Consider the following 48,549-nt stretch of genomic DNA (forward strand, 5'->3'; position numbering starts at 1 on the left):
TCAAAACCGTTTATTTTGACCTAATTTAGTACCCGTTAAGATCGCAAGAAAGCGATTGTCACTGGCTGTCACTTCTAACTTATTTGGCTACTGGCATCTTTGCGGATATACATATTAAATTTTTATTACTATTATTTAAATCACTTTAATTAATGACTTGTATCATTTCAAGTGACTTTATTTTTAACTCTTTTTATTACTTATTAAAAAAAAATGAAAGGTTCTATATATTTAGGTAAATACGCTAAGGTTAAGGTTTTTGTGCATTGGACCTTTTTTATTCTAATAATCTATATTTTATTTTTAGGCATCTCATTGGGGCAGCAAGCTTCAGCTATTGGATGGCATATTCTTTTTATTCTTTCGGTATTCTTGTGCATTATTTTGCATGAATTTGGTCATGTGATCACAGGTCAAAAGCTGGGATATAAAACAAAGGATATAATAATTTTACCAATTGGGGGAATATCTCGTTTCGAGAAATTACCAGACAGTCCCAAAGAAGAGTTTTTGATAAGCATATCTGGTCCATTGGTAAACTTGGTGATCGCAATTCTTTTATATATGATTTCACCCTTTAGCTTGTCGAATTTCCCGTCTTTAGACCTTACTGAATTGAATAGGGCCAATTTTCTTTTCCTACTGTTTGAGGTAAATCTGCTCCTAGGCATTTTCAATTTAGTCCCAGCCTTTCCTATGGATGGAGGCAGAGTTTTCCGGGCCCTTCTTTCTTTATTTATATCTAAGATTAAGGCTACTGAAATTGCCTCTGCCGTCGGGACAGTTTTTGCAATTGGATTTATACTTCTAGGTATATTTTTTAATCCTTTCCTAGTCTTGATTGGCTTGTTTATTATTTTTTCTGCTTCGAATGAATCTTCAGTCGTCAATATCTCGGCTTTATTAGAAGGGCATACGGCTGGAGAATTGGTTATGCGCAAGGTGGTCTTGTTGGACGAAAACGTAACGATTTCGGATGCCTCAAAAGAAATCTTAGATGGTCAATCCACTAGCTTTGGAATAGTTTCTTCACAAAGGAAGGTGATTGGTACAGTGTCGAGAGAGATTTTAATTGATTCACTTAAAACAAATGATCTTAAAACACCACTATATAAAATCATGAATCCAATTTCCAATTCGGTTCCATCTCATACTCTTCTAAAAGATCTTATTGCTGATAAAGCATTGGATAAAAATAACTTGGTGCCCGTTTCAGAGAATGGAGAAATAATAGGAATGATAAACCTGGAAAATATTTTGGAATTCATTGCTTTTAAAAAAGCCACTCCTGATTGGGAAAAAATACTAAACCGCGGCAATCCTATCTAAATGGAGGTAAATTTTCAAATTGAGCTGCTTGCGCCGGACTGAGCTTATAATCTTTTAGTGCAAAAATGATTGCTTTATTGGAAGAATATAGCTCTCTGTTGACATTTAAGACCGTGGCTATTTCTTCTTCCTCTAAATGCTGTCGGTTTGAATGATCATAAACCATTTCCAATAATTTATCATGGTTTTTTTGAATGTCTATCATGAGTTTGCTTAGTTCTTCAAAAAATGTTTCGTTAGATTCAGAGTCAAGCATTTGTTTAAATCGGGTAGTCATTACACGATTAGAATCATTAAAGAATTCGTAAAGAGAGTTTATGGTTTTTTTACCGGATTTACGAAAGTTGGAAAGATCTAATTCAATGTCCTTAATATCCTTTGCTGCATATAAAGCATTTCCTGTGGCAGTGATTATTTTCGAAAGTCTTGAAGATTCATCCTCAGTCAATGACTGTTTTTGGAGGTCTCCATAGAAATTAATCATTTCACCATGAAGCTTTTTTATTTCGTAATAATCGTCAAAGAAGTTTTCTCTCGGCCCGAAAAACCGCCCATTTCTACGGGGAATTAGTTCATCGTTATTTTGGAGAAAAGCAGTTCTCCATAATTTTAAAACTTTTGAAAGAAGGTGGTTGGTTTCATTGTTAAGTGCTTCAAGTGCTGTTTCCGGGACTTCCACAGTTGTTTCATGTATAAATAATCCCACTCTGTCGTTTGAACTTGTGAATCTGTTATTTAGAAAATCCGCAAATCGGCCAAGGAAGGGGTAGAATAAAATAATCCCTAAAAGGTTGAATGCACTGTGAAATATTGCTAAGCCTATGAGTTGATCCTTAATATTTAATATGTCTGTAATAAATAAGATTATAGGATGTATCAATAAAAATGAAACTACGCTTGTGACAAGATTAAATAAGAAATGGCCAAGTGCAACCCTTTTTTTGGAAACTGTACCTTGGAGCGCTCCCAATAATACAGTGATTGTGGTTCCTAAATTAGCACCAATGACCAAAGCAGCAGCTGCATTAAAATCGATAATACCAACATTCAATGCACTCAAGGTGATCACCATTGTTGCTGAGCTGGATTGAACGAGAGCCGTAAAGAAAAATCCTACTAAAAGGAATACAAAAGATCCATAATCCTCAAAAAGACTTAGATCAAAGTTCTCAGATAAGTAAGTAATGCTGTCTTTCATAAATGAAAGCCCTAGAAACAGGAAAGCCAGACCTAAGGTCAATAGGCCAATATTGAATAGTTGCTGGCGTTTTGGAAAAAGTACTACCAACAAGCCACCAATGGCGATAAATGGCATGACGAAACCCTCAATATTTAACTTAAAACCAAGTGTAGCCACGAGCCAACCGGTGAAGGTAGTTCCAAGGTTGGAACCTAGAATGATGCCCAAAGCGCTTTTCATACTAATCACCCCAGCGCCCACAAATGCCAGAAGCATTAATGAAACCACAGAGCTACTTTGTAAGAGCGCAGTGATCAAAGTTCCTCCCAGAATGGCTTTTAGCTTGTTCTTCGTGTGTTTTTTAAGAAATACTTTGAACCCTCGCCCGGCTAATTCTTTGACGCCATTCTCCAACTGAGACATTCCAAATAGGAATAGCCCAAGGCCAGCTAAAAATTTCCAAAGGTCAAAGTGTTCCCACATGTCTATTGACTCTAATTAAAGTAGAACGATTTAAGAGGATTCTTAATTTTCAAGAAGAAAATTAAAAGTTAAAATTAAAGATTTTGTAATCCAATAATAAAAACTCATTAGTTGTATGGGTGAGAATAACTTAGAATTAGATTTGGAAGAATAGCTGGTTGAATTCGTGGTTTGATTTTTTAAATCAAGATTCAATTACAAAAGAGCTCCGGTAAGCAATAAACTTTCAGTACAAATGGAAGTGATTCCGATGAAACTTTTGCTTTATTAAACTCAATTTCTCTATCTAATAATTAAATGAAGGTGATGATTGTCATTTAGGAAGATGAGGGGCCTCATTTCTGACGAATTAGATTCTACTTAAATTGGTCGAAACCTAATCTAAATGCAGAACTCATTGATTGTTTATGGTCTGGAAAATATTTTCAAACGAGAAGACATGTTTGATAATATTGAAAATGAAGCGGCCCTTAATTATTACGCCTCAGATATCTTTTTGGAGTTTGGGTTTACTAGTTTTTTGGATTTTCAAGAAGCCCTTCAAAAGGCTTTCACAATTTTGAATAGTGCGAAAATTCCAGTAAAAAATCACATGAGGATCATTTTTAGAGATCAAAATCATCAGATCTATCAAGATTGGAAATTATCGTCTCTAGCATGTCATCTACTTAAAATCAACGGAGCATTGGATAATCACAATGTGGTAGAATATCAAATTAAAATGCATTCATACTTTCATCACAAATAATTATATGCCGGTTTAATTATTAACATATGACAACTAAAACAATCCTAGTACCAATAGATTTTGAAAAACCTTCCTTAAAGGGGTTAGAGCTTGCGGCTATGCTGGCCCAAAAGATTAATGCTAGAATTTTTATTATGCATGCACTTCAGACTCAAGGGACATTGCCTAATTCTAGTACTTCTACGGATTCAGAGGATCTGATTAAAAAAGCAGAAAAAAATGCGTATGATGAATTTGAACTTTTGAAAAAATCAATGAATTTACTTCATGAAGTGGAGCATACTTTTGTAGTTCTTCATGCTATTGCTCAAGAGGGAATTATTTCCATGACCAACAGGCAGACTATTGATCTAATTGTAATGGGAACGAAAGCTTCAAATAGATTAAAAGGGATTTTAATAGGAATTAATACCTTTTCGATTACCAAAAATGTCAAGTGTCCTGTTTTAGCTGTTCCTGAAGGAGCAGATACAAAGAGACATTTCAAAAATATTGGGTTGGCTGGTGACTATAAAGAAACCGCCTCTAAGAATGCTTTTGAAATACTGCTAAATATTGCAACTGCATTTAATTCACATATCCATGTTGTGCACATGAGTGAAATCCCATCATTTAATCCGAGTGAAACAGCAGAGGCGAAAAAATTAGACAGATATTTTCATGGACTGAATCATCGGTTCTTATTGAAGCTTAACAAGGATTTGGATGAAGGTCTAAACGAATTTATAGGAGAAAATGAGATAGATTTACTGACTCTTGTTAATAAAAGAAAGAATAGCTTGGATCATATTTTCCAGTCAAATAGTATTGAAAAAAGAACAAACCTGGCTAAAGTCCCATTTTTGATTCTAAATACTAAATGAAAATTTAAAATGTGAATAGCTACGTGAAAATAAGTTCGTCGCTGGGTTTATACTTTTGAAAATCAAATGTTTTCTAATGGAGAAAATTCTTAAAAAAGATGAATTTTATTTCTGTTTAGCTCATCTTTACTATGCAGTAACAGTAGTTGATAAGCGGATAGAAGTTGAAGAAAAGAAGAGAATAAAGGATCTTGTAGAACAGTATTGGAGCATTGATTTTGATCATCTAAATGGCAAGGATATTATTTTTTCAACTTTAAAAAGATTGTTTAATGAAAAGCCAAAATCAGAGGAAGCTTACACTGTTTTTTGTGACTTCTTTAATGAAAACGAAGCTCTTTTTACTGATAAACTTAAACGTGATATCTTGGATACATCAGACAAAATAGCACAATTCTTCTCTGGAAGGAATAAGTCAGAAAGTGTATTGATAAGCAGACTTTATTTTTTATTTAAAGAAAAGTGATGAGCGTTTTTTCAAAAACTTAAGTTTAAATAAGCCCTGACCATTTCTCTGATGAAGATTTTAATGAGCTTTTCTACTCAAAAGAATCACATTTTCCACATGGTAAGTCTGCGGAAACATATCGACCGGTTGGATTTTTACTACATCGTACTTCTCAGCCAATAAAGCCACGTCCCTTGCTTGAGTTGCAGGATTACAGGAAACATAAACAATCCTTGGGGCTTCGAGACGAAGTAGCATCTCGACAACTTTCTCATCCATTCCTGCACGCGGTGGATCTGTAATAATGAGATCTGGCTTAGCATGGTTTGCGATAAACTCTTCATTGAGTATATCCTTCATATCCCCTGCATAAAACAAGGTGTTCTCTATTCCATTCAATTTCGAATTTAGTTTGGCGTCTTCAATTGCCGCTTCCACATATTCGATTCCGATGACTTGTTTTGCTTTTTTAGCCACAAAATTTGCAATCGTCCCAGTTCCGGTATACAAGTCATAGACCACTTCGTCTCCTTTTAAATCGGCGAATTCACGAGCTACTTTGTATAATTCGTAAGCTTGTTCTGAATTGGTTTGGTAGAAAGATTTTGGGCTGATTCTGAATTTCAAACCCTCCATTTCTTCTTCGATGAAGTCTTTTCCAGCAAAGGTCACCAACTCCAAATCATGAAACGTCTCATTCCCCTTTAGATTGATAACATAAATTAATGAAGTGATTTCAGGGAATTTCTGATTCAAAAACTCCATTATAACCTTGATTGACTCTGGGTCATTTTCTCCAAACTGAACAATCACCATACTTTCACCCGTGCTGGTAGTCCGGATGATGAGGTTTCGCAACAAGCCAACTTGACTTCGGATATCGTAAAAAGTAATCTGGTTTTCAAGGGCAAATGCTCTCAGTTTATTTCTAACTTCATTAGAAATATTCCCTTGCAGATAGCAATGCTCGATATCAATGATTTTATCAAACATTTTAGGTATATGAAAGCCAAGTGCATTTCGATCGAATTCCTCTCCAGACCTGATTTGGTCAATGGTTAGCCATTTCTTATTAGAAAAAGTGAAGTCGAGTTTATTACGATAGTACTTGGTTTTTTCTGAACCGAGTGTTGGCATTACTTCTGGAATAGGCACTTTGGCAATTCGCTGAAACTGATCCAATACCTGCTGTCGCTTGTAGTTTTTCTGAAGGTCATAATTGATATGTTGCCATTTACATCCACCGCAAGTTCCAAAATGTGCGCAAAAAGGTTCGATACGTTCGGCAGAGTATTCGTGAAATTTCACAGGCTCGCCCTCCATAAAGGAGCTTTTGCCTTTTGTGATTCGTACATCTACTACATCTCCCGGAGCTACTCCGGTGACAAAAACCACCTTTTCATCATGGTAACCCAAGCATTTCCCCTCTGATGCAATCTTTTCAATTCGAAGATTGGTGATGAGCTTATTTTTCATTTTTCGCGACATGGCCGCAAAAATAGGGAAAAATGCCATAATCGTTTTTTGAGATTTGTTCAAACATATTTTAATCTTCAGTTTTTTATCATTTCCTTATCTTTGAACTCTCAATGAAAAAGCAGGATTTAAAAGATAAAGTTGTCATCATCACAGGAGCTACTTCAGGTATTGGCGAAGCTTGCGCTCAAGTTTTTGGGAGGGCAGGAGCTAAAATCGTAATCACTGGCAGAAATTCTGATAAACTGGAGATCAGTCGTAAAAAGCTGGCTGCTGATAATATTGAAGTACTTGCCATTTTGGCAAATGCAGATTCTGAATCGGATAACCAAAAGATCCCTGAACTCACCTTAGCCAGATTTGGACGAATAGATATCCTGATCAATAATGCAGGGATTTCGATGCGTGCGCTTTTTCAAGAGTTGGACTTGAAGGTGTTTAAGCAGGTAATGGATACCAATTTTTATGGGACGGTCTACGCAACTAAATATTGCCTGCCGGAAATCTTGAAAAGCAAAGGTTCGATTATTGGGATTTCTTCCATCAATGGCTATCGAGGGACGCCAGCCCGTACTGCCTATACAGCCAGCAAATATGCCATGAATGGTTTCTTTGAGTCCTTGCGTACAGAAGTAATGAACCAAGGTGTACATATTTTGGTGGCCAGTCCCGGCTTCACTGCTTCGAATATTAGAAATGGAGCACTAACTGCAGAAGGAAAATCCCAAGGAGAATCTCCTCGTGATGAATCTAAAATGATGAGCTCAGAGGAAGTAGCCGAGGCGATTTTATTAGCAACCTTGAAAAGAAAGCGGGATTTGGTCCTAACTACACAAGGAAAACTTGCTGTTTTTCTAAACAAATGGATTCCATCTATCATGGATGGTCTCGTTTATAAAGAGATGGCTAAAGAACCTGATTCGCCTTTGAAATAAATGGCCGGATCTATTTTTCAGCATTATCTCAATAAACTTACAGACCTTTCTTCTAGGAACAAATCGCTTTACCTTCCAAAAACAACGGGAAATGGGGTTGTCGATTTGCAGGAATTAGATTTTTTGAATGGAGAATCTGCTTTTGAGATTTTAAGAAAAGCGATTCTTGGCAAGAAAAAAATACCACTGATTCCTGAAGTTGATCCTCGATTGGGAGACGTCAATCAACTTTCAAAATCCCTTTCAAAAATTGCTTTTAGAGATCAATTGACCCAAGAGGAGACTGGTGATCAAAGTCTTTTTTTGGCTTGGCCATTTGTTGAAGGTAAGCTCATGAATGGTCAAATGCTTCGTGCCCCTCTCATTCTGATGCCTTGCCGATTGGAAAAAGTGGATGGAAATTGGCTGCTTCATCCTCAGGATTCTTGGAAGTGGAATACTGCATTTTTGCTGGCCTATGCTCATGGACAAGGTGCTAAAATTGATTCGGATGGACTTGACGCAGCTCTCGATGAATTGCCCAGCGATCCTGTAGAATTCCGGACGGCATTAGTGAAGTTATTGGAATCTTATTTTGCAATTCAATTGAGTTCAAAGCTTTTTGAAGATCGGATTCCGGCTTTTCCAAATTCGCAGATTTCGGTAGATCGAGGGACTTTTCAGGAGGGTAAGTTGACACTAAAGACCTATGGCCTCCTAGGTCAATTTACCCAAAAGGGTAATTTTATTTTCAGCGATTATGAAGAATTATTAAGTGGAAATGCTCCGGAATCCTTAGAGAACTTGTTTGAGGCCCATTTTCAATCAAAAGAAAAAGTTTCCATCCCAAGAGAGGATCAGCTCTTTCCAGTTTTTCCGCTGGATGCTTCCCAAGAAAATGTATTGGTAAAAGTCCGTCAAGGCAAAAGCTTGGTTGTCGAAGGGCCTCCGGGGACTGGTAAATCACAGTTGATCGCAAATTTGGTTTCGGATTACATCGCTCGGGGCAAAAAAGTCCTGGTTGTTTCCCAAAAGCGTGCTGCTTTGGACGTCGTTTTTGAGCGAATGGCAAAAGCAGGATTTGGGGAGTTTTTGGGGCTAGTTCATGATTTTCGAGCTGATCAAAAACTCCTTTTCAAGAAGCTGAAAGATCAGATAGGCGCGATAGAAAATTACCTGGAGGAAAACCGTGGCCTGGATTCTATGCACTTGGAACGAGAGATTTCCGTCCATTCTAAGACAATTACGCGGCTTTCTGAAAAATTCGAAAATTTTCGGGAGGCACTTTTTGAATCCAAGTCAGTGGGAATCCCGATCAAAGCGATGTATCTTAATGCTGGTGAAAATAAAGGTCTTGACTTGGATTCCAAGTCCACGCTTTTGGGTTTAAACCAGGAGCAAGCCAAGGGATTTGAAAAGGAGTTGATCAGATTTTTAAGTTATCAGAATCGATTTAAAGGGACTTTTTGGGAAAATCGAAATTCCTTTGCCCATATCGAAACAGATCAATTTTCAAAAATTCAAGAAGTTTTAGAGGAGTTGGAAGGCTTTCAATCGAAACAAGGCAAAAGATCGAATGATGAATTGATTCAAAAAATATCTAAAGAAATCGTTCAAGGGGAATTGACTACTCAAGGTATTGAACATTTGAAATCAGATTTTGAAAAGATTTTGAATCCTCGTTTAGCCCTTGGATTAGTACGTTTCTCAAAAAAAAGGAAGCATATTGAGTTGGTTCTGGATTGGATTCAAAATGCGGTTTCAAAACTCCAAAGTTTGGACTTGCCAATTCCGGAAAATATTGATCAACTGGAATCTGAACTGAATGAGATTTCCATGCTTCAGGAATCTTGGTGGGGTAAACTGACGCTTAACTTCCAAAAGAAGCGATTTCCACGGTTACTTTCCTGGTTGGTTTTGGGAGATTGTAAATGGAATTCTCAGGATATTGAATCGGCTCAAACTACATTTAATCAAATCCAAGAATTGGAATCTGAGATGCGCCAGCTTCCAATTATTACAGGATTGGATTTGTCTTTATCCCGATTAGCTAGTATTGATCAAGAAATCAAGGAAGCAAAATTTTGGGCTGGGAATTGGGTAGATATCCCGTACCTGAATTCGCTTTTTGAGGGAGAAACTCAAATCGAAAACCCTGGACATTTAATTTTTGAATTGGGGAGTTTAGTTCGGTATTGTGAAGGATTTGAAAGAAAGCTTACTCGCTGGAAGATTTATTTGAGCTCTAATCAGATTTCTCAGCTTCTTTTTGAACAAACAAAAGTTTTCGATTCCAATCTTTTACAGACTTTTTCAGAGTTGGTAGCTTTTGATCGATTTTTGGAAAAATGGACTTTGGATAAATTGAAACTTGCCGAGAAAATCAGATCTTTTTCAGGTCTTCCTGATTCTCCTGATCCAAGCATGCTATTTTGGAATGCATGGAATTTGACTTGGATAGGGGAGTTAGAGCGAAGGGTTCCGGTCTTGGCGGAAGCTGGCAGCTTGAAGATGCAGCAAGAAATGGGGGAGTTGAAAGATGCGATTCTAGAAAAGCGGAAAATTTCAAAATTCATGACGCTGCTTCGCCTCCGCGAGCAGATGACTGAATCACTGGAATTCAATCGACTTGGAAATCGACTGACTTATCGAGATCTGCTCCATCAGGTAAGTAAAAAACGTCAAAAATGGCCTGTTCGGAAATTGGTTGAGGAATTTGAATCTGAGATTTTTCGGTTGATTCCTTGCTGGCTCGCCAGTCCGGAGACGGTTTCTGCCTTGTTTCCTATGAGGCAGAATTTTGATCTGGTTATTTTTGATGAGGCTTCTCAGTGTCCTGTGGAGCGGGGATTGCCAGCGATGCTTCGGGGAAAGCAAGTGGTAGTGGCTGGGGATTCGCAACAATTAAAGCCATCGGATTTTTATCAAGTCAAGTGGGAATCGGAAGAAGAAGGGCTGGAATTTGAATCCGAATCGCTTTTGGAGTTGACAGGAAATTTCTTTGAAAAAACGTTGCTTTCAGGGCATTACCGCTCCGCGCACCCTGGTTTGATTGATTTTTCGAACCGAAACTTTTACGGAGGGAAGTTGGCTGCTTTGCCTGATTTGAAAACGATGATGGCGGGGAAATCTTCTTTTACTTGGGAAAAAATAGAGGGGATTTGGGAAAATCAAATGAATAAGTCGGAAGCAAATGCGGTGGTGGAAAAGGTGATGGAGATTCAATCTCTTTTTCCTGATGATTCAATTGGGATCGTGACGGGAAATTACTTTCAGATGGAATTGATTCGGGAGCGGCTTTGGAAAACAGGAATTCAGCAGGCGGAGATTAAAGTTCGGAACATCGAAAATGTCCAAGGCGATGAATTCGACCGAGTGATTTTGTCATTGGGCTATGCGCCCAATCGAGAAGGGAAACTTGTGACAAATTTTGGGTTGTTGGGAAAGTCAGGTGCTGAAAATCGATTGAATGTGGCAATCACCCGAGCCCGAAAAGTCATGCATGTGATTAGCAGCATCGAGCCGGAAGATTTCCGTCCCGGTCAACTCAAAAATCCTGGATTGATATTACTTCGTGAGTTTTTAGAATATGTGAGAAAACAAGCTAAGAATCCATATTTTGAAGTAATTGAAATAGATTCTAAAGGTTATGAGATGGATTGGAGTCTCAAAAATCAACTGGTAAAATCTGATTCATGCTACAGTAAGCAGGTGCCTTCTGCGGTGATGGATTTGTTGAAAACTGGTTCTGAATATCCTATTGCTGTTTTAACGGACGATCAACGTTTTTTTAATTCTCCTTCGGCAAAAGCAGCTATGGCTTATCATCCGATTTTGCTGGAAGCCAAGGGTTGGAATTGGGAATGGAAGTGGAGCCGCGAGGAGTTTTTGAAGTCAGAAGGCTAAAGTGAGAAAGCTAAAATTCTGAAGTTGCCGTTGGGGTCTTTTTTGGACCCTGAGGGGATTGAGGTAGTGATTGGAATAATTTATTTGCAATTAATGAACGATAAGTCATTCATTAAACACATTTTTATACGATAATGAATGAATTATCACTCAAAATAAATATTGATTTTTAGTATGATATTTCATTCATTAAGTACTATATTTGGACTTAATGAATGATTTTTAAGTCATGGATTACAATCAATTATCGGATATCGCGATTTTGCAACAAATTGGCGCTTTTGTAAAGCATCATCGCATGAATCAGCAAAAGTCACAAGAGCAATTATCCACCGCTGCGGGTATTAGTCGATCTACACTGAGTTTGCTGGAGCGTGGTGAAAAGGTCAATTTGATTACTTTGATTCAGGTGCTTCGGGTATTGGATCAGTTAGCTTGGCTAGCTGAGTTTGAGGTTCAAAAGACCATCAGTCCCATCGAGTACATTAAGCTCCAAAAAAAGCATGAGCGTCAGCGTATCCGTAATTCAGACATTGCTGCCGATAATCCTCCTTCCGAATGGTAGTTGCCGCTGAGATCTGGATTTGGGATCAGTTGTGTGGTGCGATTCTTTGGGATGAAAGTAAGCAACTGGGGAGTTTTGAGTTCGACCAAAAATTTCTGCGCTCTGGATTGGATATTTCTCCCATCAAGATGCCTTTGGGTGGAGGGAATCAGATTTATTCATTTCCTGAATTACGATCAACTAGAGGAGCGGCATTTGACACATTCAAAGGTTTACCGGGACTGCTGGCAGATATGCTTCCGGATAAATACGGAAATCAATTAATCAATGCATGGCTGGTTCAGAATGGACGACCTGCTGACAGTTTGAATCCGGTGGAGCAACTTTGTTTTATCGGGAAGCGGGGTGTGGGAGCTTTGGAAATCAGGCCTACTTTGCGGGAGGAAACAGCCAAAGCAAGTACATTGGAGATCGATAGTTTGGTGGGCATTGCCAACAAGATTCTTAATTCGAGGGAAGGCTTTCAGGCTAATTTGACAGGAGAGGAGCAATCAGCCTTATCGGATATTTTGAAGATCGGGACTTCCGCTGGTGGAGCTCGAGCCAAAGCGGTGATTGCTTTCAATCCCAAAACAGGTGAGGTGAAAAGTGGTCAGGTAAAGGCTCCCAAGGGGTTTTCCTATTGGATTATCAAATTTGACGGGATTCATGATTCGCAGTTTGGTGCTACAATGGGGTATGGCCGAGTAGAAATGGCCTATTATCTGATGGCAAAAGCTGCTGGAATTCGGATGAGTGAATGTCGGCTATTGGAAGAAAATGGAAGGGCTCACTTTATGACCAAGCGCTTTGACCGAATGGATAATGGACAAAAAATCCATATGCAGAGTCTATGTGGGATCCGACATTTCGATTTTAATCAGGTAGGGTTTTACAGTTATGAGCAGGTGTTTGAGACGATGCGAATGCTGCGACTTCCCTATCCGGAAGCAGAGGAGCTTTTTGTCCGAATGGTGTTTAATGTCTTGGCGAGAAACTGCGATGATCATACGAAGAACTTTGCTTTTCTCATGGATCAAGATGGCAAATGGTCACTTTCTCCTGCCTATGATATCTGCTATGCCTATAGACCGGGAAGTATCTGGGTGAGTTCCCAGTCGCTGATGGTCAATGGAAAGCGGGAGAATATCGGAGAGGCTGATTTCCTCGAAGTGGCCCGGCAGATGAATATCAAAAAGCCAGAAGAAAAGATTGCTCAAGTGAGGTCAGCTGTTGGTAGATGGGTCGAATTTGCGGAGGAAGTGGGAGTGGAGCCAGTGCTTCAGAATGGAATTAAGATGAACATTTTGGTTTGATTTTTAAAATCACTTGAAAACTACAAACCAGATTTAAATATATCCAACAAGCTTATAGACAGTAATTCCAATCCATTCCTTTACCAGTTTATGCCACATAAAAATCGAGTAGGGATCAGGATAAAGGAGCGTGGGAAGATCGTATTTGGTATCGTTGCTATAGTAGTCGGTAGGGAAAGTTTCAGTTTTAAAGCCGACTTTGTCGAAGCAGCCTTTAGCTCGATACATGTGAAAGGCGGATGTGATTAGGATAAATTCCTGATTAGTTGAAATCCCCTTTTCCTCTAAAAAAGCTTTTGTGAAACGGGCATTTTCTGCAGTATTCTTGGCTTGATCTTCGATCAAAATATCAGCCTCAGGCATACCGGTCATCAGGAGGAATCGCTGCAATACTTCGGCTTCGGACTGAGGATTCACGGGATTCAGACCTTGACCTCCGGTGATCAGGATTTTTTTGATTTTACCTTGGCGATATAGTTGGAGTGCATGGGTGATGCGGTCTGCACCTTTATTGAAGAAGGTACGATCAGTGGCTGTCTTGCTGAGATTGGTGACTCCGGTGAGGACGATGCCGATTTCATGATTTTCGATTTCATCAAAATCTTTGAACTCCGGTTCCCAGGCCAACATCGCTTGATTGGCAATAAAGGGGTTGGAAAAAAACCAGAGTAGGATTATTCCAGTCCAGAGACTTCGTTTCCCCCATTTTTTCTTGAAATAAATCGCCCCAATCACAATCAAAATACAGATGATTGTCAGCGGCATGGCTAAAAAACTTAGAAATTGTGATAGGTAGAAGAACATGGTTTGGGTGAATATGCATCGCAAAGAAAGGAGGGAAATGATCAATTTTCAAATCCTTGCTGTTCAGGCCCCTATGGGAATCGGTAGCAATCCAGAACCTTGGTTCTTTAATATGTAGTACCTGATTTCTAAGCTTTCCCTTCGTTCCCTAAAGAATACAAATCTTCTGATCAAGCTTCGATATTTCAAACCTTGAGGATTAATATTCTCAAATTCTTTTCTTCTTATTTTCTTTAATTCCAATAGCATGGTTTATTTTTGACTATGCCTTCAAAACAGCCTGACCTATTGCCTTTACTTCAAGAACTTACTACTCAGTTGGAAGGCGAATTGCAATTTGATTCGATAACAAAAACGCTCTATGCCACTGATGCTTCCGTCTATCGAGAGATGCCTTTGGCGGTAGCTTTTCCCAAAACTGCCTCAGATATCCAGAAATTGATTCACTTTGCGACTGAAAATGGCACTTCACTGATTCCCCGAACAGCTGGAACCTCCCTTGCCGGACAATGTGTGGGCAATGGGATTGTGGTTGATGTGTCCAAGCATTTCACGAAAATTCTGGAATTCAATAAAGAAGAACGCTGGGTGCGGGTACAGCCGGGAGTAGTTCGAGACGAACTCAATCGCTTTCTAAAACCACATGGATTGTTTTTCAGTCCGATCACTTCCACGGCCAATCGCGCGATGATTGGGGGAATGGTAGGGAATAACTCTTCTGGGACGACTTCGATCGTTTATGGCGTGACCCGTGATAAGGTGATTTCCTTGAAAACGATTTTGAGTGATGGAAACGAAGTGGTTTTCGGTGATATTTCTCAAGATGATTTTGATAGAAAGTGTGCCTTAAAGACTTTGGAAGGGAAAGTGTATAGACATCTTTTTGATGAATTGAATGATCCCGCTGCCAGAGCTGAGATTCATTCTCAATTTCCCAAAAAATCTATTCACCGTCGAAATACAGGCTATGCAGTAGATGAATTGTTGAAATCAGAGCTTTTTGAAGGGAAAGAAAAATTCAATTTTTGTAAGCTTTTGGCTGGCTCAGAAGGAACTCTTGCCTTTACTACTGAAATCAAAATCAGCTTGGATCCACTTCCGGAGCCGGTTGAGATTGTAGTGGCGGCTCACTTTTCAAGTATCCACCAAAGTATGAAGTCTGCTCAGGTGGCCATGAAACACCCTGCTACTGCAGTGGAACTTATGGATAAGATCATCTTGGATTGCACCAAGGAAAGCATAGAGTATTCTAAAAACCGATACTTTGTCGAAGGTGATCCTGAAGCCTTGTTGATGATTGAGTTTCGGGGAAAAACACTCGAAGAAGCCATGGCGAAAGGGGAAGCCTTGATTGCCGATTTGAAGTCTGGAGGCTATGGCTATGCCTATCCCATCATTGAGCCTGCCATGGTTTCTTCAGCTTGGTCACTTCGTGCAGCAGGTTTGGGATTATTGGGAAATATTCCCGGGGATCCAAAAGCGGTTGCCTGTATTGAGGATACCGCAGTAGATATTGCAGACCTGGCTGATTACATAGATGAAGTAGATGCGATGATGGATGGCTTTAATCAAAAGCCGGTGCATTATGCACACGCTGGTGCAGGAGAAATCCATTTGAGACCGATCTTAGATTTGAAAAAATCCAAGGATGTAGAAGATTTTTATCAAATCTCCAAAGCCTCTGCTGAGTTGGTGAAGAAATATCAGGGTTCGCTCTCTGGAGAACATGGAGACGGGCGAGTTCGCGCGGCCTTTATTCCCATGATGGTGGGAGAGAAGAACTATGAACTTTTCCGTAGGATCAAGTCTACTTGGGATCCTGAAAACATCTTCAATCCGGGCAAAATCGTGGATGCAGCGCCAATGAATCAGTTTTTGCGCTACGAGCCAGAAATGAAGACTCCCGAACATGAAACTGTTTTAGATTTTTCTGCTGCTGGAGGAATCCTTCGCTTGGCGGAGAAATGCAATGGAACAGGGGATTGCCGAAAACTGCCTGAATCCGGAGGAACCATGTGCCCAAGCTACATGGCCACTCGAAATGAAAAAGATACCACTCGAGGTCGTGCGAATACGCTACGGGAATTTTTGACTTTAGATAAAAAAGAAAACGCCTTTGATCACCCGGAGATCAAGGAAGCGCTTGATCTCTGCCTGAGTTGTAAAGGTTGTACTTCGGAGTGCCCATCCAATGTGGATATGGCTAGCATGAAGGCGGAATTTCTCCATCAATACCAGAAAACGCATGGGGTGCCGTTGCGCTCCAAAGCTTTTGCCTATATCAATGAGTTGAATGAATTGGGTTCGAAAGTTCCAAGTATTGCTAATTTCTTCCTCAAAAATGGGCTAACCGGAGGTATTTTGAAGGCAATCCTTGGTGTGGCACCAGAGCGGAATCTTCCTGAAATCAGCAAAGTCAGTCTTCGCACTTGGTACAAAAAAAATTATGCTAAAATTCCGGGAGCTGATAAAATCATAAAATCGGTCTATTTCTTTATCGATGAATTTACCAATCACAACGATACTGCAATTGGAATCAAAGCGATTTCACTTTTGAAAAAGCTGGGCTACGAAGTAAAAATCGTCGAGCATGAAGAGAGTGGTCGGTCGGCCCTTTCCAAAGGACTTTTGCTCAAAGCTAAAAAGCATGCAGAGGGGAATGTGCGCATCTTTGGCGAATTGATTGATGGAAATACTCCTTTGATTGGTTTGGAGCCTTCGGCGATTTTGAGTTTCCGGGATGAGTATCCTAAAATCGTAAGTTCTGAATTGGTACCCGAGGCAAAGAAATTAAAATTCCATGTGAAGTTGATTGATGAGTTTTTGGGGCAAGAGTTAGCTTCTGGGAACATCAAAGCAAGTTCGTTTACTCAAGAAGCCAAGAAAATCAAGCTTCACGGACATTGTCATCAGAAGGCCCTTTCTTCCATGAATTGGACACAAAAGATCCTTTCCTTACCGGAAAATTATTCCGTTGAAACCATCCCTAGTGGGTGCTGTGGCATGGCCGGAAGTTTTGGCTATGAGGTGGAGCATTTTGAAGTTTCGCAGCAAATCGGAGAGTTGGTGTTGTTTCCTGCTGTAAGAAATGCTGAATCGACAACATTGATTGCTGCACCCGGGACTTCTTGCCGTCATCAGATTGCGGATGGGACAGGGAGAAAAGCCATGCATCCTGTGGAGATACTTTGGGATGCTCTAAAATTTTGAGGTGTCATTTCGAGGGAGGTACGACCGAGAAATCTCCTCGAAGGTTTCTATTTCTTTCCCGAAGATTGAAGCTGCTGTTTCCAGGGTTTCAAATCCTTTGATCTTGCTTCGGGATTTGTAATCCCGAAGAGCAGGTTTCTGAGGGGTTTAGGTTTGTGGAGACACAAACCGAGGCTTAGGGATTTAATTACCCAAAGACCTTTCTTAAGATATATTCAGTGCATCTTGCTGCTAGCCTGGCCGTGGCCTGATCCTGATCGAATGTTGGATTCAACTCCACCACATCCAAAGAGATGAGTTTTTTACTGGAAGAGATTAATTCAAATACTTTGAAAGCAATATCTGGATTGAAACCTATAGGCGAAGGAGCGGATACTCCAGGAGCAAAAGCCGATGAGAATCCATCCATATCGATACTCAAATAGACCTTATTCACGGAGTCCAAAAACCAGAGAATTTTTTCTTGGATCACTTCCCAATTGTTCATTCGGAAATCTTCCATCGCCATCCACTTTGTATTTGTTTGGTCGGCAGTTTTGAAAAGTGATTGTGGATTTGCTGCACGCTGAATGCCTAGGCAGAGATAATTAAATTGATGAGCATGTTCCTGCGAAAGCTGAAAAAATGGCGATCCTGAATGTCCCCGCTGATTCTGCATCGGTCTTAGATCGAAATGAGCATCTAAATTGATGATCCCTAATTTTTCATCCTTTTGCTTTAAATACTCAAAAATTCCGCTTGCATGGGCATAAGCCAAATCATGTCCTCCTCCAAAAAGTATCGGAAAATGTTTCGTCTGAAGGAGTTTTTTTACACTTTTGGAAATAAGTGCATGACTTGCCTCCATATCGTTTTGCTCAGTTTTGATTGTCCCGTAATCAAAGAGAAGTGTCCCCGGTTTCAGATGAAAGGCTGTACTTCCCATCACCTTTCGGATAGCATCGGGTGCTGAAGCGGCTCCGATTCTTCCTCCATTTCTTCGCACACCTTCGTCTCCGGCATAGCCCAAAATCCCAACTTTTCGTTGATTCAAGTCTTCATTAAAAGCCAATTCATTTACCGTAATTATTGCCTGATGCCAATATTCGATGGTTTCGGCTGAGCGACCTGTCCATAATGAGGGAGTAGGATTTTCGTGAAGTGGTATCATTTGGGAATTAAATAAGGTTTTTTAATAATTCCTCGTCAACCAAATTTGGAATCATGACTTTCAATTCCGGTGTTCGGTCCATTTCTCGCTGAATTGCTTCCAGAGAACCTGAATTCCTTGCCCAAGCTCTCCTCGCAATTCCATTGTTCACATCGTAGAAAAGCATATTTTTTAACTTTTCAGAAGCTTCTACTGAGCCATCCAAGACCATCCCGAATCCTCCGTTGATTACTTCTCCCCAGCCAACTCCCCCGCCATTATGAATGGAGACCCAGGTGGCGCCTCGGAAGCTGTCACCGATTACATTTTGGATCGCCATGTCCGCGGTAAATTTACTACCATCGTAGATGTTGCTGGTTTCTCGGTAAGGCGAGTCAGTTCCGCTTACGTCATGATGATCTCTGCCTAAGACGATGGGTGCCGAGATTGCACCAGATTTGATGGCTTGGTTAAAAGCCTCTGCGATCTTTGTTCGACCTTCTGCATCTGCATACAGGATTCTAGCCTGTGAACCCACCACTAACTTATTTTGCTCGGCTTCTTCAATCCATGTGATGTTGTCCTGCAATTGCTGCTGGATGGACTCAGGCGCATCCTTCATGATTTCTTTCAGAACTTTTGCTGCCAATTGATCTGATTTCCGGAGGTCCTCAGCTTTTCCAGAAGTGCAAACCCAGCGAAATGGCCCAAAACCATAATCAAAACACATCGGTCCTAAGATGTCCTGCACGTAGGAAGGATATCTGAAATCAATGCCATTTACTGCCATCACATTTGCTCCGGCTCGGGAAGCTTCCAGTAAAAAAGCATTTCCGTAATCAAAAAAGTAGGTCCCTTTTGCCACGTGATTATTAATCGAAGCAACTTGTCTTCTTAGGCTTTCCTGAACTTTTTCTTTGAAAAGAGCTGGATTAGAAGCCATAAGGTCATTTGATTCCTCAAATGAGAGTCCAACGGGGTAATATCCGCCTGCCCATGGATTATGAAGTGAAGTTTGATCTGATCCTAGTTCGATGAAGATATTTTCTAGATCAAATCGCTCCCAAACCTCGACGATATTGCCAATAAAGGCGAGTGAAACTATTTCCTGATTTGCTTTTGCAACTCGAGTCCGAGCTACCAACTCATCCAAGTTATCAATCAGCTCATCCACCCAGCCTTGAGCATATCGCTTCTTAGCAGCAGTAGAGTTTACTTCTGCGCAGATGGTGATGCAGCCGGCAATATTACCAGCTTTGGGTTGTGCTCCACTCATACCACCAAGGCCTGCGGTCAAGAAAATTTTTCCATTTGGACTTTCTCCTTTTTTCAACTTTTTCCGGAAAGCATTCATCACGGTGATTGTGGTACCATGAACGATCCCTTGAGGTCCGATATACATAAAGGAGCCTGCAGTCATTTGACCATATTGAGTCACTCCCAATGCATTGAATTTCTCCCAATCATCAGGCTTGGAATAATTTGGAATCATCATGCCGTTAGTGACCACCACTCTTGGTGCCGCTGGAGAAGATGGGAACAGCCCCATCGGATGGCCTGAATAAAGATGCAAAGTCTGAGTATCCGTCATCTCTGACAGATACTTCATAGTAATCAGGTATTGTGCCCAGTTTTGAAATACGGCTCCATTTCCACCATAGGTAATTAATTCTTGCGGATGCTGGGCAACCGCAGGATCAAGATTGTTTTGGATCATCAGCATGATCGCTGCCGCCTGAGTTGATTTTGCTGGGTAATCTTGAATCGCTCTGGCATGCATCGCATATTCAGGCTGAAACCGATACATGTAGATTCTCCCAAAATCCTGTAATTCCTTCAAAAATTCTGATGCTAATGTTCGATGCCATTCTTTGGGGAAGTACCGAAGTGCATTGCTCAAGGCTAATTGTTTTTCGGTATTCGATAATAGATCTTTTCGCTTTGGAGCATGGCTTAAAGATGGGTCTCGCTCTTTTGGAGCAGGAAGGGAAGTGGGAATGCCTTGGGAAATTTGATTTTTAAAATCCATAGTCAATGATTTAAGCATCTTTAAATTTGACCAATTTTCCTTTTTTCCATACCTGAGCGGGAGCAAGTTGTCCTTGGTGATAAAGGATTTCCTGATAACCCTCAATTGCATACAAGTTGAAGTCTGCAAGCATTCCAGGAGCTAAAATCCCGCGATCAGAAAGACCCAAAGCTGCTGCAGCTCGGAAGGTAAGTCCAGCGAATACCTCTGCGGTACTGAGTTTTTCGAAGGCGGCCAGCACGGATGCTTGGGCAATCAAATTGCCCATTGGAGCGGAGCCTGGATTCCAATCGCTGGCAATGGCAAGTGCACCACCAGCATCTAAGATTTTCCTAGCAGGAGTAAAAGCGCATCCAATTCCCAAAGACGCTCCCGGTAAAGCCACAGACACTACATCTGATTTTGCCAAGGCCTGAATTTCCTCTTCACCGGAAACTTCGAGGTGATCCGCCGATTTGGCTCCAAGTTTTATCGCAAGTGCTGAGCCACCGGTGGTAAACTGGTCAGCATGAATGGTAATGTCAAAACCCTGAGCTTTTGCACCAAGCAGGTAAGGGGTGATTTCTTCAGGTGTAAACGCGCTTTGTTCTACAAAAGCATCCACTCGATTACTCAAGTGGTGGGTTTTGAGCATTGGAAAAAGTTTGTGTTGAATATCGGATAAATAGGCCTCTTTGGTGCCTACAAAATCCTTCGGTTTCATATGCGCTGCCAGGCAGGTGGGGATCAGATCAGCTGGAGTTTTGAGCATTTGTATTGCACTCAGCATCTTCAGTTCTTGGCTGGGCATTAATCCGTAGCCGCTTTTTATCTCAATAGTCGTGACTCCTGATCTCAGATGTCTTTCGATTCTGGAATTAGTAAGCTTTTTGAGTTGGGCTATACTTGCTGCTCGAGTAGCTTGTACGGTATCCCAGATTCCACCACCAGCTTTTGCGATTTCCAGATAAGATTTCCCGGCATTTCGCATGGCAAAATCCTTTGCCCGGCTTCCTGCGAAACAAATGTGGGTATGGCAATCAATCCAAGAGGGAAGAGCTACCATAGCCCCTTTCACTTCAATTTTCTTTATTCTCCTATCTCGATGTGTCCTCAAGAGCGTTTTGTAATCACCAACTTCAACAATCTTATCATTCAGAATTAGAATTCCTGCATTTTCGATTATCTCAAGTTGTTGATCGTTTAAAGCTCCTTTCAAAGGAAGTCCAGCAAGCGTAAGCAATTGTTTGAGCGGCCCGATTAGTTTTAGCGTTTTCATATGCTTAGTTTAATATTCAAACATTGGACTCCATTGGGTGTCAAAATCCAGATTCTCCTTTTCCGCAACAGCTTGAGCTAAATCTATAAGTTCTCCGCTTTCTATCATGGAAATCGAGGCCTCAATGTCATCGGTCATCACCCGGTCTACGGTGACAGGTTTGATTAGACTTCTCACTCGCTCGTAGATGGCGGCCATGATTTTTCCTGATTTCAGGGGAGCATGATAATCCATCGCTTGAGCAGCGTAGAATAATTCTATTCCAATTATTTTTTCTACGTTTCCGATGACTTGAAGTGCCTTTCTCGCACCGATACTTCCCATACTGACATGGTCTTCCTGACCTAGGGAAGTTGGAATGCTGTCTGCCGAAGCGGGGAAACAAAGTCCTTTGTTTTCTGATGCCAATGCAGCCGTGGTGTATTGGGGAATCATCAGGCCAGAGTTGAGCCCAGTTTCTTTCAAAAGTAATTTTGGGACACCTGGAGTATCTCCTTCAATTGAAAGGTAGATTCTCCGATCAGAGATATTTCCGATTTCAGAGGCAGCCAAGCAGGCATAATCCAATGGTAAAGCAATGGGCTGTCCATGGAAATTGCCTCCTGAGATAGTATGGTCTTCGGATAAAACGATAGGATTGTCAGTTACCGAATTGATTTCGATTTCAATGATTTCTTTCAGATGAAGCCAGGCATTTCGAGAGGCGCCATGCACCTGAGGCATGCATCTAAGTGAATAGGGATCCTGAACTCGTGCACAATCCAAGTGGGAATTTACAATCTCAGAATCTTTCAAAAGATTGAGTATCGTTTGGGCGACATGTTTATTTCCCGTATAAGGTCTGAGGTTATGTAGTTCAGGTGAAAAAGGCTTGATGGAACCCATTAGCCCTTCGATCATCATTGCTCCGGTGATATCCGCATTTTTTAGCACGTTGCTTAGCCGATCCACTACTTTGACACCAAAAGCTGCCATAAACTGGGTTCCATTGATCAAAGCAAGACCTTCTTTTGGTCCCAATGCCAATGGTTTCAAATTGAAATGATGCAATGCTTTGTCGGCACTGATGATGTCGCCCCCAAAATGAACCTTCCCCAAACCGATAAGTGGCAAAGCCAAATGAGAAAGTGGAGCCAAATCGCCCGAAGCCCCAACTGAGCCTTGCATGGGAATGACTGGGGTGATGTCATTATCGAGCATCCAGGACAAGCGTTCCAAGGTTTCCCACTGTATTCCCGAAAATCCTTGAGCCAAGGCATGGATTTTTAAGATTAGCATCAACTTAGAAATCTCAATAGGAATAGGCTCCCCTAATCCGACCGCATGGCTTTTCAAGAGGTTTTCTTGAAGCGTTCGCGTATCTGATTCCGAAATCCTTGTAGTGCAAAGTGGCCCAAAACCAGTGTTTATCCCATAAACTGCCTGCTCACCTTTTGAGATTTTCGCTACTGTTTTTGCAGAAGCAGTCACTTTTTCATGAGTTTCGGGATGAAAAATGCCTGCAATCTTTTTTTGAGCAATCTTCAGGGCTATTGAACTAGTCAAATGATCTCGACCGTAATGGAATTTTATCATTTTGTGCGGGATTTGTTTAATCCTAAATCGAATGAGGATTTCTCCAAATCGTTCATTGTCAAATTTAACCCCTTTGGATGATACCTTATGATACTATATTTATCAATAATTGATACTTTTAAAGCATCATGGAAATTCGACATTTAACTTACTTCAAAGCGGTAGCGGAAGAATTAAATTTCCGAAAAGCAGCAGATCGATTATTTATATCCCAACCCGGGCTTAGTCGGCAGATTCGGCAACTAGAGGAGGAACTCCAAGTGAGACTTTTTGATCGGGACCAGAAAAGTGTCAGTCTCACCAAGGCTGGTAGCTATCTCAAGGAAGAGGTTGATTTCGTGCTGAATCACTTGGATACCATAAAGGGCCAATTGAGTCAAATTCATGCGGGGAAAATAGGGGAGCTTCGAATTGGTTTTTTAGGATCTGCCTCAAATCAACTTATACCTCGATTAGTATCCCGATTAAATACGCATCAGCCCTTGATAAGTGTCAACTTGGAAGAATTAAGTAATTCTATTCAAGTGGAGATGGTGCAAAATGATAAACTCGACTTAGGTTTTGTCCGCCTTGCTTCAGTTCCGGAAGGATTGGAGATGAGAAAAGTCTCCAGAGACAGTTTTTCTTTGGTTGTACCTAAAAATCATCCGATTCAAACATCGGATTTTGTTTCTATGGATCAATTTAAGGATGATTCTTTCGTGCTTTTTTCAAGTGATTATAGCAATTACTACTATGAGCAGATTATTGGGATTTGCCGTGACGCTGGTTTTTCCCCAAAGATTCAGCATAAGTCAGTGCATGCCTTGACCATTTTTAGGCTGGTAGAAAATGGGTTGGGAGTGGCTATCGTCCCTACTTCTATTCAGGAAGGTTACGAAACGAATGTTCGGTTTATGGAAATTCCTAAAATTTCACAGTTTACAGAGTTAGCCATTATTTGGAAAACGAGCAATCGAAATCCTGTACTTGCTCAGGTTCTGGAATTGATTTGATTTCCTTATAAGAGTTCCCTCATTCATCTTACTTAAGAAATTTCTAAAATGGGCTATTTTAGCCAATAGATTTATTTGTCGGGTGAATGTCGGGTTAAATCCGAGCTACTTTCGTCCAATGTCCAAAACTTATCTGAGAAATTGCCATGGTTAATCAAAATCTCACAACACTTATGAAACAACCAGAATTAGGCAAAAAAATCTCTGAGCTTAGAAAAGCAAAAGGAATGACTCAGGAGGAACTTGTAGAAAAGTGCAACCTGAATGTGCGAACGGTGCAGCGAATAGAAGCTGGTGAAGTAACTCCTAGAAGTTATACGGTCAAGGCTTTGTTTGAGGCTTTGGGGTATCACTGGGAAAACCAAATGAATGATGAACCGGAAATAAAAGCTAAGCCATCACCGATTTTGTATGGAGCAGTGGGGGCTGCTGTTCTCTACTTTTTCCTTTCCATGTTTGAGATTGGATTGGAAACTGAGTTTATCGCAGGTGAATCCTCCATTTCAGCAGGTTCTTTTGCTTGGATCAAAACAGGCTCCTACCTCTTTTATGTAATCTTCCTTTTGGGCTGGTTAAAATTGACTGACACTTTCCCAAATGGTATTCTGAAGATTGCCCTTTGGATCATGATCGGAGCAAATGTGATTTGGTATACAGTAGATTTGATCGCGTTGTTTACAGATGTCTTTACATTGGGTGATTACTATATGGTCAAAGTGAGCTCTTTTGGATTCATCTATGCTTTTCTTGGTCTTGGATATTTAGGATATAAAAAGCAGTTTTCCTCCATCGCCACGATTATGGGTGCTTTGTTGATAGTCGCGGGCGCTTTGATGTTTACTGGAATAGGTGTATTTCTAGCACTGATACCCTGGACTTTAGGTGAAATTGTTCAGATTGGTTTGATGATCTATTTAATTCAAAAAATCGGGGGAAGAAATTCCCCTGACTTTACGTAGCAGATTTTTTTCTGAAGGTTTTTAAAAAATATGTTTTTTGAAAATCAGAGGATTTCAAATATTGATTTATGTTAATGAAATACAGTAAAAACAGGTTTGTGACAATGATTTTTTCAATCAAGAAAAAGTTCTATTTTTCAAAAAAAAATCAGTTAACTAATGAAATCAACATCTTTTATTTACCTGTTTTTAATCTCATTTTTGGTTTCTTCTTGTTTTGAAAAAAAATCTGAAGAGCCAATAGTTCTTCCTAATAACCTAAGTATTCAAGTAGAATATCTCGGGGATGGTGTAGTTAAAGCCAATTTCACTGCCGAAAAAGCTATTTTTTATAAAGTCAGTTTCGGCACGCCTGGTGAATCGTTACAGAGAGTAAATGGAAATACAGCAACAAAAACTTTTACCTTGAAAGGCGATTTTACACTTCAGGTTCAAGCTCATACAACCGAGAAAGATTTTATTTCTGATACCAAAATGATCAGGATGAACGCGGCTGCTCTAGGTCTTGATCCCGATACAGGTTATACTAGTGCAACTAGTTATGATGAATATAATTTGGTTTGGGCAGATGAATTTTCAGGTCCGGAACTTTCGGATGATTGGAAATTTGAATTGGGTGATGGCTGTCCAAATATTTGTGGTTGGGGTAGTAACGAGTTACAATATTATAAAAAAGAAAACACCACTTTGGCGGATGGGAAACTTGTAATTACTGCCAAAAAAGAGAGTGTAGGTACAAGTAATTATACTTCTTCAAGGATTAATACACAGGGGAAACAGTCGTTTACTTTTGGAAGAGTAGATATCAGAGCAAAACTTCCTAAAGGAAAGGGCTTTTGGCCAAGCTTTTGGATGTTAGGAAATAGTGTTAGCGAGGTTGAATGGCCTAAAACTGGTGCCATTCACATTATGGAAATGGTTGGAGGTAGTTCCGGGGATGGGGACGCTACGGTTTTTGGAACAACCTATTGGGATAATGCAGATGCAATTGAGTTTAGTAGGGAAAAAACTAAACTACCATTCGGGATTTTTAATGATGAATATCATGTTTTCTCTATCGTTTGGGATGCTCAAAAAATTGTTTGGCTATTAGACGACGTCCAATATCATGTTCTGGATATCACTTCTCCTGTAAGAGATGAGTTTCAAAAGCCATTCCATTTCATTATAAATTTAGGTGTAGGTGGTAGAGAACCTGGCAATCCAGATGACACTTCTATTTTCCCTCAGGAAATGAAAGTAGATTATATTCGGGTTTTCCAGAAAAAATAATCTCGAAAACCCAAAAACTCTTTCGTTATCACACTCAATTCAGCAATCTCTTATTTTGAAGCTTAAACTTAGAAGCCTCAAAATAAGAGATTGTTTGTTTATTGAGACGACTGATAGGTTGTTTGATAAATGCGGCCTGAATTAATATTTGAATTAATTTATGATTATTGAAAAATTGGAAGTTTTCTAATAGAATAAGTTCTTAGATTTTTCATCCTCAAAAAAAAATAAAGTATTTTTCTAAAAATTTCCTTAACCATGTTAAAATCAACATTTTATTATTGCCTAGTAATTTGCACAATTTTAATTTCTTCTTGTTCTGAAAATGTTTCGGAGGAGCAGATAAAACTTCCTAGTAACCTCGTTTTAGAAGTTGAATCTTTGGGTAATGGAGTAGTCAGAGCCAACTTCACAGCAGATAATGCTACTTTTTTTAAAATCAACTTTGGAACTCCAGGCGAAACAACTCAAAGGGTCGATGGTAATTCCGCTTCCTATACATACAAAGTAAAGGGTGATTACACTATTACTCTTCAAGCTCATGCAGATGAGCAGCTTTTTGTGGTAGATTCTAAGACCATTAATATGAATGCCGCTGCATTGGGATTGGATCCTGATGCAGGTTTCAAAAGCCCAGAGAATTACGATGGATATAAATTAGTCTGGGCGGATGAATTTAATTCATCGACTTTAGCTGATGACTGGACTTTCGAGATTGGAGATGGTTGTCCTGCCAACTGTGGTTGGGGAAATGATGAACTTCAGTATTACAAAAAAGAAAACACTTCAATTTCTGATGGAAAACTCACTATAACCGCTAAACGAGAATCAATTGGAGGAAAAAGTTATACTTCTACTAGATTGATTACCAAAGGCAAAAAGTTCTTTACCTATGGCCGAATTGATATTAGAGCTATACTTCCTAAAGGACAAGGAATGTGGCCAGCTCTTTGGATGCTGGGAGAAAATTTCTCCGATGTCGGTTGGCCTAAGTGTGGTGAGATCGATATTATGGAAATGGTTGGAGGTTCAGTAGAAGATCGTGACCGAACTGTTCACGGTACTGTTCATTGGGATAATTCAGGTAACTATGCAAACTATGGCGGAAAAACAAAGTTGAGCACAGGAATCTTCAATGACGAATATCATGTGTTTTCTATTATCTGGGATAAGCAAAAAATTGTTTGGCTACTTGACAATGTGGAATATCATGTCATTGACATCACTCCTAGTGGGTTGGAAGAGTTTCACAAGCCTTTCTTCTTTATTTTTAATGTAGCTGTAGGAGGTAGATGGCCTGGAAATCCTGATGGTAACACATCATTCCCTCAAGAAATGAAAGTGGATTACGTGAGGGTTTTCCAAGAAAATTAAGATTATGAAGCAATATTTTCTTTGATTTTAGATTTGATAAACCTCAAAATTGAAGCATTCTTTTCGCTTGAAGTTTCGACTTCCAAGATTTTAGGATGAATACTTGGAGAATAAAAATCGGTCATAGCAGATTCTAATTCTTCGTTATCAACAACTTTTACATAGTGGAAGCCATACTCTTGAGCTAAGAATTGTGCTGATAGGTTTTGTTTGGTTTCGAAGAACTCTTGAAGTTCGGGTTGTTTTGACGGTCCATCTATCAATCTGAATATTCCTCCAGCGTGATTATTCAATAAAATAATTCTAAGGTTTGGCATGGTGTAATTATGCCAAAAAGCATTTCTATCATAGAAAAAAGCCATGTCACCAGTGATCAAAGAGACAGTTTCTTTGGTGGTAAATGTGCAGCCAACTGCCGTAGAATTAGACCCGTCAATTCCGCTCGTCCCTCTATTGCAAATGATCTCCTGAGTTCTCTTCCCTAAGAAATTTGCGTATCGAACCGTCATGCTATTTGCAAGATGGATCTTAGAAGACGAGGGTATTTTTTGAAGTATAAATTCAAGTGCTGGATATTCTCCAAAATCTACTGACTTAAACACTTCTGGAAGTGATTTTTGAGTTTTTTGTTCCAACACTGTCCAATTCAAAAAGAATTGTTCATCCTGAGCTGGGATATTTTCCTTCAACCAATTCAAAAATGAAATTGGTGAAGTGCTAAGTATTAGTGTCAGCCGCTGAAAAGTATCCTTCCCTAAACCCGTAGATTGAATATGCCAGCGCGAAGCTTCTGAATTTCGAAGAAAGATTTTTAGTGACTTGGATATAATTGATTTTCCAAAAGTTATAATCAGTTCAGGTTTTAAATCTTCCACTGATTGATCATTCCCGAGCCAATGGTCATGTAGATTAATTGTATGATCAGACTGGAGATTAGATATGACATCAGTTACCACTACGACTTTTCGTTCCTTTGCTAATTCGTCTAAGATGGTTTGAATTTCAGAATTGGGACGTTGTTGTCCTGGTACAATTAATATTTTCCCGAAGGAGGAAAGCCTATTTTTCAACTTTTTCAAGTATTCATCTGAAAGATTGATACTTCCAGTTGGATTATTGAAAATCCTAGGGTTTTCAGGAAATGAGATCTCCTCATTTTCTAACGGGTAAAAAGGCTCTCGTAATGGAATATTGATATGCACTGGCCCTGCTGGACATTGTTGAGCCAAGTTTATAGCTTCGTTAATAATTCGATTTGCATGCCAGACTTGATCTTCCGAAGAAAAAGAATCGGGAAATTGAAAGCTTTTTTTGACATGCTTTCCATACAATTCATGCTGGTAAACGGTTTGTCCATCATATTGATCTATCCATTCTGGTGGTCGATCCGCTGTTAATATCAAAAGAGGGATTTCTTGAAAAAATGCCTCCGCTACTGCAGGGAAATAATTCATAGCAGCAGAACCTGAGGTACATACTAATGCAACAGGTTTTTCTAGCTGCTGAGCCATCCCTAGTGCAATAAAGCCAGCGGAGCGCTCATCAGAGATTGTTCTTGTATGAATTCCTTTATGTCTTGCAAATGCAATAGTTAGAGGAGCACATCTTGATCCTGGAGAAAGAATTGCATTTTCAATTCCTTTTTTATGGCAAACTGCCACTAAATCTATAATAGGTTCGAGAATCAAGGTTTGTGATTTTGTAGGAATTTACCAATGATTTGACACTTCAATTCCGTTTCTTCCCATTCTTTTTCCGGATCTGATTCCTCCGTGACACCTGCACCTGCATAAAGAATGGAATATCCATTCAGAAGGGAAGCTGTGCGAAGATTTACATAAATAGAGGTTTCATTTTCGATATTTACCGGACCGATGAATCCAGCAAAGAAAGATCGATCTAAGTCCTCAAAGTCTTTAAGGAAGGCATGTGCTGGTTTTCTTGGCATTCCACAAACGGCAGAAGTAGGATGCAAAAGTTGAAGCATAACTGAACCTAGCTGAGGAAAATTAGTGGCCTTCATGTCAACTTTGAAGTCTGATCTGAGGTGGAGTAAGGTGCCAGCTAATACTGTTTTTGGACCGTGTTCCTCATACTCCCTAAGCCGAATTTTTTTAAAGCAATCGACTATATACCTGCTCACTAAGGCTTGCTCTTCAATTTCTTTTTGCGTCCAAGCTGCGGTTTTCAACGGGTTTTCTCCGATCGCAGGCTGAGTTCCTGCTAAAGACATGGTATGAAAATAATTCCCTTTTGTCTCTATTAGGATTTCTGGAGAAGCTCCTATCCAAGTGCCAACCGTAGGAATGTGAAAGAAATTCACAAATGAATTTGGGTATGCTTCAAGCATACTGAAAAGGCTTTTCGCTAAGTCAAAACTTTCTTCAAGAGGAACGTATTTAGTCCGGGCAGGAACAACTTTTTCCAGGGTTCCTTCCTTGATTGCAAGGATTCCTTTTTTTACTAGTTTAATGAAATGTTCTTTTTCATCACCAAATTCCCGGGCATCCTTAGCTCTATTAGTATTGTTTTCAGAGAAAAAACTATAACGAAAGATTGTTTTTTTTGAAGTATTTTCTTCAGTTGGCTGTACCAGCCAAGAGGGGAGTTCTTCATCAGGAATAGTAGCACCAATTTTGAAACTCCAGTATTTGGAAGCTGAGATAAAGAATGCTTTTTGATCCTCTTGGTCCGCAAAAGGATGTACGATAAACCCAGGTTTCAACTCCTCCAGATTTATTGAAGTCCTTTCAGGCTTAGGACTTTCATTAAGAGTTAGTTCCAGATTATTCGACTTTGGTTTTCGCCAAATGGCAAAAGAACCACCAGACTGAAAACCATGAAGGAGGATTAAATCCAATAATTCGCTAAGTGTATATTTTGTTGCAACCTGAGAGTTAATCATTTATTTTATATCCAAAATAGCCATTGTAAGTCTACTGATGCAGCACAATTGACCCGCTGTATTTTTAATTTTTATTTCCCAGACTTGGGTTGTTTTACCTAAATGTATTGGCTTGGCAGTACCTATTACTTTGCCTTCTCTCACTGACTTAAGATGATTAGCATTGATTTCCAGACCCACTACAAATTGTTTTTCTGGTACAATAGTAAGAGAGGCAGCTAAACTCCCTATTGTCTCTGCCAAAACTACATTTGCTCCTCCGTGTAACAAGCCCATAGGCTGTTTGGTTCTGGAATCTACTGGCATGCTTGCTTCAAGGTAATCATCCCCAATACCAGTGAAAATAATTCCCAAATGACTAACCATTGTTTCTTTTCCAATGTTATTCAAGTGGTCTAAACTAGGCTTTGAAAGAAATACCATTAAAATTTGGGCTAAATGAGGTTTATTTGAGCTCAGAACAAAAATAGAGAAACTTGAATCGAAAAAAAATTTACCTCGTAAGGCACGGACAAACAGATTTTAATTTAAAAGGTGTAGTTCAAGGGAGTGGAATAGACGCTCCTATAAATGAGACGGGTATTGCTCAGGCAAATGCATTTTTTAAAGTATATGAGAAGGTCCCTTTTGATCAGATTTATCATACAGGACTGATTCGGACTAAACAGTCCATTCAAAATTTCATAGACCTTGGAATCCCTTCAACTGCTTTGATTGATCTCAATGAAATATCTTGGGGAAGCTACGAAGGGACGCCAATGACTCCTGAGGAAGGGGAATATTACAAACACATGCTAAATCAATGGAGGCAAGGAAATCTAGACTATGCTATTGCTGGAGGGGAAAGCCCAAATATGGTGGCAAAGCGTATGAGATCAGGCATTAAAACCATTTTGGAGGGTCCTGGTGAAAACATACTAGTGTGTATGCATGGAAGGGCTATGAGAATCTTCCTTAGCGTTCTCTTAAATTTTGACCTTCGACATATGGATAACTTCGAACATCATAATCTTTGCTTGTATCTGCTAGAGCAATTAGAAGACGGAACTTTTGTGGTCCGAAAAAATAATTCTCAGGAACATCTTAAGGTCTTGGGTTGACCTTCTCTGTTTTCGAGACTTTTTTATGAGTTTCGCTAAGGAGTAATAAATTCTGCTCAAGTGCTTTTCTACTTTCGGTCATGTCAATTACCCGGAAAGCTATTTCTTGAAGTTTAATTTCTTCGCCTTTTCCTAATGAAATCAAGTAATCTCCAAGGAAACATTCGTCAAAATCGCATGCGGGGATATCAATCATTACAGAAGGTTCTGAATTCCCCTCGTAACTTTTTGTTTTGTAAACAGAAGAAAATTGCGACTCTATCTCTTTGAGAGATACCTTGTGCGATTTTAATTCCTTGGATTTGAATATTACCAAAAATGTTTTGGTTTCATTCTCATTAGCAAAAACCGAAAGGGAGCAGATTAGGGTGACTAAAAGGGTTGCTACACTTTTCATAGAGTCTAATATAGCCTTTTTAAAGTGTTTATAGCAAATATGAAATGGTATAAAAAAGAAAAACCCTCGAAAGTTAATTCGAGGGTTTCATATTTAGGGTGCTTTAATTAAGCCTTAGTAGTTCTTTTTTTCTTTACTGGAGCCTCTGGAGTGATTTCGTCTTCAACACCTGCGAGGATTCTTCCGCAATGCTCACAAACAATCAATTTTTTCTTCTCACGAATGTCAGCCTGTCTTTGAGGTGGTACGGTGTTGAAACAACCACCGCAAGCTCCTCTTTTGACCATCACTACAGCTAAGCCATTTTTAGCATTCTCGCGTATTTTCTCATATGACTTCAATAATCTTTCATCTACCTTTTTGGTAGCCTTTACTCGGTCATTATTGATTTTTGCCTCTTCGGATTCACTTTCAGAAATAATTGTAGAAAGCTCATTATTCTTCTGATCAAGATCTTTCTGACGGTCTTTCATGATAGCAGTAAGCTCTTCAAGATCTACTTTTTTCTGTTCGATTCTTGCTCCTGCTTCAGCGATTTTCTTTTTCGCTACCTGAATTTCCAAGTCCTGCAACTCAAGCTCTTTCGTAATAGCATCGTATTCACGATTATTACGAACATTCATTTGCTGCTCTTGATATTTTTTGATTAGTTTTTCAGAATCTTTGATGCTCGCTTTCAAGGCTTTCACTTCATCATCAAACGAATCAATTTCAAATTTAAACTTCTCTAAACGAGTATTGTAACCTGCTATTTCATCTTCTAAGTCCTGAACTTCCTCAGGGAGGGCTCCGCGTACTTTTAAGATGGCGTCTAGTCTTGAGTCTAAAAGTTGAAGGTTATGTATAGCTTCGAGTTTCTGTGCTACTGTACTTTCCATGTACTATCGGTAGGATGTGGGATTTGTAACTACTTTTGTCAAATAGAGTGCAATATTAGGAAAATTTTGTGACAAAAACTCGTGGAGTAATTCTTTTGTGAAAATTTCGCTCTCATAGTGTCCTATATCACACAGAATAAGCTTTCCTTCTGCATCAAAAAATTCATGATACTTGATATCTGAAGTCACAAACACATCTGCTCCTGATCGTTTTGCATCAGAAAGTAAGAAAATTCCAGCTCCTCCGCATACAGCTATTCTCTTTATTTTCTTTTTAGGGATCTCCGTATGTTTGATCATAGAGAGTATCATTTTGTCCTTCAAAAAATCCAAAAAATCCTCTCCACTCATCTCTTCTTTTAATTCGCCAATCATCCCAGCCCCAACTTCCTGATTTTCATTTTCCAATGATTCGATGTAGTGAGCAACCTCTTCGTAAGGATGATTTTTCTTCAAAGCATGGACTACTTGGGTCATGAGATGGGATTCCACTAAAACTTCTGTTCTTACCTCGTCCACTTCTGTGGGAGTTCCATTTTGGCCTATGGTCGGATTGGCATTTTCTGAAGGGGTGAAGGTTCCTTTCCCGGATACTTGAAAAGAGCAATCTTTGTACTCTCCGATTTTACCGGCTCCAGCGGCGAAGACTGCGTCGAGAGTTTTTTGGGCGTCTGACACAGGTACGAAATATACTAACTTGCTAATTAGATGCTTTTTAGGACTCAATATTTTGGCGTTCAAGAGCTCTAGTCTATCGCAAATCCGTTTATTTACTCCATGAGCGACATGATCTAAATTTGTGTGAATTGCATAAATGGCTATATCGTTTTTGATTGCTTTGATTATCGTACGCTCTACATAGTTTTTTCCTGTTAAGCTTTTCAAGCCTTTAAATACAATGGGATGATGAGCCACTATCATATTTGCGCCTAATGCTATCGCTTCCTCCACCACTGCCTCAGTACAATCCAAAGCGCAAAGTATGCCATTGACCTCCCAGTTGCGATCTCCGGTAATCAATGTAGCGTTATCATATGATTCCTGATATGCTGGTGGAGCTATTGATTCTAGATATGAAATTACCTGACTAATCTTGTGTCCCATATTTTTCTTTTATTTGGTCAAAAATACTAAATCTGACGAATGCGCTGGTACGATTTTCTTCTTTATCCTTTTGCTTTGCTTTATGATTTAGTCACAAGTCTGCGCAATATTTTTTTTGATTTGGGCTGGAAAAAAAGTCAGAAATCTAAGATACCAAGTATTGTGGTTGGAAATCTATCGGTAGGAGGAACAGGTAAAACTCCAATGGTGGAATTCCTGATAGCTAAACTTAAATCAGACTTTAAAGTAGCAGTCTTAAGTAGGGGATATGGTCGGAAAACTAAAGGTTTTTTAACTGCGAATTCTCAGGCTACACCCAGCAAAATAGGTGATGAACCATTTCAGATTTTCAGGAAATTCAAAAATGAAATTGAAGTATTTGTTGGAGAAGATCGACTTGCGGCAATAGAAAAGATTAGCTCCAGAGAGGAAACTCCAGAGGTTTTAATACTTGATGATGCTTTTCAGCACCGTTATATCTTAGGTGATTTTATTATCGTTTTGACTACCTATCAAAAGCCCTTTTGCTCTGATTTTTTGCTTCCAATGGGGCGATTGAGAGAGAGTAGAAAAGGTGCAAAGCGAGGGGATGTAGTGATTGTCACCAAATCCCCCGAGATCCTGAGTGATCATGATAAATCAGAACTGCTCCAAAAGATCAATCGGTATATTAGACCGAAAACTCCTGTCATTTTTTCATCCATTTCATATGGAGTGCCATTTCCTTTAAGGGGAAACCCTGTTTTTTCACCAAAAATTATTCTTTTGACAGGTTTAGCAGATGATGGGCCTTTGGTGGAATATGTTTCCCAAGAATTTCAGCTATTGACAACCCTGAGCTACCCAGATCATTATGATTATTCTTTATCAGATTTTGAAAAAATTAAGTCTGTTTTTCGAAGCTTTTTACCTGTTCATCCCGTGATTCTCACTACTGAAAAGGATGCGGTAAAAGTAAAATCCAATGCTCCCGAAGGTTTTCTGCAAGAAATTCCGATTTTTGTCCTTCCAATAGTGGTATCCATGTCCTTGACAGATGAGGCCATTTTGGATAGACTAATCCAACAAAAAGTCTTTAATAGAGACCAACATAAGTGAAAAAAAAAGTATTTGGTTTATTTCTTATTTTGATTTTGGCAAGTTCACAGCTTTCGCTTGCACAAAGACCAATACCCAAAACCACACGACCTGTTACCAATACCAATCAAAACCCAAATCAAAATCGGGAAATTCAAGAAGGTGAAGAACAGGAATTGGAAGGAAGAAGGACCCTTTTGGACGACTCCACAAAAATGGTCTATGGTCCGAATACAAGTCTTCACTTTTTTGAAAAAGATATCAAGAGAAATCGACTACAGGTTTTTCCGCAGGATACAGCATTGAATAATTTTCATAATTATGACCCAGTTGCCAAAAGCGGTTGGAAATACCAGGATTTGGGAAATATTGGTTCGGCGGCTACTCCAATATTTTACCAGATTCCGGAGGTAATTGGAACGAGGTCTGGTTACAGCGCTTACGACTTGTATTACAGAGCCCCTGAGAATAGGAAATACTTTGATACTAAATCCCCATTTACCAACATGTCAGCATTTTTCGGAGGAGGTAACCGTAATATGCTGGATATCGAATTTGCAAGAAATATCAATCCCAGATGGAACGTTGGTCTTGAATTCCATACTATTCGATCTAAAAAAACTTTGAATCCAGTGGCCAGAGACGATAATATGGTCGAGCAGAATTCATACTCTTTTCACACTAATTACCGCTCAGAAAATGGGAGATATTGGTTTTTGGGGAATTTTTCGAGAATGCGGCACGTAGTCAATGAGATTGGTGGTATTATACCTCCTGAAATAGACAGCACTTCCTTATATTTTACTTACGAGGATGCCAAAGTTTGGCTGAGGTACACTCAAGCTCGTGATTTGAGACAGGACTATCACTTTTACCACGAATACAAAGTCAAAGATGGTCTGCAATTGTATCATGTATTCGATCGGAAAAATCAGGATTTGATTTTTGAAACTGATATGACTACTTCGGATACGCTCTATTATCCTATCGATGGACTTAGTGCAAGAGATACAGCTCAAAATAAGAATTTCTTTTCCGAGTGGAAAAATGAGGTTGGTTTCAAGGGGACTTTCGGAGGGTTTTACTACAATGCCTATGCAAAATTCCGTTCAGGAAAAATGAGAAATCCTCGATTTGATTCTGATCAGACATTCAATGAGTTTTTTGTCGGAGGAGAATTGATAGGTAAAATCTCAGAAAAGTGGACAGTAAGTGCAGATGGGGAATACTTGTTGCCTGGGGCCTTTCGAATGCATGGTTTGTTTTCTTCACCATGGGTGGATGCGGAATACACAAAGGCTCTTTACAAACCCACTTCCATGCAGCAAGAATATCAAGGCTATTTTTTGAACTGGTCCAATCAGTTTGATAATATCGGAGTGGATCAAATTAAAGGAACTTTGAAATTCGATTTCAAAAAAATGCTCATCAGACCTTCATTGACCCTAAATAGGATTAATAATTATGTCTATTTTGATGAGAGTAGAAAAGCTACCCAGGCCCTTGGAGAGGCATTTATGCTTCAGCCGGGATTGATTGCAAATTTCCAAATCGGGAAGAAATTCCGTTGGGATAATGAGTTTATTTTTACAGAGGTGACAGGAGACGGTGCAGATGCCTTTAGGATTCCCTCACTTTATGCCAACTCAAAAATCTATTTTGATAGTCCGCTGTTTGATGAAAACGTGTATGTACAGATTGGACTGGATATTCGTTATCATTCGGACTACAATGCAAATGCATATTTTACAGCTACGCAGCAATATTATTTGCAAAATGATTTTAATGTCTATGCCTATCCCGTGGCTGACTTTTTCTTAGATTTCAGAATCAATAGAACTCGCGTTTTATTCAAATACAATCATTTGAATAGTGGCTTGATGAGGGAGCCGGGTTATTTTGTTACGCAGGGTTATACAGGATACAAATCATTTATAGACTTGGGAATAACTTGGTATTTATTTGATTAAGATGAGCTGGGAGGAAACTACCAAAGAAAAAATGCTTCACTTGAAGCTTCCGACTGATCCAAGATGGGTAGGGATAGCTGAAATGCAAATCGAGGATATCTTGACCGATCATGCCTATTGCGAACAAAAGGCTGCGTCATCTTGTATCAGCTTAATTTTGAGATTTAATGATTTAGATGAGGTAGTGGATACTTTGACTCCGATTGTTGCAGAAGAGTGGGGGCATTTTGAGAGAGTAATGGAACAAATTCGAAAGCGGGGATTGAAATTTGGTTTTCCAAGGAAGGATGAATATGTAGTCGCGCTCGCTAATTTTGTGAAAAAAGGAGGGAATCGGATGCAGCAATTAACCGAGCAGCTTTTACTTAATGCCTTGATCGAGGCCAGAAGTTGTGAGCGATTCAAGTTGCTTTCGAAACATATTCAAGACGAGGAACTGAAGAAGTTTTATTATGAATTGATGGTTTCAGAAGCTGGTCATTATGTGACCTTTATTGAGTTGGCTAGAAGCTATCAAGAAGTAGAGAAAGTTAACGCTCGTTGGCAGGAATGGCTTACTTTCGAAGCTTCAGTACTAGAGGAGATAGGAGTACGAGCAGATCGAATGCATTGAAAGATGGAGGTCTTGGTTTTTTCGGTTTCCCAAAAGAAACTATTTGGAAGTAAGATTTAACCAAGTGTCGCTGCGTAGGAATCATTTCGAGACATTTGATTCTAGTTATGATCTATTTTATCCATATCCGTTGAAAAAGTTTATGTTCCTTTCAAAGAAGCCAAATAGTATTTTGAAATAAGGAATGTTAAAATTTAAAGTCTTAAATAGCCAAATCAAGCTGAATTGGTTATAATTAAAGGCATTTTCTAAAAAAATGAAATTAATCTGTTCTAATCCGAACACAATATGAATTTGATCGAAAATATTCGAGAAGCAGTAAACTCAATAAAGGTAAACCTCCTTCGGACTATCCTTACCGGGGCTATTATTGCGATAGGCATTTCTTCGTTGGTGGGGATGCTCACTGCAATTGATGGGATAAAGGCTCAGATAGCGGATAGTTTTGCAGGTTTGGGAGCAAACTCTTTCGAATTAAAAAATAAAGGTTTCAGTGGAGGGCGTGCTGTGACTGATGGTAAATCTGATAAGATCTATCCAAAGCTTACCTACGATGAAGTTATGGATTTTAAACAAGCCTACACAAGTGTTGGGATTTCCACGGTTTTTGTGTCTGTGACAGGTTCTTCCGAAGTGAAAAGAGGATCGAAAAAAACTAACCCAAATGTCAGGATCAGAGGAGTGGACGAAAATTACATGAGTATAAAGGCAATTGATCTTCAGGAGGGAAGAAACTTTAGTAATCTTGAAATCAGATATGGCAATAGCGTTGCTATTATCGGAAAAGAGCTGAAGGAGCTTTTATTTGAATCAAATGAAGAAGCTATCGGAGAAAAGATTTCATTTTTTGGGAGACCATATACGATTATTGGAGTCTTGGAGAAGCAAGGTAGTGTGGGGCCTGATTCCGGTGCGGATCGTCAGATTCTTATTCCTGTAGAGAATGCAAGTCGCCTGGATCAGCGTGGGACTTTTAACTACAACGTAACGGGTGTTGCCTCTGGCCCTGAGCGAGTTGACTATGAAATGGGACAAGCAATTGGGATGATGCGGAAAATCCGTCAGGATCGTGTCACTCAGGAAGATTCTTTTGATTTGACAAAAAGTCAATCTGTGGCTGAAAGTTTAGAAGAGGTCGCTGGCTACTTGAGAATTGGAGGTTTCGGAATTGGATTTATCACGCTTTTAGGAGCATCCATAGGTTTGATGAATATCATGCTTGTATCTGTGACTGAGCGAACCCGAGAAATTGGAATTAGAAAAGCATTGGGCGCAACCCCGTTAAAAATCCGTCAACAATTTTTGTTTGAAGCGATAATGATTTGTGTGCTTGGAGGCATTTTTGGGATGATTCTTGGAATAGGAATAGGGAATTTGATTGCGCTGGTAATTGGAGCTGGAGGATTTTTGATTCCATGGTTATGGATGTTTGTTGCCTTTTTGATTTGTATTGTAGTAGGATTGCTTTCTGGGTATTTCCCTGCTTACAAAGCCAGTAGGCTTGACCCTATCGAATCCTTGCGATACGAATAAATTTGAAATTTCTAAAGCATTTGAAGCCCGATGATAAAAATCATCGGGCTTTTTTACTAATTCGATTTTTTTATAGAAGTCTTAAAACAATCCCTTATTTTTCAAATATGAATACGCACGAATACGACGCCATTGTAGTAGGCTCTGGGATCTCAGGAGGATGGGCTGCTAAAGAGTTTTGTGAAAAAGGCCTAAAAACCCTTGTACTGGAGCGGGGAAGGGATGTTCAACATTTGAAGGACTATCCGACGATGACTGCTGCACCATGGGAAATGCCCCATCGTAACCAAATTCCTCGTGATCAAAAACTTGCAGATCCAGTAGTCAACCGTTGCTATGCCTATACAGAAGATACACAGCATTTTTTTGCGAAGGATTCGGATCACCCATATGTGCAGGAAAAACCATTTGACTGGATTCGAGGCTATCAGGTTGGCGGAAAGTCACTGATTTGGGCCCGACAGACACAGCGTTGGAGTAGATATGAGTTTGAGCGTCCAGGACGAGATGGTTATTCGATTGAATGGCCTATTGGTTATGCTGATGTCGCGCCTTGGTACAGTCATGTTGAGCGGTTTGTGGGGATTAGCGGAAATTATGACGGCTTGGATACATTGCCAGATGGAGAGTTTTTACCGGCTTGGGGATTGAATTGTGTGGAAAAGGAATTGCAGAAACGAATCAAAGCCGCATATCCAGATCGTGATCCGATTGGTGGGCGATGCGCTCATTTGACCAAGCCAAAAGAAATCCATCTCCAGCAAGGTCGGGGTCAATGTATGGCCAGAAATCAATGCTATCGAGGATGTCCATTTGGTGGATATTTCAGTAGCAATTCTGGGACTTTGCCTTGGGCTGCAAAAACAGGAAATCTAACACTTAGGCCAGATTCTGTGGTTCACTCATTGATATTTGATGATGAAAAAGGAAAGGTGACAGGTGTTCGAGTGATCGATAGAGTCACTAAAGAAGCCACAGAATATTTTGCGAAAGTAATCTTTCTGAATGCTGCCACCTTGAATACCAATCTGATTTTGCTCAACAGTACATCCAAGCGCTATCCAAATGGCTTGGGAAATGATTCTGGATTGCTAGGTAAATACGTAGCATTTCACAATTACCGTGGTTCTATGAGTGCAGATTTCGAAGGGTTTGAAGATAGCTATTACTTTGGCAGAAGGCCTACAACGATGATGATGCCTAATTTCCGTAATGTCAAAAAGCAGGATATGGATTTTCAGGGTGGATATATGCCTTTTTTTAGTGCCTCAAGAGGTCGAGGAAATGGAGTGTCTGATGCTGCCTTGGGTGCTGAACTGAAGCAAGCAAATACGGAAGTGGGCCCATGGCATGTCTGGATGATGGTTCAGGCCGAGACCGTTCCTAAAGAGACGAATCAAGTTTCCCTAAGTAAGGATCAAAAAGATGAATGGGGAATGCCGCTCCTGAAAATTGATGTGAGCTACGACGATAATGATGAAAAAGTCCTAGCTGATTTTTATGCTCAAGGTCAGGAGATGCTCGAGAAAGCAGGCTGCAAAAACATCAGAATTTCTGATAGTGGTCAAAATCCAGGTCTTGATATTCATGAAATGGGAGGGGTAAGAATGGGTAAGGATCCAAAAACTTCTTTGCTAAATGGATTCAATCAATTCCATGAGCTTCCCAATGTCTTTGTTACAGATGGAGCAGCAATGACTTCCACAGGAGTGCAAAATCCTTCACTTACTTACATGGCATTGACTGCTAGAGCAGTAGATTATGCAGTGAAGGAGTTGAAAAAAGGCACGCTATCTTAAAAAACGATTAAACTATATCTGTTTTTCTTGGATCTGGACCATATTTATTTAGTCCTTTTTGCCCTGGTTTGTACGCAAGCCAAATAAAACCAATGAAATTAACAGGTGGTGGAATTAATAAATAAAGTGCGTATTTCCAGTCCATTCCTATATCATGCAGTCGTTTGATTGCTTGGATAAGGAGTAAAATAATCGAAGCGATCAGGATAATTATGAAGGAAAAGAATATTGGCCAAGCTTCGCCATGATAGGATTGCCATATCAGCATAAGACTCAAAATGTTTGTAAAATAAAAAATCATGAAAAGTACTAGATAAAGTCTTCTCGTGATTCTTCCGGTAGGTTTTAAAAACGAATTCATAACTATTTAACAAGTTAAAAGCAATAATGTTTAAAATTTGCATGTTATAATTCTTTTTTGATTTTCCAAGTTAGATTTTGAGTATAAATAGTTTTGGATTTCACCTCCTACATAATTCTAGGGGATTTGTATTTTTAATATCATTATTATCACGCTTATCATTTTTACCAAACCTAATTTGCCTTATGAAATCGAGCATGACAAGAACCTCACACACTAGGATAATTACCAGAAATGCGAGATTCCATGTGGCCATTAAAAAACAAATTATAATCATATGAAAAAGTACTTATTCCTTCTATTTTACCTGCCGTTTTTATCATTTGCTCAGGCTAAATCTATTGATTTTCAAGCCCCACAAACTTATCATCTAATCATTGAAGGCTTTGATTGGGGTCCAGCTGCCAATAAAGTGGTGATAAAAATGAATCAGTCTGTAAAAGAAGTGAATGCATCTGATTTTGAGATCTATGTTAATCGGTCTTCGGATATCGGAGAGATTCCGGCCGGCCAAAAGGCAGGTAAAAGATCTGTCATTTTAGGCTATCCTTCGGATGAGTTTGGTAATAGAGTAGTAGAGGGGGGATATGCGACATTAGTTCTCGCTGTGAGCCCTGTAATGCCTTTGGGCTCTCCGATTCAATACATGCGAACAGGGAATCGAGGTGGTAATTTCTGGATTGACTATCAGATGACAATTTTGGATACCAAAACTGGTAATATATGGAATGAAGAATCAGGGAGATCTCGCCCGATTGTAGATGATTTTGCTTTGGACGGTAAATTCACAAAAGACAATACCACATTGACTTTTGCTGCTTTTACACCTAAATCAAGTTCCGAAAAAGCTCCGCTTATTATCTGGCTACATGGAGGAGGAGAAGGAGGATCAGATCCTACCATAGCACTTATGGGGAACAAGGCATTTAATTATGCTTCTCCTGAAATCCAGATGTTATTCGGAGGAGCCTATGTACTGGTTCCCCAAGCACCAACTTTCTGGATGCAAGCAGCTGAAGGGATGACTCGTGGGCAAACTAATGATATTTACAATGAGGCCCTTTTTGCCTTAATCCAAGACTATGTCGCTAAAAACCCGAAAATTGATCCTTCTAGGATCTATGTCGGTGGCTGTTCCAATGGAGGCTATATGTCTCTTAAATTAATCCTTGAGCATCCTGATTATTTTGCAGCTGGATTTATCAGTGCATTGGCTTACAATAATCAATTTGTTACAGATGCGCAGCTACAAAAAATAAAGAATGTGCCGATGTGGTTTGTTCATTCTAAGGATGATCAAACGACGAAGCCTGCAGATACTGTTGTGCCTCTTTTCGATCGCTTGAAGAAAGCTGGTGCGAAGAATGTTCACTTCTCATTTTATGATCACGTGACAGATATTACGGGGTTTTATGGAGGAGATGACTATCACTACAACGGTCACTGGTCTTGGATCTACTCGCATTCCAATATGGCACGAACTGAGTTGGACGGAAGCCCCGTCCTGCTTGATGGTCGACCGGTGACGATCATGGAGTGGATGGCCGCGCAGCGGAAAAAGAAATAACTCAAAAGCCGGATATTATCCGGCTTTTTGCATTTAATGTTTACCTTCTTTTTCGATCTCTTCGTAAACTTGTTTGATGGAAAATCTCGAAATTTTTAATAATGAATTGGCCAAAAAGGCCGCTCAAATTGGTAGACTCCCAAATGAGTGGTTAGAAGAAATCCATCTTCAAAACTACTTTAAACTTTTTATCCCAAAAGAATTGGGAGGGCTAGATTTAGAATTGACAGAAGGGCTTTTACAAGAGGAAAAGTTGGCTTCTCTTGATGCAAGTCTAGGCTGGACTGTGACACTCTGTGCCGGAGCAGGCTGGTTTGTTGGTTTTATGGAAAAGGAAATGCGAGAAGAGTTAGCAAAAGAACCCAGGCTTTGTCTCGCTGGAAGTGGTTTCGTAGGTGGGAAAGCAGAAAAAATGGGAGATTCTTACCGTATTTCAGGAAATTGGACTTATGCCTCAGGAGCTTTCCATGCCAGTCACTTTACGGCGAATTGTGAACTCTTTGAGAATGGTAAAGCAATTTTAGATTTCAATCAAAAACCTGTCGTTAAGGCTTTTATCCTTCGAAAATCTGAAGTGGAAATACTTGACAGCTGGAATTACATGGGAATGATTGCAACAGGAAGTCATGCTTTTCGATGTGAAGACTTAGCGGTTCCGACTTATAGAAACTTCGAGATTCTTCCTGAAAAAACAAAACTTCCTGACCCGATCTATCGCTATCCATTTTTGCAGTTTGCTGAGGCAACGCTAGCCGTGAATATTCTAGGGATCAGCATACATCTTCAGGAATTGATTGAGAAAAGTTTTTGGAAGCGGAATGAAACCCGATCTTATGAAAAAAGGCAAATTGAATACTTTCAAAAGGTTTTTGCCAAAGAATCGAAAGGAATTCAGTCTTTGCGAAGTGACTTTTACCATGCTGTCGAAAGTTCCTGGATTCAACTAATTGAGGAAAGGGAAATCTCTGCATCAGATTTGAAAAAAGCCAGTCGGATCAGTAGAAAACTTACTCAGGCTTGTCGCTTATCAAATGCAAAACTTTACCCATTTGCTGGATTAGAAGCCGCAAAAACTCATACTGAACTCAATCGGGTATGGCGGGATTTTAATACGGTAAGTCAGCATGCGCTCTTGATTTTTCCTTTTTAGACGAGGCCTTTCTTTTAGTAAAAGAGCAGAGCCATACAAAGCTGCCAATCTCTTGATTGCTTTGCTAGACTCCGCTAGTGGTCAATAAAATTTTTTACCCTTTCAAGGTTCTGTTTTTATTTAATCTCTTTAGAACTTTGATTGATCCCATTGAATATATCCAATAATAGGTCATCAGCATGTTCTATTCCAACAGAGAGTCGGATTAGCTTGTCTGAGATTCCCATTTGGGCCCTTGCTTCTTTGCTCATTCCTATATGTGTCATCGCAGCAGGTAGTTGTACTAAGCTTTCAGTGCTACCTAGACTTACTGCCAACTTGATCAACTTGAGGCTGTTCAAGAATCGGAATGCTTCCTCTTCTCCACCTTTCAATTCGAAAGAGATCATGGTTCCTGCTGAGGAGTATTGTTGAGCATAAATATCATATGCTTTGCTTCCAGGAGTCAAATGTCCAAGAAAGCTTACTTTTTCAACTCGTGGATCATCCTTCAAGGCATCTGCAATCTTCTGGGCATTTCTAGCTTGTTGGTCCAATCTTACTTTCAAGGTTTCTAGACTCCTGATCAGCAACCAACAGGTATGAGGACTGGCCATATTTCCCAAAAAGGTACGCATAACTTTTAGGCGGTGAAGCAATTCTGCTTTCCCAAGGACTGCACCTGCAATCACATCGCTATGTCCACCAATGAATTTTGTAGCGGAATAAACCACAAGATCTGCTCCATGGTTTATTGGGTTTGACCAAAGTGGTCCCATGTAGGTATTATCAACTGCCAGTGAGACTGTGGCTTCTTTCGTACTGAAATGATCCGCAATCTTTTTGTAAAGCCTGATATCAAAAAGATCATTGGTTGGGTTGGCTGGAGTTTCCAGATAGATAAGTTTTAATCGGTCCTTTCGGCCGCTTGATTCCACTTTAGAGATTACCTCTTCGTAAGAGTCATTTGCCCTTACGGCTATGCTTTGTACTCCTTGGCGGGTGAGATAATCTTCGATGAAATGACTTGTGCCACCATAAGTGGGCATACTGTAAACCAGTAAATCGCCGGGCTTTAGAAATTCTAAAAATACGGTGCTGATAGCCGCCATTCCACTTTCAAACATCGCGCAATCGTCTTCTTTATTCCAGAGGCAAAGTCGCTCTTCCAAAATTTGAAGATTGGGATTATTGATTCGACTGTAAATCAATCCTAGATCTTCTTGGTCTTTTTTCTCCCGAAGCCCATATGCGACTTCAAAAAATGATTTTCCTTCCTGAGCGGTCTTGAACACAAATGTCGAGGTTAAAAACATCGGTGGTTTAATCGCTCCTTCTGAGAGTTCTGGCTTATAGCCAAAAGACATCATTTGACTTTCGGGTTGCAGGCTGTTTTTCATATTTGTAGGGTATTATTGTCCTGACAAAAATACAAAAGACCGATTTTTGAAACTGAGAAAGCTCACATATCAGGAAATATACCTGTATATTTATAAAATTTAGGTTTAAAGTACTTTATTTGGCTACCCAACTCATACAATCAGGAAGGATTACGTCATGAAATCGATCATGGCCAAAAAATCACACACTGAGATAATTAAAACCTATCCCTAATTTCTCCTGATAGTTATCGGTATAACCTCTAAAAAAAATTAAACACATGAAAATTGATGATATCGATCGACATCTTCTCCAGCTACTGCAGGAGGATTCGAAAGTAAGTGTAAAGGACCTAGCCTCTAAACTTGGGTTGACCAAGACTCCTGTCTATGACCGGGTCAGAAGGCTGGAGGAAAGTGGTATGATTAAAAAGTATGTGGCAGTTCTTGAGCAATCCATGCTTCCTTCCTACATGGTTATATTCTGTTCGGTCTCTTTGGAAAGTCAGAAATTAGAATCCATAGAGTCCTTCAGAGATGCAGTATTGAAATTTCCCGAGGTGTTAGAATGCTATCTAATGGGAGGAGCCAATGATTTTCTGTTAAAGCTGATTGTAAAGGATTTGAATGATTACCATTTGTTCTCATCAGGAAAGCTGGCGGCTTTGAGTAATATTTCAAAAATTCAGAGCTCTTTCGTACTCCATGAGATTAAAAACTCAACTATCCTTCCTATTTATTAGCAGTAGAAAAAGTGATAAAATCTGAAAGGCTTAAATGATTGAAAACAGGCCTATAGAGGTGGTAATTCTAATGAACTCTTTTCCTGCATGCGGATCTGAGTTGTTTTAATTCGGTTATACGGAAGTATCCCATTAACCATTTTTATTTACTGGAAGGGAGATCGAAGACCGAGAAAGCCATCATTCAGATTTCAAAAATATTTTTTGAATCTCTAATTTGTTTTCTGACAAAGTGGGGTCTATGCATTTATTTTTGTGCAGAAGTTTTACTCCTTCGTTAAAAAATCAGCTACCACAGCGCTCTTTTCGGACTCCATTTCGCAGGTCCAACTGTCGATCCACCATCTGCCATTTTCAAAGTGTAGTTGGATGCTATTTAGTCCTCGGATAGCCGAAGGAGTATTCGGTTCGGTTCTGATTTCAAAGGCACTCCATACTTGGGCTAGATTTCCAAACTGACTTACTTTTCTTTTTAATTCTTTCTCGTAAAAATCCGATTTTGGTGATAAGGCCAATGGGACGTATTCTGCTTCCAGAGAATGTGATTCAGGGATCCCGTTTTCATCTAACCTAGTTATCACTGCCTTTTTAGAATGAATATATTGGTCTCTTTCAAATTGCCAAGGGTCATTGCTCGAGCCTGAGATCACATCATAATATGCCGCTATGATAGCATCCAGCGATTTGACATCTTTCCCATATTTTTCATCAGGACTTTGTGCAAAAATTGAGGAACAAGCTAAAAATGCAAGTGTAACTAGTAGGATTCTTTTCATATGATTATAATTTAATTTTTAAAGGCCATAGGGAATCTTCGCAGCACTTAATCATCCATGTGAGTGACTTTTTGGTAATGCTCGATTTCATATTTCTATATTTCTAAAAATGTTTTAAGAAATAAGTATCGCTTGTTTTAGCCTATCTGTTGCTGTGATTAGCAATTGAAAGCTAATCATCCTTTGATTTATCCTCAATTTCTAAAATTAATTTCTTGGTCCGTTTTAGTAATTCCTTTCTCACTTCGTTTACTACTTCAAGTACAAAAATTTTAGAAGTGAGTACTGCATTTAATTCAATTTTCAATTGATTATCATCAGTTTGATCCCAAAATGAATCCATGATTTGCCCATTGATTGCGTTTTGGGGGCTATTCAAGGGGTATTTTTGGATATAATCCTTCCCAACATCAGCAGCTAGCTTAATGTTGAATTCAGATCCTTTGAGAACAAATAATTGAAAGGCGTTATGTTCCTGAATTTTTTTAGCAAAATCCCGTTGCAGTAAATCGATATGGCCTGTTGCAATAAGTGCATTGAAGGTGCTCAGATTTAATTCATTAGTAGGGTTAAAATAGGGTAGGAATTCATACCGTGCTATTTTTTTAATGGTGTCAGTGTTCGCCGTGGGAGATGAAAGCCGTTTTGCTAATGCTAAATTCTTAGCTAATTCCATTTCAAAACCCCCTATCAGATTATCAAGTGCTTTCACGTCATTTTCTAAATCTGCTTGCAGTGATTTTATGTAACTGTTTGCCACCCGTTGTCCTTTAACCTGCTCATTCCAATTATTAATCTGTAGGGCGATCAATATCCCAAAAACCACAAGAAAAATCTCACCAATCGCATATTTCAAATACTTTCCAGTGTTGTTTTCCATAAGTAAGTTTTGACGAATTTTCCGAAAGAATTTTATCATTGTTTAGTGGTTGGTTATAATGAAGCACAACGGTCGGCAGCTAAGAAACGTGGGGCAATTCTGAGCAATTTCCTGTCCACCGTAGATAAAGTTAATTCGGGGAACAAACCTTTCGGGTTCCACTGACTGCCCCATGTTTTCTTAGGTGCTGTGTGTGCCCAGCATGGGCATCTGGTATCGAAGATACCAAATTATTCCAGAGGGTGGAAGTCCCTTACAGGCGAGTTGGTGAAGCCTGTTAGTAAGCCGCAAGCTGGTTTGCCGTGAGGCATGCAGTGAAGGAAGCGGGACTACAAAATCCGGTACTGACGAACAGGATCTGGATACGGAGGCTATTTAAGTCGGATGAGGTAACACACCATACTGACGTCCAAAGGTTGGGTAACCAACAGGTGCTTAGATGGTAGATCCAGTGGATATTGAGGGAAGGAATATGCTCTTACCTGGGGAGGTCTCTGGATGTCGTGAACATCCAAGAGAAGTCAGC

General features: G+C 39.7%; 39 protein-coding genes. 22 read left to right on the forward strand and 17 right to left on the reverse strand.

Features of this window, described 5'->3' with window-relative positions; all coding sequences use genetic code 11:
• The first annotated feature begins 213 nt into the window (after positions 1-213).
• Positions 214-1,329, forward strand: coding sequence for a site-2 protease family protein (locus P8O16_RS17425; RefSeq protein ID WP_300316751.1), 1,116 nt, complete (start codon positions 214-216; stop codon positions 1,327-1,329).
• On the opposite strand, the gene P8O16_RS17430 is transcribed toward P8O16_RS17425, so the two are convergent.
• On the reverse strand, positions 1,322-2,992 hold the full coding sequence (locus P8O16_RS17430) for a Na/Pi symporter (protein ID WP_300316753.1): 1,671 nt from the start codon (positions 2,990-2,992) through the stop codon (positions 1,322-1,324). The genes P8O16_RS17425 and P8O16_RS17430 overlap by 8 nt on opposite strands.
• 385 nt (positions 2,993-3,377) lie before the next feature.
• Between P8O16_RS17430 and P8O16_RS17435 the strand changes: the two genes are divergently transcribed.
• The 3 genes from P8O16_RS17435 to P8O16_RS17445 all read left to right on the forward strand — a co-directional run bounded on the left by P8O16_RS17435 (position 3,378) and on the right by P8O16_RS17445 (position 5,069).
• A complete protein-coding gene (locus tag P8O16_RS17435) occupies positions 3,378-3,740 on the forward strand; it encodes a hypothetical protein (protein ID WP_300316755.1) in 363 nt (120 codons plus the stop codon).
• 26 nt (positions 3,741-3,766) lie between these two features.
• On the forward strand, positions 3,767-4,603 hold the full coding sequence (locus P8O16_RS17440) for a universal stress protein (RefSeq protein ID WP_300316757.1): 837 nt from the start codon (positions 3,767-3,769) through the stop codon (positions 4,601-4,603).
• A gap of 76 nt (positions 4,604-4,679) precedes the next feature.
• Positions 4,680-5,069, forward strand: a complete 390-nt coding sequence (locus P8O16_RS17445; protein ID WP_300316759.1) for a hypothetical protein — start codon at positions 4,680-4,682, stop codon at positions 5,067-5,069.
• A gap of 60 nt (positions 5,070-5,129) precedes the next feature.
• On the opposite strand, the gene rlmD is transcribed toward P8O16_RS17445, so the two are convergent.
• A complete protein-coding gene (gene rlmD, locus P8O16_RS17450; protein ID WP_300316819.1) occupies positions 5,130-6,539 on the reverse strand; it encodes a 23S rRNA (uracil(1939)-C(5))-methyltransferase RlmD in 1,410 nt (469 codons plus the stop codon).
• Between the two features lie 101 nt (positions 6,540-6,640).
• Between rlmD and P8O16_RS17455 the strand changes: the two genes are divergently transcribed.
• From P8O16_RS17455 to P8O16_RS17470, 4 genes are all read left to right on the forward strand, one after another.
• A complete protein-coding gene (locus P8O16_RS17455; protein ID WP_300316761.1) occupies positions 6,641-7,462 on the forward strand; it encodes an SDR family oxidoreductase in 822 nt (273 codons plus the stop codon).
• On the forward strand, positions 7,463-11,347 hold the full coding sequence (locus P8O16_RS17460; RefSeq protein WP_300316763.1) for an AAA domain-containing protein: 3,885 nt from the start codon (positions 7,463-7,465) through the stop codon (positions 11,345-11,347).
• A 229-nt stretch (positions 11,348-11,576) separates the two neighbouring features.
• The gene (locus P8O16_RS17465) at positions 11,577-11,912 is read left to right on the forward strand and encodes a helix-turn-helix transcriptional regulator (RefSeq protein ID WP_300316766.1); all 336 of its coding nucleotides are present in this window, start codon (positions 11,577-11,579) and stop codon (positions 11,910-11,912) included.
• Positions 11,906-13,207, forward strand: a complete 1,302-nt coding sequence (locus P8O16_RS17470) for a type II toxin-antitoxin system HipA family toxin (RefSeq protein WP_300316768.1) — start codon at positions 11,906-11,908, stop codon at positions 13,205-13,207. The genes P8O16_RS17465 and P8O16_RS17470 overlap by 7 nt, the downstream gene beginning before the upstream one ends.
• A gap of 33 nt (positions 13,208-13,240) precedes the next feature.
• On the opposite strand, the gene P8O16_RS17475 is transcribed toward P8O16_RS17470, so the two are convergent.
• Positions 13,241-14,011: a YdcF family protein gene (locus P8O16_RS17475; RefSeq protein ID WP_300316770.1), complete on the reverse strand. Its 771-nt coding sequence runs from the start codon at positions 14,009-14,011 to the stop codon at positions 13,241-13,243.
• Positions 14,012-14,275: 264 nt separating this feature from the next.
• On the opposite strand from P8O16_RS17475, the gene P8O16_RS17480 reads away from it, so the two are divergent.
• The gene (locus P8O16_RS17480; protein WP_300316772.1) at positions 14,276-17,221 is read left to right on the forward strand and encodes an FAD-binding and (Fe-S)-binding domain-containing protein; all 2,946 of its coding nucleotides are present in this window, start codon (positions 14,276-14,278) and stop codon (positions 17,219-17,221) included.
• Positions 17,222-17,408: 187 nt separating this feature from the next.
• Here P8O16_RS17480 and hutG read toward each other — a convergent pair whose 3' ends face one another.
• From hutG to hutH, 4 genes are read right to left on the reverse strand one after another with little or no spacing between them, the layout of a single operon-like run.
• A complete protein-coding gene (gene hutG / locus P8O16_RS17485; protein ID WP_300316774.1) occupies positions 17,409-18,371 on the reverse strand; it encodes a formimidoylglutamase in 963 nt (320 codons plus the stop codon).
• Between the two features lie 7 nt (positions 18,372-18,378).
• Positions 18,379-20,379 carry a urocanate hydratase gene (locus tag P8O16_RS17490; RefSeq protein WP_300316776.1) on the reverse strand — a complete coding sequence of 667 codons (2,001 nt, stop codon included), beginning with the start codon at positions 20,377-20,379 and terminating at the stop codon, positions 18,379-18,381.
• A 10-nt stretch (positions 20,380-20,389) separates the two neighbouring features.
• A complete protein-coding gene (gene hutI, locus P8O16_RS17495; protein WP_300316777.1) occupies positions 20,390-21,637 on the reverse strand; it encodes an imidazolonepropionase in 1,248 nt (415 codons plus the stop codon).
• Between the two features lie 9 nt (positions 21,638-21,646).
• A complete protein-coding gene (gene hutH, locus P8O16_RS17500) occupies positions 21,647-23,212 on the reverse strand; it encodes a histidine ammonia-lyase (protein ID WP_300316779.1) in 1,566 nt (521 codons plus the stop codon).
• Positions 23,213-23,340: 128 nt separating this feature from the next.
• Here hutH and P8O16_RS17505 point away from each other — a divergent pair, with 128 nt between their 5' ends.
• From P8O16_RS17505 to P8O16_RS17520, 4 genes are all read left to right on the forward strand, one after another.
• On the forward strand, positions 23,341-24,207 hold the full coding sequence (locus P8O16_RS17505) for a LysR family transcriptional regulator (RefSeq protein ID WP_300316780.1): 867 nt from the start codon (positions 23,341-23,343) through the stop codon (positions 24,205-24,207).
• Positions 24,208-24,380: 173 nt separating this feature from the next.
• The gene (locus P8O16_RS17510; protein WP_300316781.1) at positions 24,381-25,166 is read left to right on the forward strand and encodes a helix-turn-helix transcriptional regulator; all 786 of its coding nucleotides are present in this window, start codon (positions 24,381-24,383) and stop codon (positions 25,164-25,166) included.
• Positions 25,167-25,325: 159 nt separating this feature from the next.
• Positions 25,326-26,438, forward strand: a complete 1,113-nt coding sequence (locus tag P8O16_RS17515; RefSeq protein ID WP_300316782.1) for a glycoside hydrolase family 16 protein — start codon at positions 25,326-25,328, stop codon at positions 26,436-26,438.
• Positions 26,439-26,696: 258 nt separating this feature from the next.
• Positions 26,697-27,812: a glycoside hydrolase family 16 protein gene (locus P8O16_RS17520; RefSeq protein ID WP_300316784.1), complete on the forward strand. Its 1,116-nt coding sequence runs from the start codon at positions 26,697-26,699 to the stop codon at positions 27,810-27,812.
• 2 nt (positions 27,813-27,814) lie between these two features.
• Here P8O16_RS17520 and menD read toward each other — a convergent pair whose 3' ends face one another.
• Genes menD through P8O16_RS17535 form a run of 3 tightly spaced genes read right to left on the reverse strand, consistent with a single transcriptional unit; the run spans position 27,815 to position 31,140 of the window.
• Positions 27,815-29,500: a 2-succinyl-5-enolpyruvyl-6-hydroxy-3-cyclohexene-1-carboxylic-acid synthase gene (gene menD, locus P8O16_RS17525; protein WP_300316786.1), complete on the reverse strand. Its 1,686-nt coding sequence runs from the start codon at positions 29,498-29,500 to the stop codon at positions 27,815-27,817.
• Positions 29,497-30,717 carry a chorismate-binding protein gene (locus tag P8O16_RS17530; RefSeq protein WP_300316787.1) on the reverse strand — a complete coding sequence of 407 codons (1,221 nt, stop codon included), beginning with the start codon at positions 30,715-30,717 and terminating at the stop codon, positions 29,497-29,499. Before P8O16_RS17530 ends, menD begins: the two co-directional genes overlap by 4 nt.
• A complete protein-coding gene (locus P8O16_RS17535; RefSeq protein WP_300316788.1) occupies positions 30,718-31,140 on the reverse strand; it encodes a hotdog fold thioesterase in 423 nt (140 codons plus the stop codon).
• A 53-nt stretch (positions 31,141-31,193) separates the two neighbouring features.
• On the opposite strand from P8O16_RS17535, the gene P8O16_RS17540 reads away from it, so the two are divergent.
• Positions 31,194-31,817: a histidine phosphatase family protein gene (locus P8O16_RS17540; RefSeq protein WP_300316789.1), complete on the forward strand. Its 624-nt coding sequence runs from the start codon at positions 31,194-31,196 to the stop codon at positions 31,815-31,817.
• Here P8O16_RS17540 and P8O16_RS17545 read toward each other — a convergent pair.
• From P8O16_RS17545 to P8O16_RS17555, 3 genes are all read right to left on the reverse strand, one after another.
• Positions 31,801-32,214: a hypothetical protein gene (locus P8O16_RS17545; RefSeq protein WP_300316791.1), complete on the reverse strand. Its 414-nt coding sequence runs from the start codon at positions 32,212-32,214 to the stop codon at positions 31,801-31,803. The genes P8O16_RS17540 and P8O16_RS17545 overlap by 17 nt on opposite strands.
• Before the next feature lie 107 nt (positions 32,215-32,321).
• Complete coding sequence (locus tag P8O16_RS17550; RefSeq protein ID WP_300316793.1) at positions 32,322-33,092, reverse strand: C4-type zinc ribbon domain-containing protein; 771 nt, start codon at positions 33,090-33,092, stop codon at positions 32,322-32,324.
• 3 nt (positions 33,093-33,095) lie between these two features.
• Positions 33,096-34,196 carry a Nif3-like dinuclear metal center hexameric protein gene (locus tag P8O16_RS17555; RefSeq protein WP_300316795.1) on the reverse strand — a complete coding sequence of 367 codons (1,101 nt, stop codon included), beginning with the start codon at positions 34,194-34,196 and terminating at the stop codon, positions 33,096-33,098.
• 39 nt (positions 34,197-34,235) lie between these two features.
• On the opposite strand from P8O16_RS17555, the gene lpxK reads away from it, so the two are divergent.
• The 5 genes from lpxK to P8O16_RS17580 all read left to right on the forward strand — a co-directional run bounded on the left by lpxK (position 34,236) and on the right by P8O16_RS17580 (position 41,188).
• Positions 34,236-35,294: a tetraacyldisaccharide 4'-kinase gene (gene lpxK, locus P8O16_RS17560; protein ID WP_300316797.1), complete on the forward strand. Its 1,059-nt coding sequence runs from the start codon at positions 34,236-34,238 to the stop codon at positions 35,292-35,294.
• Positions 35,291-37,243 (forward strand): putative porin, encoded by a 1,953-nt coding sequence (locus P8O16_RS17565; RefSeq protein WP_300316799.1) that lies wholly within the window; start codon positions 35,291-35,293, stop codon positions 37,241-37,243. Before lpxK ends, P8O16_RS17565 begins: the two co-directional genes overlap by 4 nt.
• A 1-nt stretch (position 37,244) precedes the next feature.
• Positions 37,245-37,856 (forward strand): tRNA-(ms[2]io[6]A)-hydroxylase, encoded by a 612-nt coding sequence (locus P8O16_RS17570; RefSeq protein WP_300316801.1) that lies wholly within the window; start codon positions 37,245-37,247, stop codon positions 37,854-37,856.
• Positions 37,857-38,144: 288 nt separating this feature from the next.
• Complete coding sequence (locus P8O16_RS17575; protein ID WP_300316803.1) at positions 38,145-39,389, forward strand: ABC transporter permease; 1,245 nt, start codon at positions 38,145-38,147, stop codon at positions 39,387-39,389.
• Positions 39,390-39,496: 107 nt separating this feature from the next.
• Positions 39,497-41,188 carry a GMC family oxidoreductase gene (locus P8O16_RS17580; RefSeq protein WP_300316805.1) on the forward strand — a complete coding sequence of 564 codons (1,692 nt, stop codon included), beginning with the start codon at positions 39,497-39,499 and terminating at the stop codon, positions 41,186-41,188.
• A 7-nt stretch (positions 41,189-41,195) separates the two neighbouring features.
• On the opposite strand, the gene P8O16_RS17585 is transcribed toward P8O16_RS17580, so the two are convergent.
• On the reverse strand, positions 41,196-41,549 hold the full coding sequence (locus P8O16_RS17585) for a DUF805 domain-containing protein (RefSeq protein ID WP_300316807.1): 354 nt from the start codon (positions 41,547-41,549) through the stop codon (positions 41,196-41,198).
• 277 nt (positions 41,550-41,826) lie between these two features.
• Here P8O16_RS17585 and P8O16_RS17590 point away from each other — a divergent pair, with 277 nt between their 5' ends.
• Together P8O16_RS17590 and P8O16_RS17595 are read left to right on the forward strand one after the other, a co-directional pair.
• On the forward strand, positions 41,827-43,116 hold the full coding sequence (locus P8O16_RS17590; protein ID WP_300316809.1) for a prolyl oligopeptidase family serine peptidase: 1,290 nt from the start codon (positions 41,827-41,829) through the stop codon (positions 43,114-43,116).
• Between the two features lie 76 nt (positions 43,117-43,192).
• Positions 43,193-44,266, forward strand: coding sequence for an acyl-CoA dehydrogenase (locus P8O16_RS17595; RefSeq protein WP_300316810.1), 1,074 nt, complete (start codon positions 43,193-43,195; stop codon positions 44,264-44,266).
• Between the two features lie 116 nt (positions 44,267-44,382).
• On the opposite strand, the gene P8O16_RS17600 is transcribed toward P8O16_RS17595, so the two are convergent.
• A complete protein-coding gene (locus tag P8O16_RS17600; protein WP_300316812.1) occupies positions 44,383-45,645 on the reverse strand; it encodes a cystathionine gamma-synthase family protein in 1,263 nt (420 codons plus the stop codon).
• 260 nt (positions 45,646-45,905) lie between these two features.
• On the opposite strand from P8O16_RS17600, the gene P8O16_RS17605 reads away from it, so the two are divergent.
• Complete coding sequence (locus P8O16_RS17605) at positions 45,906-46,367, forward strand: Lrp/AsnC family transcriptional regulator (protein WP_300316814.1); 462 nt, start codon at positions 45,906-45,908, stop codon at positions 46,365-46,367.
• A gap of 266 nt (positions 46,368-46,633) precedes the next feature.
• Here P8O16_RS17605 and P8O16_RS17610 read toward each other — a convergent pair whose 3' ends face one another.
• A complete protein-coding gene (locus tag P8O16_RS17610) occupies positions 46,634-47,143 on the reverse strand; it encodes a hypothetical protein (protein WP_300316816.1) in 510 nt (169 codons plus the stop codon).
• A gap of 172 nt (positions 47,144-47,315) precedes the next feature.
• Positions 47,316-48,023: a DUF6090 family protein gene (locus P8O16_RS17615; RefSeq protein ID WP_300316818.1), complete on the reverse strand. Its 708-nt coding sequence runs from the start codon at positions 48,021-48,023 to the stop codon at positions 47,316-47,318.
• Between the last annotated feature and the right edge of the window lie 526 nt (positions 48,024-48,549).

The sequence above is a fragment of the Algoriphagus sp. genome (genome assembly GCF_029254265.1).
Lineage (GTDB): Bacteria > Bacteroidota > Bacteroidia > Cytophagales > Cyclobacteriaceae > Algoriphagus.

Coding starts and splice junctions, on each gene's coding strand:
- P8O16_RS17425 (WP_300316751.1), top strand. CDS start 214: ATGAAAGGTTCTATATATTTAGGTAAATACGCTAAGGTTAAGGTTTTT.
- P8O16_RS17430 (WP_300316753.1), bottom strand. CDS start 2,992: ATGTGGGAACACTTTGACCTTTGGAAATTTTTAGCTGGCCTTGGGCTA.
- P8O16_RS17435 (WP_300316755.1), top strand. CDS start 3,378: ATGCAGAACTCATTGATTGTTTATGGTCTGGAAAATATTTTCAAACGA.
- P8O16_RS17440 (WP_300316757.1), top strand. CDS start 3,767: ATGACAACTAAAACAATCCTAGTACCAATAGATTTTGAAAAACCTTCC.
- P8O16_RS17445 (WP_300316759.1), top strand. CDS start 4,680: ATGGAGAAAATTCTTAAAAAAGATGAATTTTATTTCTGTTTAGCTCAT.
- rlmD (WP_300316819.1), bottom strand. CDS start 6,539: ATGTCGCGAAAAATGAAAAATAAGCTCATCACCAATCTTCGAATTGAA.
- P8O16_RS17455 (WP_300316761.1), top strand. CDS start 6,641: ATGAAAAAGCAGGATTTAAAAGATAAAGTTGTCATCATCACAGGAGCT.
- P8O16_RS17460 (WP_300316763.1), top strand. CDS start 7,463: ATGGCCGGATCTATTTTTCAGCATTATCTCAATAAACTTACAGACCTT.
- P8O16_RS17465 (WP_300316766.1), top strand. CDS start 11,577: ATGGATTACAATCAATTATCGGATATCGCGATTTTGCAACAAATTGGC.
- P8O16_RS17470 (WP_300316768.1), top strand. CDS start 11,906: ATGGTAGTTGCCGCTGAGATCTGGATTTGGGATCAGTTGTGTGGTGCG.
- P8O16_RS17475 (WP_300316770.1), bottom strand. CDS start 14,011: ATGTTCTTCTACCTATCACAATTTCTAAGTTTTTTAGCCATGCCGCTG.
- P8O16_RS17480 (WP_300316772.1), top strand. CDS start 14,276: ATGCCTTCAAAACAGCCTGACCTATTGCCTTTACTTCAAGAACTTACT.
- hutG (WP_300316774.1), bottom strand. CDS start 18,371: ATGATACCACTTCACGAAAATCCTACTCCCTCATTATGGACAGGTCGC.
- P8O16_RS17490 (WP_300316776.1), bottom strand. CDS start 20,379: ATGGATTTTAAAAATCAAATTTCCCAAGGCATTCCCACTTCCCTTCCT.
- hutI (WP_300316777.1), bottom strand. CDS start 21,637: ATGAAAACGCTAAAACTAATCGGGCCGCTCAAACAATTGCTTACGCTT.
- hutH (WP_300316779.1), bottom strand. CDS start 23,212: ATGATAAAATTCCATTACGGTCGAGATCATTTGACTAGTTCAATAGCC.
- P8O16_RS17505 (WP_300316780.1), top strand. CDS start 23,341: ATGGAAATTCGACATTTAACTTACTTCAAAGCGGTAGCGGAAGAATTA.
- P8O16_RS17510 (WP_300316781.1), top strand. CDS start 24,381: ATGAAACAACCAGAATTAGGCAAAAAAATCTCTGAGCTTAGAAAAGCA.
- P8O16_RS17515 (WP_300316782.1), top strand. CDS start 25,326: ATGAAATCAACATCTTTTATTTACCTGTTTTTAATCTCATTTTTGGTT.
- P8O16_RS17520 (WP_300316784.1), top strand. CDS start 26,697: ATGTTAAAATCAACATTTTATTATTGCCTAGTAATTTGCACAATTTTA.
- P8O16_RS17530 (WP_300316787.1), bottom strand. CDS start 30,717: ATGATTAACTCTCAGGTTGCAACAAAATATACACTTAGCGAATTATTG.
- P8O16_RS17535 (WP_300316788.1), bottom strand. CDS start 31,140: ATGGTATTTCTTTCAAAGCCTAGTTTAGACCACTTGAATAACATTGGA.
- P8O16_RS17545 (WP_300316791.1), bottom strand. CDS start 32,214: ATGAAAAGTGTAGCAACCCTTTTAGTCACCCTAATCTGCTCCCTTTCG.
- P8O16_RS17550 (WP_300316793.1), bottom strand. CDS start 33,092: ATGGAAAGTACAGTAGCACAGAAACTCGAAGCTATACATAACCTTCAA.
- P8O16_RS17555 (WP_300316795.1), bottom strand. CDS start 34,196: ATGGGACACAAGATTAGTCAGGTAATTTCATATCTAGAATCAATAGCT.
- lpxK (WP_300316797.1), top strand. CDS start 34,236: ATGCGCTGGTACGATTTTCTTCTTTATCCTTTTGCTTTGCTTTATGAT.
- P8O16_RS17570 (WP_300316801.1), top strand. CDS start 37,245: ATGAGCTGGGAGGAAACTACCAAAGAAAAAATGCTTCACTTGAAGCTT.
- P8O16_RS17575 (WP_300316803.1), top strand. CDS start 38,145: ATGAATTTGATCGAAAATATTCGAGAAGCAGTAAACTCAATAAAGGTA.
- P8O16_RS17580 (WP_300316805.1), top strand. CDS start 39,497: ATGAATACGCACGAATACGACGCCATTGTAGTAGGCTCTGGGATCTCA.
- P8O16_RS17585 (WP_300316807.1), bottom strand. CDS start 41,549: ATGAATTCGTTTTTAAAACCTACCGGAAGAATCACGAGAAGACTTTAT.
- P8O16_RS17590 (WP_300316809.1), top strand. CDS start 41,827: ATGAAAAAGTACTTATTCCTTCTATTTTACCTGCCGTTTTTATCATTT.
- P8O16_RS17595 (WP_300316810.1), top strand. CDS start 43,193: ATGGAAAATCTCGAAATTTTTAATAATGAATTGGCCAAAAAGGCCGCT.
- P8O16_RS17600 (WP_300316812.1), bottom strand. CDS start 45,645: ATGAAAAACAGCCTGCAACCCGAAAGTCAAATGATGTCTTTTGGCTAT.
- P8O16_RS17605 (WP_300316814.1), top strand. CDS start 45,906: ATGAAAATTGATGATATCGATCGACATCTTCTCCAGCTACTGCAGGAG.
- P8O16_RS17610 (WP_300316816.1), bottom strand. CDS start 47,143: ATGAAAAGAATCCTACTAGTTACACTTGCATTTTTAGCTTGTTCCTCA.
- P8O16_RS17615 (WP_300316818.1), bottom strand. CDS start 48,023: ATGGAAAACAACACTGGAAAGTATTTGAAATATGCGATTGGTGAGATT.